The sequence below is a fragment of the Chryseobacterium sp. SN22 genome (assembly GCF_008329705.1).
Lineage (GTDB): Bacteria > Bacteroidota > Bacteroidia > Flavobacteriales > Weeksellaceae > Chryseobacterium.
On record NZ_VTSX01000002.1, the window covers coordinates 56,042 to 113,712 of the forward strand.

Here is a 57,671-nt window from a genome sequence, read left to right on the forward strand (position 1 = left end):
GTTGTCTTCAATCTTTACCCGTCCGGTAAGGTCAATCGTCCTGGTCGCAAGGTAATAGGTTCCGGATTTTGAGTACGTGGTACTTTTGCCGTCATTAATCGTACCTCCGGTATTGTAATAGGCCTGGTTTGAAACCCTGTCGTAATACATGGTTTCTGTTTTGATTACCGTTCCTTTAGGATCGGTAAGCACGACGTTCTTCCGGGCAATTCCTTTTTGCGTATTTCCGTCATACTCCATTTCATCCGCAGTGATTACGGAGCCGTCTGCATTCTGGAGCTTTACATTACCGATGGCTTTAATGAAATTCTGCTCTTCATAAACAATCACGAGATCGGCATTCAGCAAAGAACCCTGATGAGAAAACTGCACATTTCCGACAAAATAATTATTCCCCTCATATTTCTCATCTTTCCGTAATTCATCGGAGTGGATATGCTTCACCTTTTCTGCGGGCGGAGCATTCTTCTGCGGTGCTTTAGGCGTGAAATAAGGATCTTTCTGGAATGGCTTCTGCTGTTCCTGTGAAAAGACAAACGTTGAAACAAGGGCTAATACAAGAAATATCAGCTTTACCGGCAGGGACGGATTAGTCATTCTTAGTGCCATAAAAATACAGCGAATGAGAATCAATTTTCACCCCGAATGCTTCTTCAATGGCTTCTTTAATCCCCTGGATCCTCGGATCACAAAACTCAATGATCTCTTCAATTTCCTTATCGGAATCTTTTTTATAGATCACCAGGTGGTCATGCTGCTTATCAAAATAGGATTTTTCGTAAGATGAAGAGGTCAGCGTTTTTTCCCCGAACTGATGTTTACGGATCAGCCCCGCATCCAGGAAGATTTCAATGGTATTGTAAATGGTAGCTTTGGAAACATGGTATTTTTTCTGCAGCATCAACAGGTACAGATCATCCACATTGAAGTGATGATCCATACTGTAAATTTCCTCTAAAATAGTATATCTTTCAGGCGTATTCCGGAAACCCTTTTCCAACAGGTAGTTTCTGAGAACGTCCTTTATAAGTGCGATATTTTTTTCTTTCTGTATCGTATCCATCAAAAAATTTATGTACAAATTTATTGATTTTTATTTAAATACTTACGGTCTGCCTGTGTTAAAGAATTTAACTGTTGTGGCGGATAAAATCGCACTGCTGGATTTTTGACTTTCCTACACAGTCTTCCGTCATAGGCGCAGATTCCACCACTACATTATGGGAAGTTACCCCCCAGGCCTTAAAATCGTCGCTACCGATATACTTAACAAAATTATAGATATTTAAGATAATTTTTTCTTTTACGGTAAGAAGGATATCGTTGATATAGGTGTTATCTATGATAACATACTTCAGATCCGGCGGAATGTTGTGGGCTCTCAGTGAAGGGTGGCTGCTTCGGGAAGGAATGGTTCCGTCCGCCATCAGATCCCTTAGAACCATGTCGAAATAATCGTTGATCCTGCGGTCGATCTTAAATCCAAGCATGAAATTAATCTTATAGATCGTTCCCGGTAAAACTTCATCGACTACATATTTGAAAGTGTACGGATCCTCCTGGTTGACAATATTCAGGATAAAATAATGATCCGCTCTCTTCGGCTGCTTTTTGATGATGGAATAAATAATCTTGGATTCGATTTCGTCATTCCTTTTCGCACGGCTCAGGTAAGCTAAATTGGTTGCATATTTCGGAATGGTCTCATCCAGCTTCATGTCTTTAATGATCGGGATGTATTTATCAAGCTTGATGAATTTGATGAATTTTGTCTTAATCAGCCTTCCGTTATACCAGGCGTACATACATACTCCGATAGAACCTGCCAATACTACTGTGATCCATCCTCCTTCCATGAATTTGATCACATTCGCACTGAAGAAGCCCAACTCGATGGCCATATAGACCAGCGCAAATACCAATATAAAAAATTTGTTTACCCTTCGTTTCAATAGCCAATACACTAAAAGTACGGTCGTCATCAGCATCGTTACGGTGATGGACAATCCGTAAGCGGCCTCCATTTTACCGGACTCCCTAAAATGCAACACCACGATGATGCAGAACAGCAAAAGCCCCCAGTTAATCCTTGGGATATACATCTGCCCTTTTACCCCGGAAGGATAATCGATCTTTTGGTTAGGCCACATATTGAGAGACATGGCTTCGGAGAAAATGGTAAAAGATCCCGTAATCAATGCCTGACTGGCAATAATTGCGGCTGCCGTTGCCATAATAACCCCCGGAACCACCATCCATTCTTCCATAATGCCGAAGAAAGGATTTACAGCAGAAAATCCGGGTTTTTCGTAATTGGTTAAAAGCCAAGCCCCCTGTCCCAGATAGTTCAGGATCAGCATGATTTTCACAAATGCCCAGCTTACCCTGATGTTTTTTGCCCCGCAGTGTCCAAGATCGGAATAAAGAGCTTCCGCTCCGGTCGTACAAAGGAAAACCGCTCCCAAAATAACAATGGCACTCGGTGAGTTGACAATCAGCTTATAAGCATAGTAAGGGTTGAATGATCTTAAAATTTCGATGTTTTCGCTCAGATGTGATACTCCCAGGCCTCCCAATACCAGAAACCAGATCACCATGACCGGCCCGAAGAACTTACCAATAAAGCTGGTGCCGAACTGCTGCACTACGAAAATAACAATGAGAATCCCGATGGTAATCGGTACTACCGGAGTATGTGGATTATATATTTCAAGACCTTCGATGGCCGACATTACCGTAAGGGAAGGCGTTATTACACCATCGGCAATCAATGCTGCCGCTCCGATAATAGCAATCAGGTACAGCCAGCCTTTTTTTAGATTTTTAACAAGAGAAAATAAAGCCAGAATTCCTCCTTCCCCTTTGTTGTCCGCCCTCAGTGCAATAATCACATACTTGATAGTGGTCTGAAGTGTCAGGGTCCAGATGATACAGGAAAGCGCACCTTCGATATACTCATTGAAAGGCATCGTACTTCCGCTTTCTCTGGCGTTTACAATGGCTTTCATTACGTAAAGCGGTGAAGTACCGATGTCTCCGAAAACGATTCCGAGAGAAACTAAAATTCCAATGAAAGAAAGCTTCTTAATGTCAAAATGATGACCGCTTTCTGCAACTTCTGCCATACAGCTAATTTAATTTTTAAACGCGCAAATTTAAGTGAAAATTATAATCCCATGAACTTTTCTTCATGAATATAATAAATGAAAAAACTTCCTTTCGGAAGTTTTTCTCTATAATTGTTTTGTTACTTAACGTACATTGCTTTTTTAATTTCCTCTTTTACTTTTTCAAGTTTAGGGAACCACTCTGCAAATAAAGCAGCCGAGTAAGGAGCCGGAGCATCAGGTGTTGTAATTCTCTTGATTGGAGCATCCAGATAATCGAATGCTTTCTGCTGTACCATATAGGTAATTTCGGAAGCTACAGAACCAAACGGCCACGCCTCTTCAAGAATAACCAGTCTGTTGGTCTTTTTAACAGATGCCAAAACCGTATCATAATCCAGCGGACGAACCGTTCTAAGATCAATTACTTCTACAGAAACCCCTTCTTTTTCCATATCTTCAGCAGCCTGAATCGCCAGCTTCATGATTTTTCCGAAAGAAACCAATGTTACGTCGGTACCTTCTTTTTTAATATCCGCCTTTCCTATCGGCAGGTAATATTCTTCTTCAGGAATTTCCATTTTGTCTCCGTACATCTGCTCGGATTCCATGAAAATTACCGGATCATTATCCTGAATGGCTGTTTTTAATAATCCTTTCGCATCATAAGGGTTTGAAGGAACCACTACTTTAAGCCCCGGAATGTTGGCAAACCAGTTTTCGAACGCCTGGGAGTGGGTAGCTCCCAACTGTCCTGCAGAAGCAGTAGGACCACGGAAAACAATCGGGCAGTTCCACTGTCCGCCGCTCATCTGGCGAATCTTCGCCGCATTGTTGATAATCTGGTCGATCCCTACCAATGAGAAATTGAAGGTCATATACTCTACAATTGGTCTGTTTCCATTCATCGCCGCACCTACAGCAATCCCTGTAAAACCAAGTTCGGCGATCGGAGTATCAATTACTCTTTCAGGACCAAATTCATCAAGCATCCCTTTTGAAGCCTTATATGCACCATTGTATTCTGCGACTTCCTCCCCCATTAAAAAGATGGATTCGTCTTTACGCATTTCCTCGCTCATTGCCTGTGCAATTACCTCACGAAAAGTATATTCTGCCATATTTATTTGAAAAATTTAGAGTACAAAAGTAATGTTTTTTTATTATTTACATAAAAAAAACGACATTTCATTTGATGAAATGCCGCATATTCATTGTAATTAATCCTGATCAGGTTAGTTAACTTTCTGCCAGGTCTGTGTTCTTCCAAAAGCAGAGATCCCCAGATACCCTCTTACATTCAGCTTATCCCCTTCCCTTTTGATGGTACATTTGTAGGTTTTGCCGGTTTTAGGATCCGTAATGGTTCCGTCTGTAAATTCGCTACCGTCCTTTTTCAGGCCCCTGATGATCTCCATTCCAAGGATCGGCCTGTTCTTACGGTCGTCTTTGCACTCCGTACAGTTAGGATTGGCGGGCTTAACCAGCAACTGAGATATTTTCCCGTAATACTGGTCTCCTTTTTTATAGATTTCAACAATGGATTTTGCCTGTTTTGTTTCGTCATCTATGGTTTTCCATTTTCCTTCGATCTGTGCAAAGGTCATTACACCGAACAATGACAGGGCGAAGGTTAACAATAATTTTTTCATATTCTAATCTTTTAATTTTAGTACGTTATTTTCAATTCTATCTATTGCTAAAAATATAAATTAATTTCAAGACTGCAAAAAATTTTATTATACGGGGCATATATTACAAAGGATATTCCAAAAAAATAAGAATATCGCTGTTATTTTACTTAATGCAGTTTCCGGTTGATAACCCGGTCCATATAATCCTGATACCAGGCTTTGGCTGTTTTTTCACCTCTGGCAGCCTCTGCATTTCCTTTCAGCTGCGATATGAGATTTTTCTCAAGTCCCAGATCGTTTTTATCGAAAATGCCGACGGTTTCCTTCCCGTCAAACCGGTAGATGTAATTTCCGATAATGAACTGCTCTACGGTTCCGTCGGAATTGGCAATAACCGGCTGGTACTGTTTTTCGCTGACCAGACTTCTTCCCCAGCTCCTTATTTTTTTATTATACCCGATCAGATCGGCCAGCGTAGGATAAATATCGATCTGCTGGGCTAATTCTTCCTTGACCCCTTTTAAATGGTATTCGGGATTCGGAGAGTAAAAAATCAGCGGAACGGCAAACCGGTTCATGGCTTTTTCATATTCAGGGTAATACATTTCGTTGGTATGGTCTCCGGTAAATACAAAGATGGTATTGTTGTACCAGGGCTGTTTCTTTGCCGTTTCAAAATACTTTTTAACTGCATAATCCATATATTCAATCGGTTCGTGCATCACGATTTTACCTTTCTTAAATTTCCCTTTGTATTTTTCAGGAATTTTAAAAGGATGATGCGAAGAAGCGGTGAATACGGTGGACATAAACGGCTGCTTCCTTCCTACATTTTTAGCAAAATACTGTAAAAACGGTTCATCCCAGATGGCCCAGATCCCATCGAAATCCTGGTCGTTGTTGTATTCCGTTTTGCCGAAATAATGTCTAAACCCTAAAATGTTCCCAAAACCGAGAAACCCCATTGAACCGTTGGGAGCGCCATGGTAAAAAGAGGTATCATAGCCCATATCGTTGCAGACCGAAACAATGGACTGGATTTTCTGGTTGGAATACGGTGAACTGGTAAAAGCATCCGTCAGGCTCGGAATTCCCGCCAGCACCGAACTCATCCCGTGAATCGACTGCCGTCCGTTCGCAAAAGTATTCGGAAAGATCAGGCTCTCATTGGCCAGGCTGTCTATAAAAGGCGTATAGGAAACGTAATCTTTGATATTTTTATCCCTGTTGAATGCACCCGAATATTCCCTCCCGAAAGATTCCACAATGAAGATGACGATATTGGGTTTATCCGCTACATTCCGCTCGTACAATTTATACGGGTGTATATTTTCATCAATAAATTGCTGATCAACAAAATGAACTTCCTTGAAATTATTGGTATTTAAAGTTCTTAAAAAGGAAAACGTACTGTTTAGAACGACATTTCCCTGGGCAGGCACTTTTACAAACCGGTTGGCATCCACCAGGTTAATCGGCCGCGTACTGTGCCTGAAATCCCCGCGGATCCCGCCAACGGCCAGAACAGCCGTGAGACAAAGCACAAGAACAGACCAGATGAAATACGGAACCAGTTTTACCGGTTTCTTTTCATTTACTTTTACCTTTTTATAAAGGAATACCCATAACGCCATCAAAGCCACAAACCAGAACACGATAAAAGGATTCTGGATAATGGAAGCCATAAAAACCCTGAATATATTGTCTTCATGTTTAGCAACCTGAAGCACTGCTGAAGTAAGCCTCATCTGCGAAAACTTGAAATATACGAAATCTCCGAAATTCATAGCGTAGGCAATCCCGTTGGTAATAAAATACAGCCAGAACAAAAATTTCTGATATCCTCTTTTTGTATTAACGACAATCGGGATAAGACTCAGCAGGATAAACAGCGCATTGACATATAGGATAGCCGTTGTATCGAAAGCAATGCCGTGGTATGCCAGGCTGAAATATTCTGAAACGGAATCTACTTTAATCAGCCCGCGGTTGAAAAACCAGAACAGGAATCTTGCAACCTGGTAGAAAAAATACGCCAGAAAGATCCGGTACACAAGCACAAGAACTTCCTGTTTTCTGAATTCTTTAAACAATTTCATGACGCAAATTTACAAATTAATGTAACAGTTTATTAACATAACAGTGGAACAATGTAGTGCTCTCAGGATCAATAATAAAACAAGACAGCATTGTATAGCCGGATAATCTGATGAGCTGCTGTGAGAATAATAGTCAATAAAAATTTTACGGAGCAGGCTATCTCTAAAGTCTGTTTAATAATAAAACACATCAGTCTGTTTGCCTGATTGCATTATAATAATTGACACATTATAATAAGTCACTGTATTTTTATATTGCTACATTGCCATACCGTTATATTGTTACATTACGACATTGTACATTGGTTAGATTAATTAATTGTTTTAATTTTGTAATTATGAATTTTATCAAAAATAACCTGGCCAACGCCATTACGTTAGGAAACCTTTTTTCAGGATGTGTAGGCGCGATCCACCTTATTCTGGGCGATTATCAGACGACAGCAATCTGCATTATATTCTCTCTGGTCCTGGATTTTTTCGATGGATTTGTGGCCAGGGCACTGAAGGCCAATTCCAATCTGGGGACACAGCTCGATTCGCTGGCGGATATGGTGAGCTTCGGGCTGGTGCCTGGACTGACGATGTTTAAAATTCTTGAGCCTTTCGGAAGCGATCTCCTGGGACTATCCTTACCTTTTGAAATTAAATATTTCGGATTGTTAATTTCTTTGTTTTCCTGTTTAAGACTGGCTATTTTCAATCTGGATGAAGAACAGAAGTATTATTTTAAAGGATTGAATACCCCGAGCAATACCATCTTAATCTTTGGACTGTATTATGCTTTTAAAGAAAATCAGGGTTTTGCTTTTTTGCTAAATGTTGAGATCTATTTAATTATTTTAACAATCATCTCATCCTGGCTGCTGATTTCCCCCGTCAAAATGATTGCGATGAAGTTCAAATCAATGAAACTGGAGGATAATTATCCGAAAATAGCGTTATTGGCGGGGGCTGTACTTATTTTACTTATCTTTAAAACGGTCGGGATTCCGATGGTGATTATTTATTATATCTTCATTTCAATGATCTTTCAGAAACAATTGAAGTAAGATGATTGAAGATGGAAGTTTCCGTTCTCAAATTGATATATTCTAAAATTATAAATAAAACATAGGCGGGAAAGCGAGCAGCCAACCGCCATTAGCTAAAAGCAATTTAAAATGAACTTAAAATTACATAAGCCGCTTTGCATATTCGATTTAGAAACGACAGGAACCAATATCGGGAGAGACCGGATTGTTGAGATCTGCATCTTAAAAGTAAATCCGGATGCTTCCAGAGAGAGTAAAACATGGCGGGTAAATCCCGAAGTGCCGATCCCGAAAGAATGCAGTGAGATCCACGGAATTTATGATGAAGACATCAAAGATGCACCTACTTTTAAGGAAATCGCCTCCAAAGTAATGGAAATGATTTCGGGAGCAGACCTCGGCGGCTTCAACTCCAACCGTTTTGATGTCCCTTTACTGGCCGAAGAGCTGCTGCGGGTAGGAATGGATTTTGACCTGAGTAAATTTAAACTGGTGGACGCCCAGACAATTTTCCACAAGAAAGAACCGCGAAACCTGAGTGCCGCCTACCGGTTCTACTGTGGGAAGACTCTGGAAAATGCCCATTCTGCGGAAGCCGATGTACTGGCTACCTTTGAAGTATTGGATGCGCAGATCGGAAAATACGATGATATCCCGAATGAGATTGCCCAGCTGAGCGAGTTTACCTTCCATAATAAAAATGCCGATCTGGCAGGGTTTATCGGATACTCCGACAAGGGCGAGGAGATCTTTAATTTCGGAAAATACAAAGGGCAGGGCGTAAAAGCGGTCTTTAAGAAGGACCTTGGGTATTACGGATGGTTACAGAATGCCGATTTCCCGCTGTACACCAAGAAGGTGTTCACAAAAATCCAGTTATCGAGTAAATTCTAAAATATGAACGAACTGGTAAAATTCAAATTCTACGAAACGGCGCTTCAGGCGAACCGCGACAAACAGATCCTGGCGGAAAGCGGCATCAACAGCTTTATAGCGAACGAACAACTGATCCAGTCGGACTGGCTGCTGTCCCAGGCGGTAGGCGGCATCCAGCTGCAGGTGTTTGAGGAAGACCTTGAAAAAGCCCGTCAGGCTTTGCTGGATTATAAAGAGAATGAAGAGTTTCCGCTGGAGGTGGAACATACCATTGAAAATCCTCCTTTTGATTTCGTATGCCCAAAATGCGGTTCCAACCATATTTACCGCGATGACAGTGCCACCAGCTTTTTCGGGATTTCGATCCTGACGAGCCATAAATTTGTGTGCTACTACTGCGGGAATGAGTTTATGCATTAATTCTTTTTCATCACATATTCCCTAGCCCCGATTGCAGCGGCATCCTTTTGTGGAGCGCAGCGGAGCAAAAGATACAGCGGAAAGCGGGAATAAGCTCCTAAAAAAAGAAGAACCAGCCGAAAGTTTAGGTTAAAAAACAGTATAAAAATAAATTATGAAGATTATCTGCATCGGAAGAAACTACAGCGAACATGCAAAAGAATTGGGTAACGAGATCCCGGAAAGACCCGTAATTTTTATGAAGCCGGACACTGCCGTCCTAAAAGGGAATGATTTTTATATTCCTGAATTTTCGGATGACGTTCATTACGAGCTTGAAGTCGTGGTGAAAATTTCCAAAGGTGGAAAATACATCCAAAAGGAGGCGGCGGCCAAACATTATGAGGAAATCGGTCTGGGAATCGATTTTACGGCCAGAGACCTGCAAAGCGACCTGAAATCGAAAGGGCTGCCCTGGGAGTTGGCCAAAGGGTTTGACGGTTCCGCGGTCGTAGGGAATTTCTTTAAAAAAGAGAATTTCAACCTGGAATCTCTAGGGTTTTCCCTGCTGAAAAATAAAGGAAAGGTACAGGAAGGCAATACAAGAGACATGATGTTCACCATCGATGATATTATAGCATTTGTTTCCCAGTATTTTACCCTGCGCGTTGGAGACCTGATCTTTACCGGTACACCGAAAGGGGTAGGTAAAGTGGAGGAAAATGACATCCTGGAAGCGTATCTGGAAGAAGAAAAAGTTCTTGACATCCGCATTTTGTAGGCCTTTTTATAGGCTGTTTGGCATAATTTTCCTATCTTTAATAGACAAAATTAGAAATCATGGTAAATATAGTATTGCCCGTAGATTTTGGGGAAAAGACCGATCAGCTTTTAGAAGGCGCTGTACGATTTGCAAAGCAGATCAACGGCAGGATTTATCTGATCCATGTGGCACCTTCCGATATCGGTTTTGCCATCGGCGATATGGGCTTCCAGTATTTTCCGGAAGTTGAGGAAAACGAAATCCGTGAAGAGCTGGTACAGCTGAATAAGCTGCAGCAGCGTATTCTTGCCGACGGTGTGGATTGCGAACATATCCTGAAGCAGGGTTTGGCGAAAGACATCATCCTTGAACATGCGAAAGATAAGAATGCAGATTTCATTGTTATGGGATCGCACGGCAGAAGCGGCATCTATGATGTTTTCATAGGAAGCTTAACCAAGGGGATTACAAAAGACTCAAGCATTCCGGTTTTGGTGCTGCCGATCCACGAGAAAAGCGAAAATTAAATTTTAATCGTTAATAAAAAAGCCGATCAGATATAAAATCCGATCGGCTTTTTACTATATAACCAATTAATTAACCTTCATTTTTGTAGATGGTAGGATCGTAGTAAGGATGCTTACCTTCCGTTGGAGAATAGTAGTCTTTATCTTTATTGTTCCCCAGAGTGGATACCAAAACATAGCACCAGTAGGTGAACATTACACAGCAGACGATAAACAGAACCCAGTTCAGAACATTACCGAAAGTCTCAAAGAAACCAAAAGACCATTTGAAAACTTTGCTTAAGAATAGAAAGAAAGACGTCATTATTTTCCTTTTTTAAATTAACTTTGTACAAATTTATAAAAAATGTTTAAATTACTTTCAAAAGAAAGCAATATTTTTTCAATTCCGGTGTACATCGGGTTTCTTCTTTTAATCGTAATAACCTTTAATTTATTGAATTTCAACACTTATGAGGCTATTATTGCCGGGATAACTTTTCTGGGAATCGCTTTGGGATATTTCTGCTTTCACAGTATTGCGCTGAATTACCAGACCCACCTGCCTCTGTGCTTATATACTTTTTTTATTTTCGGCCTTTACCCGGGACATTTAGATATCGGAATTGCCGTTTCGCTGCTTACCAATTCTTTCCTGCTCCTGCTGCTTACCAGTACCAACGAGGATATCCGGAAGCGGTCTTATGTTCTGGTGGGTTCGATTGTGGCGCTGAATTTTATTTTCCTGCCGACAACCTGGCCGATGGCGGTTTTCGTGATGATCCACGTCATTGCTACTTCGGAGCGGATCGGGCTGAATATTTTCAGGTTTCTGCTGGGAACCCTCCTGATTGTGCTGAGTTATTTTTCAGTCATGTTCTTTTTAGGCTTTACTACCTGGAACGTTGATTATTTTCCTTTCGGAACGATCAGGCCCGCTGAGGATTATATGGAGCTGGTACCCTTGATTCCGGTTATCCTGATGCTGGTGTATGCCATCTATGACCATTTCAGGAATTATAATAAAAAGAGCCCGGTCAGCCGTTATAAATATACTTTCCTTTTGGTTTTTTCCGTGGCACAGCTTATTACCATTGTGCTGTATATGAACAAGAGCTATGAATACCTGCTTCTCCTTGCTTTTCCTTCGACGATCATCATCAGCCGGATGCTGAAATTTCTGCCGAAATACTGGATGCAGGAAGTAAGCCTGTGGCTGATTATTTTCAGCATGGTGGGTTTTAAAGCCGGAAGTTATTTTAATTTATTTTAAAGATTATGATTCAGATAGACGATAAATTGATCTCCGAGGATATTTTTTCTGAAGAGTTTGTTTGCAACCTTTCAAAATGCAAAGGGGCATGTTGTGTGGAAGGAGATGTAGGTGCTCCTTTGGATAAAAATGAGCTGGAAATTTTGGATAATATTTTTGATAAAATCAAACCTTATCTTACCCAGGAAGGCATCAAATCGATTGAAACCATAGGAACGTGGACAACCGACCCGATGGACGGAATGTATGTAACGCCGATGGTAGATAACCGGGAGTGTGCGTATGTAACTTTTGATGAAAACGGAATTACGAAATGCGGTATTGAAAAAGCGTATGAAGACGGTGCGGTAGACTGGCAAAAGCCGATTTCCTGCCACCTCTACCCGATCCGCGTTACGGAATATTCTACTTTTAAGGCACTGAATTATGATGTCTGGAAAATCTGCAGCGACGCCTGTGCCTTAGGAAAAGAATTGCAGGTTCCCGTGTACAAATTCCTGAAAACCCCGTTGATCCGCAAGTACGGAGAAGATTTCTATGATACGCTGAGCGAAGTGGCTGAGGAGTGGAAGAAGGAGTATGGAGCGTAGTTTTGTTTGAGGTTTTTTGGGTTGGAGTTTTTTGCGTTCTATAAGTCTGTTGTTTTTTTTATCACGCAGATTATGGAGATTGCGCAGATTTTTTAATTAATGAGCAATGTTAAAAAATCGACGCTAATTTACATTCAGGGATGTGCGATCTCTTATAAGCGAAGTAGCCCTATGAAACTTTTACATTAACTCATTACCATTATACTTTGCGGGCTTTGTTCCTAAGACCCAGAAAATAAATAAAACCGTCCCGGACATATTCACGGGACGGTTTCTCTTTGAATTTATATCGAATATCAATTAATTAAATCAATTCGCTGCTCCGACTTTCATTACGGCTGTTTCCGCTTTGGTTTCCTGTTTTTTAGCATTTTCCCAACCGTCTTCCGGCATAAGGGTGGCTACGATTCTGCCTTTGGTCAGGTATTTTTTTGCCACATCCTGAAGGTCTTTTACCGTAAGTGCCTGCACTTTTTCTTTATAGTTCAGGATCTCGTACTTATCGGTACCGTCGAACTGGTTCTTGGTGAGGTTGTTCATCCAGAACATATTGTCTTTGATCTGGGTATTGTAATCGTTCATTTCACCTTCCTTGTACTTGTCGAGGTCTTTCTGATCCGGTCCTTTGTCAATCAGTTTCTGAAGTTCCGTAATGGCACTTTTCGTCAGCTTATCCACATTTTCAGGTCCGCAAGGGAAGTTGATGCTGAAGCTGTAGTTGTTGAACGGTACTTTATACATTCCTCCTCTTGCACCGCCGCCGTAGATTCCGCTTTCGTCTTCCCTCAGTTTTTCGATTACTTTAATGGTGGCTACCTCCCCCAATGCTTCAAGGGCCAATGCTTCTTTTTCGTTGTAAGGCGCTTCACCCATGTAGGAAATCGTCACCATACTTTTCGGGTCTTTCCCTTTTTTGTAGGTTTTGGTATAATCTCCGGTCATCTGTCTATAGCCGGTATCCCTGAAGTTGGTACTTTTTCCGGTAGACGGAAGACTTGCAATATACTGTATAACCTGATCCTTCAGTTTTGCTTCATCCACATTTCCGATGAAATAGAAGTGGAAGTTTCCGGCATTGGAAAATTTCTCTTTGTAAATGTCGTATGCTTTTTTGTAATCGGTATTGGCCCAATCTTTCTCCATCGGAATGATCCCGATAAACCTCGGATTCTTCTGGTTCATAAATTTGGCGTGCTCACTGGAGAAATAGAACTGCGGATTCGAAAGCAGGTTATCCAGCATCGCAGATTGTTTCGTTTTATAGGCGTTAAAAGCATCCTGATTGTAGTTCAGTCCCGTGAAGTAAGCATACATCAGCTCCATTGCCGTTCCCAGGTCTTTCTGGTTGGTTCTTCCGGAAATCCCATCGTAATAGGAGCCTATCATCGCATTCACGTTCGCCTGTTTTCCTGCCAGGTAATTGGTAAGATCGGCTTTTGAAAATCCGTTGACACCCGCTTCGGATAAGGCAGGGAATGCAAACTGGGTCTTTTTAAAATCCTCGTCATTAATCAGCGAGCTTCCGCCCATGCTTCTTGCCGTGAAAACAATTTCGTCATCCTTAAAATTCGTTTTCTTAAAAGTTACTTTTGCCCCGTTGCTCAACGTCCACGTAGTCGTTCCGAGCCTGGCATCGTTTTCCGTTTTGGCGATTTTCCCTTCGGATTTGAAAGGCTTCACCAGATTTTTGATGGTTGCTTTTTCCTGATACGGCTTAAGGTCGGCCATCTTTACGCCTTCAAAAGTATTCATCACCATGGCTTCCGTCGGCATCTGAACATTGTCTTTTTTCGGACCGGTAATTACCACTACCCGGCTGTCATCTTTTACAAACTTTTTAATCACGTCGTTAGCCTGCGCGAGGGTAACGGTCGGTAGGAATTTTTTTGTATCCTCATATTCCCAGGCGATTCCCGGCATCGGTTCCTGCTCCAGGAAATTCCTTACATATTCGTCTACCAGTTGATCGCTTTCCGTTTTATCCCTGTTATTGTACGTCCTTTCAATATTGGACATGACCTGCGCTTTGGCCCGGTCTAATTCAGATTGTGTAAATCCGAATCTTCGGGCCCTTTCCGTTTCTTCCAAAAGCACCTTTAAGGCATTCAGCTGGTTCCCTTCTTTTACCATCGCAAACCCTTGGAAACCTTCTTTGCTTCTGGCATAGGTTCCGCCATGGTATACCGAACCGTAAGTAAACGGAGGATTGGTAGAATTTACCAGCTCGCCCAGCCGGTTGTTCAGCATGGTGGTGGTAATCTGCTCCACCAGGCTTTGGTTGTACTGTTCTACGGTAACATCAGGCTGATAAGCATCCGAATCTTTCATGATAAACTGTACCATTGAGTTGGTTGCATCAGGATCCGTCTCAACAGCGACAAGGGTTTCCTTATGATTCGGAAGATCGAAAGTCTTTCTTTCCCTTGGCTTTAACGGGTTTTTATATTTGCTGAAGTTGTCTTTGATTTTCTTTTCAACTTCATCTACATTAATGTCTCCTACGACTACGATGGCCATAAGGTCCGGCCGGTACCAGTCTTTGTGGAATTGTCTGATTACCTCCGGCTTGAAATTTTCCAGCACGTCTTTTTTACCGATCGGAAGCCGGTTGGCATACTGGGAATTGTACAATAGCTTTGGAAGGTATTTATCCGACATTCTTTTGTCGGCTCCCAAACCAAGCCTTAGCTCTTCCAGTACAACTCCTCTTTCTTTGTTGATCTGCTCATCGGAAAGCGTGGCATTAAAAGCCCAGTCTTCCATCACCTTAAGCCCGGCATCCAGGTTTCCCGGCTTATCCAGCGGAACGGGAAGCATATAAACGGTTTCGTCGAAACTGGTGTAGGCATTTAAGTGCTGTCCGAATTTCACCCCGATGGATTGAAGGAAATCGACCAATTTGTTGTCCGGGAAATTTTTGGTTCCGTTGAAATTCATGTGCTCCATGAAGTGGGCCAATCCTCTCTGGTTTTCATCCTCAAGAATAGATCCGGCATTGATGGCCAGTCTGAAATCTACTTTCTTTTCGGGAAGCGTGTTTTTTTTGATGTAGTACTTCATTCCGTTGGGAAGAGTACCGGTTTTTACAGAAGCATCCATCGGAATATTCTGTGCATAAGCATTTGCAGATATCAGGAAGACTACTGCAAGCGACGAAAACATTTTTTTCATAGTTGTTTTGATTATTAATTTTTATGGGTCAAAAATAAGGTTTATTCACTTAAATAGGAAATGTTCATTTATTATTTAAAGTTAAATTTTCGTAAATTTTCGTTAAATTTTAGTGGTTTAAGGTAAATAATAAGATAGTAAGTAATCCAAAAATTTAAAATATCATATTGATTATTAATTGGTTTTCATCATTATGCCTGCTCGTGTACCAATACTTTGTAAATAATCTCTACCGGCTCATCTTATACTAAATCTTTTTTAAAAGATGATATCAATAAAAAAACCGGGCACTGCCCGGTTCCGTTATTTAAATTGATGATTTTTATTTAAAATCCGCGTCAGATACTCCTGAATTAATCATGACTTTTGTAGTCTTTACAACAACGTTCTGCCCGTTTCCTTCAGCCTGAATTTCCTGCGGGAATTTTATTCCGTCTACCGTCATATAGCTTTTGATGGTTGCGTTCCCTTCCTTTCCTATCGTTTTAAACAAAAGTCCCGTAGAAGCATCGAAGTAAAATTTACCTTTATCGGAATTCAGGACATTATAATCTTTACCATCCATTTTTTCAAGAGTTACCGATGAATAATTGGCCGCATTGTAAGCCAATGCATCGATGGTCTTCCCTTTTTTCATTTCCGCAAGTCTATCCGCAGGAATTTCAGTTTTCTGACCCATTTGCTGGAAGTAGCCTTTTTCCCCGTCAAAAAGCTGTGAAGAAGCCACCTGGCCCATAAAGGTCTGTTCGGATTTGAATTTATTGCCCATTTTTTTGGCAGTCATACCAACCTCACCCGGTAAACCATCGCCGGTAATGATATTTTCAATAAGCACGGTACGCACCGATTCCAGTTTATCTTTTCCACCCAAAGCTTTCAGATAGTTGTCCACCACTTCTTTCGGGGTCAGTTTTGATTGTACAGCTTCCGTCTTAGCGGCAGCAGTATTGGCAGTTTGTGCAACTACCGGAGTAGAGCAAAACACAGCGCAGAAAAACGGAATGATGATCTTTTTCATAAATTAAGTTTAGATGGTAAATATAGGAATATCAGGTGAATAATGGACGAAAGTTCCCAATAAAAAAACCACCGCATAAACGGTGGTTTTTAAATATTTATCGTGTAATAAATTATTTTTTAAGCTCTTCAAGAAACTCGTCGTGAGAAATAGCGGTTTCTTTTTTAGTTGCTTTTTCAAGGATAACGTCTTTCAGTTTCGTCATCGCCACTTCAGAAGAAATCTGTCTTACCTGCTCCTGGTCTTTCAGCATTTCAACGGCATATTTCTGGATCTCTTCATCCCCTAAGTGGTGGATTCCGTAGATGGCCAACTGGTTTCTTACCAATTGCTCTGCCTGACCCAAGATGTCTGCATAATCCAACTGGATTTCGTTTTCAGTCATCAGTTTTCCTTCGATGATCTGGTATTTCAACTGGTTTTTCTCAGATTCAAGGATTTCTTTTGCTTGCTCGGCAGACTGTACATTCTGGTTGGAGAACATTAACCATTTTAGTAAGAATTCCTCAGGAAGCTTTACTTCTTCTTTTTCAGAAACCTGCTCCAATACTTTGTTCACAAAGTGAACGTCTGCATTCTGCTGGAAGTATTCGTCCAGTTCGGATTTTACTTTTTCCTTCAGTTCTTCTTCAGATTTGATGTTTCCTTCTCCGTATACTTTATCGAATAATTCCTGATTAAGTTCAGCCAGGTTAAGACCATAGAAATCTTTTACCTTTACTTCCACTTCATTGTGATGAAGGTGCTCCGCTTCTTCTTTAGAGAAACCTAATTCTTTAGCAAGCTCTTCGTTTGCAGCAAGGTCTTCTTTGGAAACTTTTACCGAACCGTCCATTTTCAGAGATTTTACCAATTTGAAAGCTTCTTTGTTTTCAGCTGTAATGGTAACGTTCTTCGGCTGGTGGTGGTGCTCTCCTTCAGCGCCTTCTTCCACAACCTGGGAAACTTCTAACGCGATGTAAGAGTCTTTATTGATTTTGTCCTGAGGAGCCTGCTCTGCGAAACGCTTCTGCATGTTCTCAATACTCTTGTTGATTTCTTTTTCAGAAGCTTCCACTTTGTAATGAGGCGCTTCATATTTTGCTAAATCGATAGTGAATTCCGGCTCAAATCCAATTTCGAAAGCAACCTCCAACTGATCCGCATTGTAATCGAATTCGTTTACCGGCTGTGGTACAGGCTGGCCAACCAATCTCAGTTTGTTTTCGTTGACGTAGTTGTTTAAAGCATCAGAAACCTGCTTGTTGATTTCTTCAAAAGCAATACCCGCTTCATATTGTTTTCTAACCATACTCAAAGGCACTTTCCCTTTTCTGAAACCAGGAACTTGTGCATTTTTAGCATAATTAATCAATTGTTTTTCAACTTTTTCCTTATAGTCAGATTTTTCCAATGTTACTGTAAGCAATGCACTTACATCATCATGGTTTTTTGCAGTAACCTTCATTATTGATTAAAATTTTAGGTTGCAAAAATATGAAAATTTTATGAAAATCTATCAATTAAAATCAACTTAAAAAGCCAAATACTGTTAAATAAAAAACCGCCGGAAAATTCCGGCGGTTTTGCTAACAAGATTAAGAATGATATTAATTGGTTATATTGTAGTTTGCCTGAGCATCGGTTTCCCCTCCGGTATGGGTTCCGTATACCACTCCGTTTCCGCTCACTGAAGAAGCTTCGGAAACCGTTACCGGCTCATGAAATAAAGTAAGAACCAGCTGGCTTGGTGCCGCAGAATTTTTTATTGCAGTATTCACCACCCATTTTGTTTTTATTCCTACATGGTTACCATCCCCTCTTACAAAATCCGGATCATCTGTACGGGTAAGGGTGATATCGGAATTCGGGAAGTTATAGACCAGAAAATGTTCATTTACTGCTTCTTTTATTTCATCTGTAGCATCTTCATTGCCGTTTTTGAAAATGACTTCCACATTATACGTATGGCCGTTGATAAGTTTGATATTAGGGTTAGTAGTACTGTTAACCTGGTAATCATATACAACCGGGGTTGCCGTCGCCTGGTCCGTCACTTTAAGAAGAACATCCGAAAGTTCTTCCTGAGGAAGATCATCCGATTCGTCATCGCTTCTGTTACATGAAGTAAGACTTAAAGAAAGCGCTAAGAACAAAAGGCCTAAAATAAGGGTTGTATTTTTAAGAGTATTTTTCATTTTTTTAAATTTTTAAAGTGATTAAAATTGATATTTAAGAGTTAAAATAAAATTTCTTCCCATTTCGTCGGAAAAGAAACGAAGCCGGTTCAGGTAATCCCTGTACGACTTATTGAATACATTCCGGACTGAAAAATCAACTCCGAAATTTTTAGACAGATTCACCCCTGTCTGAAGGTTCCAAAGGGAATATCCGCTTGGCGGTGTGGAAATATCCACTTCCTGGTTATACGGGTTTCCTTCAGAATCAAATAATCTGATCGGAACATTGTAAACAGGAAATCTCGCTTGTTTCAGATACGTGTTGTTGCTTACATTGAAATAAAAGTTTTTCCATTCTTTTTTGCTGAATTCCAGCGAGTTGCTGAAGTTTGGCGGCATCATCAGAATCAGAGGAACATTATGGGTAAGATCCTGTCCGTACACATAGGAACCGCTTCCTTTATATCCGAGATGATCCGATATTTTAAGCTGGACATCCAGATCGATCCCATACATTCTGGCATCTACCTGCTCATAGTTATATACAACAAAGGCTCCGCCCCACTGCGTATTCTGATAACCTGTAGGAATTTCGTTGATGAAATTTTCAGTATAGAAGAAATAAGGATTTACCGAAATGTTCAGTCCTTTTAAAACATTCACTTTTACATCGGCAACCAGATTAAACTGATTTCCGGTTTCATTTTTCATTCTCATGTCCCCTCTTTCGATAATCGCTGCCGAGTGGTGAAGCCCATCTGCAAAAAGCTCTGCAATATTCGGAGATCTTGAAACCCGGGCATAATTAAACTTCAGATCAAAATAAGCGGACGGATGGTAAACGATTCCCACATTTGCCGAAACGTTGTTATAGCTTAAAGACGGCTTCGTAAGAATCCGGTTTTGGTTCACCCGCACCACAAAATTTTTATAATCTGAAGCATAAAGCTTGTTCCAGTCGCTTAGGTCATACCATTTCGTTACCTCATAATGGTCAAAATCGTATCTTCCTCCGGCCTCCAGCTCGACTTTGGGAACTATCTTATATTTCAGCACCGAATAAATTCCTGCATAATACCGGTCGTAATTCGGTACAAGGCGCCTGGCTTCCGTCTGCGTGCTGGAATAATTGTTCTGGTAACCTGCATTGATTCCGGTTTCCAGGTTCCACTTTTCTCTTTCGATCAGATGATTAACATTTAAATCGTTGGTAATCAGTTCCAGATCGAGTGCCGGCCTCCTGCTCAGCTCCTCCGTACGTCTAATGTCATATTCTTGCCTATGGTTGTACTGGAAACTGTATGTGGCCGTAATCTTTCCGAAATTTTCAAACCGCTGATACGCAGATATTTTGGCAATATGGTGCTCAATATCCTGTCTGGGATTATCAATATTATAGCTGAAATCCCGCTGGTAAATCGGTTCCGGTGCAGTAAGAGCACGCAGCAGATCCTCCGAATTTCCTACATGGGAACTTCTGAGGATGCCTATTGAACTTTTCGTCAGGTAATAGTCGAAAGAGAAGCCTCTGTTAAACGTCATCTTCTGGACCCCGAAGTTAAATCCGGAACTCTCCAGTCCCGTATTCATGAGGCCGTAATCAGGCGCTTCAAGATCCCCCAGTTTTTTATAACTGCCGTTTGTCTTGATGGCCCAGCCGTCTGCCCAGGTTTTTGCCAGCTTTACATTAAGGTTGCCTCCTCTTCCGTTGGAGATTCCGGAAAGCGACACATCTCCCGTCAGGGTATCTTTTTTCGGCAAAACCTGAGGCTGCAACACCACGACTCCGCCCACAGCCCCGCTTCCATATTTTAAAGCGGACGCTCCTTTTATGACATCGATGTGCTCAAAATTATTAACATCTACATTGGGTGCATGTTCTACCCCCCATTCCTGCTCGGCAAGCTTTACCCCGTCATTAAGAATTGAAACACGGCTTCCGTACAGCCCGTGAATAATGGGCTTTGTAATATTATTACCCGTTTTAAGGACATTTACACCGGAAATATTGGTCAGCAGGTTTCCAAGATTTTCAGAAGTATTCCGGGAGATCACCGTATTGTCGATGGTTTTTACCACCATACTTCCGTTGTTCTTATGGCTTCCGTGTACCGTTACGGTTTCAATATCCTGGATATGGTGCTCGAGCGTGATCGTCAGGTGCACATCCTTTGTAACTTCTATATTTTCAGTATAATCATTACAATCCGGATGTGTGGCGGTAAGGGTATATTTTCCCGCAGGAATTTTGCTGAAGGAGAACATCCCGTTTTTATCTGTTTTTACAGAGAAATTCCCAACTTTCACGACTGCATTTTCCAGTCTGGTTTTGTCATGAAAATCCTGCACTGTTCCCTCTACCGCATGCGTCTGCTGTGCGTTTGATAATGCAAATCCGCAAAGGATCAGCATAATACTATAGATCAATTTCATTATTGAATAGATTGATGTGTACTTTTTTCAAGTACTTTTTTCGAAAAAAATTTAATAAGTAGGCTGAATAATGTTTAGAGTAATATAAACACTCAATATCAAAGCCGGTGCATGCTCAAAAACATTGAACATAAAACCGTGAATATTGAACTTTAAACGATTAAAGCCGTAAAGAATCTATGAAATTATGAAATGGCGGGCGGACCGCGGAGCTGAAAGGTAAATTTGGTCTGAGACCATATTTTTTCCTGAACAGCAATACGCTGTTTTACTTCATGGGTAAAATTTTCAAAGGATAAACAGAATTCTTCAGGAACCAAAGTATGTCCGGTCGCTAAGAAATGACAGGCCAGACAGTCGGCTGCTTTTTCTTTCGCCGTATTCTTGGTCAGTGTATTTTCCGATTTTTTAAAGCTGAAATTTTTAAAGACCTCCTCCGAGCTGTGGCTGTGGAAATTTTGGGAAAACAGCGCAAGAAAGTAGATCCCAAACAACAATTTGGAAATGAAATTCTTCAGATTTCTGCTTTCTTTAAAAATCATGCTTCAAAATTATAAAAATATTTTAAAAGATCGGGATTAAAGTTTTCTTAAAATATTTTAATTGATAAGTAGGAATAATGTCCGCTTTGTTACAAAAGCTTTGAATCGACGAAAAAAAATCTTCCTCGGATTACGCAGATTTTCACGGATGATCATGTGGCTTCGAGAGCGTTTTTTCCTGAATTATCAGGCAGGCACAAAAAAGTTTATTGAAAAAATTCCAATAAACTTTATATATCACGAGTAATAACAGGTATTACAAACTATTTCTGACTATTAAACCAGAAATCAATTCAGCTGAGATCCCAGGTATTCCCACTCCTGTAAAGCCAGTTCAAGTTCCTCTTTTGTTTTACTGTATTTTTCCAGGGTTTCTTCAGAAGGGTTTTCTTTCGTAAAAGAAGTTTCAAATTTCTCTACTTTTATTTCAAGCTCGGAAATTTTCTCTTCTACCTTTTTAATTTTATTCTGAATATTTTTCTGCTCTTTACTCACGACCGTTGCAGACTGATCGCTTTTAACGGCAGGCTTTTCTTCCGCTTTTTTCACCTCAGCTTTCGGAGCCTCACTGTGAAGCTTTGCTTTCTCAGCCGAGATCTCACGGATTGATTCTTTTTGTCTGAATTCAAGATATTCGTTGATATCGCCTAAGAACTCTTTCATTTTTCCGTCGCGGAATTCATAGATTTTGTCGCAAAGCCCCTGAAGAAACTCCCGGTCGTGCGAAATGACGATCAGGGTACCTTCAAACTTCTGCAAGGCCAGCTTGATAATTTCTTTGGACTGTATATCCAGGTGATTCGTCGGCTCATCCATGATCAGGGTATTAAACGGACGCAACAGCAATTTACAAAGTGCCAGACGGTTTCTTTCCCCTCCGGAAAGTACTTTTGTTTTTTTATTCACCGCTTCTCCCTGGAACAGGAAAGATCCTAACAAATCACGGACTCTAGGTCTCGTTTCTTCCGTTGCGGCATCTTCCGCTTCTTCCTGAACGGTTTTATTCGGAGTCAATACTTCTTCCTGATTTTGGGCAAAGTATCCGATATTGACATTGTGCCCCAGGTTCCAAGTTCCGGAATAGTCTTTAATATCGCCGGCAAGGATTTTCGCCAGGGTTGTTTTTCCCTGCCCGTTCTGTCCCAGCAATGCAATCCGGTCACCCCGCTGAACAATGAAATCCACATCATCGAAAATCTGTTTTTCTCCGTATGCTTTTCCAAGGTTTTCCGCCTCAAAAATAACTTTCCCCGGAACAACCGACTGCACGAAACGGATGTTGAATTTGGAAACGTCTTCGTTATCCACTTCGATACGCTCGATTTTATCCAGTTTTTTGATCAATGACTGGGCAAAGGAAGCTTTGGTGGCGCTCGCACGGAATTTGTTGATGTTGTCTTCCATCTGCTTGATCTCTGCATCCTGATTCTTTTTGGCCTGAATCAGTTTTTCACGGCGGTCCTCCCGCATGACGAGGTATTTGGAATAGTTGGCTTTATAATCGTCGACTTTTCGGTTGTTCACATCAAAAGTACGGTTGCAGACGGCTGTCATGAACTGCTTATCGTGGCTTACCAGCACAATCGCTCCGGGATATTCTTTCAAGAAGTTCTCCAGCCAGATAATGGATTCCATATCCAGGTGGTTGGTAGGTTCATCGAGAAGCATCAGGTCGTTTTTCTGAAGAAGCAGCTTTGCCAGTTCGATCCTCATTCTCCAGCCTCCTGAAAATTCATCGGTGATCTTCTGGAAATCGTCGGCTTTAAATCCTAATCCGAACAGAACTTTTTCCACATCACCTTCCAGATTATAGGCATCGTGATGCATCAGAAGATCATTAAGCTCGGTCATTTTATTGATCAGGTCCGTGTAAGAATCACTTTCATAATCGGTTCTTACCGTCATCTGATGGTTGACTTCCTCCAGTTCCTCCTTCCATGCATTGATCTGCTCGAAGGCCTGCATGGTTTCATTCCATACGGTTCTTCCTTTTACAAAATCGAGATCCTGTTTCAGGAAACCAATGGTAATGCTTCCTTCGGGAACAACGTTTCCTTCATAGAATGTAATTTCTCCGGAAAGCATCTTCAGTAAAGTGGATTTTCCCGCTCCGTTTTTACCGACCAAACCAATTTTATCATCCTTTTTAATTGTAAAATTTACGTTTTGAAACAGATAGTTTCCCGAATGATGTAATCCTAAACCTTGAACCGAAAGCATGTGTTAAATAATGATTAATGTGAATAATGAATTTTCGGGTGCAAAAATACGGAAAATAAAGCAATTCAAGATAAAGAAAAAGAGCCGCTTAAAAAAGCAGCTCTAAGGGGGAAAACTTATACGCTTATAAGTTGAATGACAAAATTCCGGAAAATAAAGCTGATCCGGTATCGTAGAAATAACCAAAGTTTACATTACGTATTTTTACGGAGTATAGAGTAGGTTAGACTAAGGCTAAGTTTTTAGAGGTTCCGTAGAAGCTTCTTTCACTTAACGTTATCGATGCAGATCCCTTTATATCGCAGATTTTTCGGTTTCAATAGTACTTCGACAGGCTCAGCATAACACATTTAATTCAATAATGACAGGATTTAAACCGAGTTGTCTAAACAGTATAGCGGCTATAACATTTTATACCAATGTACCCAGAGCATACTATTGACAGGAATTTCCGGCTTTCTGCTCTCACCTTTATCATTATTAGTATTTTAAATGCTTCTTTAAAATCCGCTCATGAATAAAAAGAGCTGCCAAAATCATGGCAGCTCTACACCTAAATTTAAAACTGAAAAAGTACTAACATTTGTTGTAAACACTTTCTTTCATTAGAATTGTACGGTTCCAATAGTCATTATTCGGAATGTTGGTTCCGTATGCATAGTCCACAGCAGAATCTTCGATGTGGTGGATCTCCAACTGTGACCTGGAGCCGTTTTTATGGTAATGATCGTTCGAATGACCCGGAACGTTCAGCCCGTTGTTGATAAATTCTGCAAAGGCGGTACCTTTCGGATGCTGAAGCAATGCCTCATGGTACAATCCGAAATTGGCCGAAATGTGGGTATAATCCGACAGCTCCGCATAATGGTAAACCGGCTTCGTATCCGGCGAAAGGGTTTGTATATAGCGCTGAAGAGCTTGCGATAATTCGATAAGGCAGGGATGCTCGCACTCCTCAATTTCAAAATCCGACAGGCTGAAATCAGTCCTGAACACCGGCTTTTCAGCATTGGTTTCTGCAATCATCAGCTGCCCGTAAACTTTCGGCAGTCCGTTATAGACCCACTCTTTGGCAATATAGGCCTGTGAGGAAATGCCGTCATGATCTATTCCGTAATCGCTCAGCAAATCATCCCAGATTTTATTTCCTTCTGCGTTTTTTATCGTGGCTCTGATGTTTTCCATATAATAGAAAACCTCCCGGTCTTCCGTAAAGGCCGGCGAAACATAAACCGACTGTGATCCTTCAAGATACCCTCCTCCCACATCAGCGTGAGAGCCGGGCACAAAAATCTCTTTCCACACCGAATGTTCCGTTACCAAACAGGTATCGCTTTTTTCTTTTGAATCTTCAGAAAGACCGGTAAGCGGAAAAAAAAACCGGCATTCGTTCAGCGCACTGATCTGCAGCACCCGCTCCGTCTTCGGAAGTATAGCCACTTCATGGCTGCTGAAAGCTGCAGATTCCACGGTATCAAAAATACCCAGGAATTTTACTTTTACCGTAAAGCCCAAAAATTCCGAATATTCCCTCAGCAGTTCATAGCATAGATGCCTGGCCAGCATTGCGCCTCGGCTGAATCCATACACATAGAAGTGATATTCTGCTGCATTGCCGGACAATAGGTTTCTGACAAATGAAGAAGCCTTCTCCAGCTTATCATCCGAGGAATATCCTGAAACCCCCGAAGGGTTTTTACAGGTGGCCATGGTAAAATCCTGGTCTTCGGATCCGGTAACGGTTCCTATTCCTTCTATATAAATTTTTTCATCACCGTTAAAAAGATTGAATAATTTATAGATATTGGTAGTCCCACCATAATAGCTTTCATTATTTTTGTCAGGCTTCCGAAGGGAAACTGCATTCGGTCCGTTATTTCCGGTACCGTCGAAAAAAACTCCAATAGAGATTATTTTACAATTCATTCACTTGTGGTTTTATCTGTTCTTCATTATGGGTAATGAAGTGCTTCATTTTATGAATTCCCCAAAGTAACGGTGAAAAAAATTGGAATGATAGCGTAGAAAATACCAAATAAAAAATTCCGTATTTCTACGGAATCATATTCTTTCAAGCGGGTGGATGTTGTTGATGATGGCATAAATTACGATTCCAACCGTATTTTTTGCACCGATCTTCTCGACAATTCTCTGGCGGTGGCTTTCCACGGTTCTCGGGCTGATGTAAAGCTTTTCAGCAATTTCATTGTTGGTACATTCCTGGCAGATCAGCTTTACAACTTCTTTCTCCCTTTCGGAAAGCTCATCATCCATTTCGAAAAGGGTTCTTTTCTTTGTAGGGCTGTTCATATAGGAGAAAATCATCTGATGGTCTTCCGGTGTAAAGAATATCCCGTTTTTGTAGACCATGGTAATGGCTTCGATAAAGGCATTTCTGTTGGAGTTCTTAGGCAGGAAAGCAGAGACTCCCAGTTTCACCATGTAACCTAAAATCGTAGTCTTGTAATGTGAAGAAAGGATGATGATTTTAAGCTCCGGATACTTCTCTTTCAGTATTTCCACCAGTTCAAAACCGTTCATCGGCAGCATCTGCACATCTACCAAAGCGATATCCGGAAAATCTTCCGAAGAGGTATTTTCAAGGGTTTCCAAAAAATCGGGTCCGTTATTAGACATGGCCACTACGGAAATTCCCTGCTCCGAAGACAACAGCATTTTTACCGCTTCGAGGATCAGCTGCTCATCATCCACTAATGCTAATTTGATCTGAGAATTCATTGTTGTATGGAATTTTAATAATTAACCGGCTGCCATGTCCCAGGACATTTTTCCATTTATGCGCCGCATTCATCGATTTTATTCTGGATTCGATGTTTTTGATCCCCATCCCCTTTTTTACTTCTTCATATTCAAAACTTGTTCCGTTGTCTGAAATGACGACAGCAAGATTGGTGTTATTGTCCTTTATATAAATCCAGACCCTTGTTGCTTCCGAATGTTTAAGAACGTTAGTGGTAAACTCCTGAATGATCCTATATAACTGGACTTCTATGAAAATTTCTTTTTTCTGAAATTTCGGGCTTACATTCAGGGAAATATTGATCCTTCCTGCCAGATTGGCAATCAGTTCTTCGATATACAGCACCAACCCTACCGATTCCAGGTTTACCGGATACAAGGAATGGGAAATGCTTCGCGCCGAATCAATCAGGGAAGACATCTGGGTTGTGATATTTTTTTTGATAAGCTCATCTCCTTTTGTGTCGAGATTATTAAGCCATAAGGAAAGAATATTAAGACGGTTCCCGATATCATCGTGGATCATGACGGCAATTCTCTTCCGCTCTGATTCCTGTGCTTTGATGTTTTCTAAAACCAGTGTTTTCTGATATTGAACCTCCGCTTCATACTGCGCATTCTTTTCTTTAACAATTCTCCGGATAAAACTTCTGTAGGCCAGCAGAATAAAAGACATGATGATTGCCATGACGGCAAGCAGTGCAATAAAGAAGGTAATATTTAACGTTATTTCTTTAATTTTAAAAAAGTATAAATAAGTGAGACGTACAAAAGGCTGCAAAGGAGATTATTAACGTTCCAGATCATGTTGGCATCCTGTGCTTTAAAGCCAGCCAATTGCCGGAGCAGGAAAAACATAAATACCGACATGGCATAGTACAGGAAAACAAGGCTGTCTGCAACAATAAAGCGGGTATTGATTCTAGAATTGCCGATTTCCATCAGCAACGCATATCCTGCAAAACAGATGATCATGATACTGGAAATAACCTTTTTTGTTTCATTAACGATAATGTCGTTGCTCAGCAGGAAAAATCCGGCCGTTAAAATCAGCGGAATATATAAATAAGACGAAAGATTCAGCTTGCGGATAAAAAGAGTTCCTAAGACAAGGAGCTCTCCCGAAACGTAATACGGAAAAATATGATTCAGCTCTTTTGCATGGAAGCCATGAATCATAATATTAATGGTAAATTCTATCAAAAAAAGAAAAATGATATAATAAACATACCATTTTTCCGTATTTTTAAAAGATCTGTATTTTTTAATCCCAACTAAGACACAAATTACAAGTAAAATGTTATTGAGATAAAGTATTACCCCGGAAATATCCACAGTACAATCTAATTTTTTTTAATTATATAATCCCACAAGAGGGCGGACAGGCATGCGACCAATCATAGGTATTTGATATATTTTTTATGCTTCCGTTATCTTCAAGATTTTCATAGAATGAAATAAAAATAAGCGTAGGCAGTACCCGTCCATAGACATCGGAATACTTCAGCCCGAATGAACAGATAATATGCGTAAGCGTTTGTTTTGGCTCCTCTTTCTGACGCGTTGAATGAAGAATATCCTGGGCCGGTGCATAGAATCTTCTGAAAATCCTGTCTCCTCCGAATTCCGTACATTCCCTGTAAAACCACATCATGCCTTCATTTCTCCATGATTCTATAGCTGTTACAGCTTTATCCTGAGCCAGCACCGGCTTGCCTGAAACCGGAAAAGATGTATCGGCACTATCGTCCACTTTTTCCAGATTTTTAGAAAGAACGGCATTCTTAACGACGGTATATACCGCTGTCTCTTGCAATATTAAGTTTTGCTGCAGTTCCTGTAATGTACTATAAGGATAGCCATCAATGATAATTTTCTGCCCTTCCGCATCCATTGGATAAAGGATTGCAATCAGCGCTCCCTGATAAACTCCGATCTCGGTACAGAACTGGTTGTTTTTACTCTCCGCTTTCATCCATTGAATTTCCGAAGAATCGAAATTAAAAACATAGTTCGTAGAGATCAGTCTCTTGATCAATTCATACTCAGAACAGCAGTTAGACCATTCTATAATAGCTGCTTCGCATGCTTCCCGATTTAATATACTCATTTTTTTCATGGTTTTAATGCGTCAAAATTATACAAACTAATTTATCTGTGCAAGTATCTCACGAATAATTGAAAATTTGTTAATAGTTCCTTACGGTAATATGAAAACAGCTTTGTTGCTTTTCTTTGATGTAATAAATTTTTCCTGCATCATAATAGTATCTAAGTACTCTTTCCAGAGCCACTTCCATTTTAGGATTGTACTTCAAAGCATCGTTAAAGCGGACATAAGAAATATCGAAAGAATTGCCGTAATTATGAGAACTGATTCCCAATGCGGCATTGGAATTTACTTTTCGCAGGCGGCACTGGTCTTCCAGTGTCCTCGTAAGGGAAGAAACCGTAAACGTACTTCCTTTGGTTTCTTTACTGAACCGGGCCCCTATTTTTTCCAGCATCAGCTTACCTTTGGAAACCATCCAGGCCCTGCTGTAATCAAGCTTCTGAACGCGGTAGCCCTTTCCCGATTTCTTGATTTTATGAAGCTTACCGTTATCGATGTATTTCTGAACCGTCTTTGAATCTTTCAGGAGTTTTATGCCGAAACTTTTCGCAGCATCAAGATGCGGCTTATACAATGCGGTAGGCTCTATCTTCACCACTTCTTTCAGATCATAACAGGGAAAATCCCGGCTGGCTTTCTGGGTAAAAAAAAACGGTCCCAGGAACAGGATATTGAGGTACAGCAGTTTTTTCATCTGAGAAATCAGGTAAAAATTAATACAGGCAATTTATCTTAATCAAATATATTAATTTAAAACAAAACCATAAATTTTTACTAATACAAATAATTAGTTAAAATTTATTAATTAATCACATAAAAACAACAAAATATATTTTAGATCATCTATTTATTTTTAAAAAATGAAAATAAATTTAAATTATTAGTTTTCGTACCTAGATGATGATTTCAAAAAGCATCTAATTTGTAGCAGAAATGCTTGGGACAACGGTGCTTGTTTTTATGGGCTGCGGAAGGCCGTTATTGCCGGTGCGGACGGCACCATCCAAGCAGACTTCCGGAAATTTTCTTTTGCATTCGGATTAAGTGTAGTTATTTAGGAGCTACCTCCAACAAGAATATCAACGGCGGTTTTTCCGGTCTCGCCATTGGTTTTTCACTGGTGCTGATCCATATTGTAGGGATTAAGGTAACCGGTGTTTCCGTAAACCCGGCAAGAAATATCGGCCCCGCAAGTTTTCGCCGGCGATGAAACCATAAGCCAGTTTGGCTTTTTATTACAGTTCGTCATGGGAGGTGTTGCGGCTGCTTTTACTTACAACTCACTGATTGAAAGCTCTTAAAATAAGACAAAACGAAGTACATTCAGTCATTTATTGAAAAGTAATATGAACCCAAAGCAGAAATCAGATAATAGGCCGGAAGAGGGAAGCTGGATGCTGGAAGTTCCTTTTGCTCATATTAAGATCAAATGTATTGATTACTATATAAAATCGCTTCTATAAAAGAGCAATTCTATTTAAAATCCTGACTCACTAACCTGACTTTTACTCCCCACTTCACCAACCGACCGAATACATGCTCAACATGGTCGAATTCACTTTAAAATATGATATTTTATAAAGCGGCTACATTCAACAGAAGCGGATGAAACCCTATCAAAAATCCTGTTTTGCAAACAGGATTTTTTTATTTTAATCTTTTAATATCGAAAGGACTTCTGAAAATCAACTCTTCGTGCTTTCCCTTGATCTGTAGTTTTTTCTGCAACAGGCTCAGTGCCATTTTCCGGATGAAAACATCTTTATCATTAAGCTTCCAGTACGAGTCTTCATGCACGCGCTTCGGCTCGCGGATCCGGTAAAATTCCGTATCCCAGGTATCTACATTATGATAAAACTCGATAATCCCGCAATGTAGGGGAATCAAATCATGATCCACCATCCCCATCGGCAACAGGAAACTGAAGGCGTTGCAGATGTAGTCGCCACACGAAATCTTATCGTGCTTCAAAAATTTTTCGCCGGTATTGGTATTTGTATACGATTTTTTAAAGTCATTCTTAAAATCGCTTTTCGAAAGTTTAATCTCGATCTCATGGCTATAGCCTTCTGCATCGATTAATAAAATATCAGCTTCCCAATCGGCCTGAAAATGATTGGTAAGCACCATTTCCTTCTCAAAATTACATTGAGAATGGATAAACGCATGCACCAATTCTTCTATTTTTAACACTTTTGCTTTTAATTAAAATTTAATTGATTATACCTCTAACGGAGAATCCGTCATTTTCTTTCACATCTTCAGATTCTCCCACTCAAACACATCCACCTCAACTCACCAACAGGCTGCAGCCACGGATATCTGAATGATCGATCCTCCCCAATACCTGAAATTTATCCCCCACGGCCTTTCCCAGATCCTGGGTGGCGATAAATGAACAGGAATGAATGTTCGCCAGGTCGATAATGTTAATGGCTCCGGTCCGGCCTTCTTTTTCGTAATTGAAAGGATCTTCCGCATTCCGGATCATGATCTTCATCCAGTTCGGGCATTCGTATTCATTGTTCCCCAACGAATAGGCTTGCGAAAGAAGTTCCGTCATCGAATATTCCGAATAAATTTTATCGGTTTTAAAGCCTTCCTGCAATATCTTCAGCAGTTCGTCTTTGGTCATTTCCTCTTTTCTTCCTTTCATCCCTCCGGTCTCGATCACGACCAGGTTTTCTGAAGCGTTCAGAGATCCGCTGCTTTGCCGGGATCCGCAGTAGTCGATAAAATCCAGCAGGGCAAAGGAAACACCGAATAAAATTACTTTTTTGTCACCCAGCGTACTTAAAAGGTTAAACAGATCTTCGTGGTTATATAGGAAGTAGCCGTTCTCCGGCCTGCCCGATTTCTTCATCAGGTAATCAACCATGTAAATCAGCGACGAATTCTGTCTTTCCAGGTAGCTTGGCAGTAATCCCAGAAAAATAAAATCCTCCGGCTTCCCGATAAACTGCTCAAAGCTCCAGTAGATGCTTTCTTCATATTTATTTTCGTCGGCGATAAAATGTTTTGAAAGATTCATCTTTGTGGTTCCCGAACTCTGAAAAAACAGGCCGGCTTCCGAATTTTTATCTAAAATCTGATGATTTTTAAACATTTCAATCGGCAGAAACGGAATGTTTGCCAGACGGTCCACTTTCTCCGGATCTATGTTCAGATAATCCACAAAACGCCTGTATACCTCAACATTTTCATATTGGTAACGGAAGGTTTCCAGGGCTGCCGCTAAAAATTCCTGCTCTGTCTGTATGCTGAATATATTTTCCACTGCTGAACTCTTTTAACTTATGATCTTATGATGAGCTGATTAATAAAACAACCTCTGTTTTTAATATTTTTTTAATAATTAAATTGTATCCTGGTCAGTTTATTGTATTTGAATAGGCGGAATATGGATTAAAAACAAGAATGTATTTCATTCAGAGATTACCTCTTTTTGAGGTAATTTTTTTATGCCGTCACCAAAGGCCTTCAGCTCGAACTCATGTTCGAAGACCCCATAGGTAAAATACGAAATCCAGTCGCCAAGATTAATGTATTTTGCCTTACCTCCCAGATCCAGAACCATCGGAAGGTGGCGATGCCCATAGATAAAATAATCGATCGCCTGGGTTTTGAGCTTTTCTTTGGAATAGATAATTAAAAATTCCTTGTCTTCGCCCAGAAATTCCTTGTCTTCATCCCCGGAAATCATTTTGTTCTTCTGGGACATATATAAGGCGATCTTCATGGCAATATCCGGATGCAGCCATTTGAAAAACCACTGCGCCACCGGGTTGGTGAACACTTTCTTCATTCTTTTATACCCTTTGTCACCAGGGCCCAATCCATCGCCATGGGCCAGCAAAAACTGTCTGCCGCCCATTTCGAAATACTGCTTTTTATAGAAAACCGTACATCCGATTTCATCTTCCAGGTAATCCTTCATCCACAGATCATGGTTTCCCACAAAAAAATAGATGTGGATCCCACGGTCTTTCAGTTCGGCGATTTTTCCCAGCACCCGGACATATCCTTTCGGGATCACATGCTTCCATTCGTGCCAGAAATCAAACAGATCCCCCATCAGAAAAAGAACCTGCGCATCATGCTTGATCGCGTCCATCCAGCGGATAAAACACTCTTCCCGCACCTTGCTTTCTTTCGGGTTCGGCGCACCGAAATGCTGGTCTGAAGCGAAATATACTTTTTTCCCGAGTTCTAAATTGATGGTTGTCTTTAACACCTTCTGAATATTTGTTCAATAATTACTGATTATCCTCTGCAAACCACTCTCCGTAAGAGTTTTCGGTTTCATGAAGCTTCAGGTAAGCCAGGGAAATCCCTTCCGGCAGCTTCGATTTTATTTTGGCTGCAATGGCGTACAGCATATTCTCGCAAGTCGGCTGGAAAGTACAGTAAATCACTTTATGGCCTTTTTCTTCCAGGTCTTCACCCAGTTCGCGGTGCGGCGAAAGCCCGTTGATGAGAACGGCATGGTCCCAGACGTCTACAATCTCAGACTTTACGATACTTTTGATATCTCCAAAATCCACCACCATCCCATTTTTGGGATTTTCCAAATCATTAACAGGCTTTCCTTTCACTGTTACAAACAGCTTGTAGGAATGCCCGTGCATATTTTTACATTTCCCGTCGTAATTGTACAGTACGTGGGCGGTTTCGAATGTAAAAATTTTTGTTATACGTATCATCCTGCAAAGATAAGGAATTTGGTTTGAGTTTCGGTTTGCTTAATTATTGCCCATCGGCCCGGGTAAATTAGGATCTGTCGCCGGAGTGGTTACCAGCTCTTCATTACAGCGTATCCAGCCAATCACTTTCCAGCCTTTTGATTTTCTGCGTTTCCGCATCGATCAACACCCAAAGCGTTGTTGAATCCACCACCAGCTGATCATGACAATAAAATTCCACTTTCCGGGGCTGCCGGATTCCTTCCGGTGACTTGGGGTAGGTCCTGATTGTAAGGGTATCGCCCAGAAATACCTGTTTTTTATACTGAATGTGGTGATCCAGCAGCATCCAGATGTCTTTGGGATAATCGGTGATATGCTTTACGGCATCCCAGTGTTCCACAGCGATTTCTTCCACCCAATGGACGTACTGAACGTTATTCACATGGTTGTTGGCATCGATATGTTGTTCCGTAACGGTCATCTGCTTTTCAAAAATCAGGCTCATCTTCCTCAATATTTACCCAAAAGTAAAACTTAAAAATTAAATAATACCTATTCTGAAAGTTGTTATCTTAGCAAAAAATACCACACAGATGATTGCAGATATCTTCTTTCCGAACCGTTGCATTGCATGCAGCCGGATTATTGAGTCCGAATTGCTCACCTGCCCACTTTGCATGGAACAGATTCATTTTACCCACACCGGATATTCCGAAGACAGCTTTATGAAACAGAAATGCAGGCTTCTCTTCCCTGTTGAAAATGCTTTTGCGCTGATGAATTTTGAAAAGGAAAATGTGAGCCGCCGGATTATCCATGATTTAAAATACAGAAGCAGGGAAAACATTGGAAAAATCCTTGCCGGCTGGGCGACTGAAAAGTTAGACTTTCAAAATAAGAAACCCGACCTGCTGGTTCCGGTTCCGCTTCACCCGAAAAAGCTGAGGGAGCGAGGATATAATCAACTGCACCTGTTTACCGAAAGGCTATCGGCATTTTACAACATTCCCTTTGACCATGAGCTGATCAAAAGAAATCATTATTCCAAAGCACAGGCTTTAAAAGACAGGCAGCATCGCCTGGAAACACAAAATATCTTTTCCATTAACAAAGAGGTTTCAGAAAAGCATATCCTGCTGATCGATGATGTTTTCACCACCGGAAATACCCTGGCTACCATTGCCTGGGAAATCCTGAGCGCCGGGAATAATAAGGTGAGTGTACTGGTCATGGCGGTTGATGTATAATGGATTTGGAATTCAAGCTTCAAAATTCAAGGTTTAAGATTTAAGGTTTAAAAATTAAATTTGAGATTAAAGCTAAGTTAAGGTTGAGATTTAGGATGTAAAATTAAAATACGCCGTTCAAAGGTAATATCTCCACCATCAATATTCCTGTTCAGATTATGGTCTGCGATAAGGACTTTATGGTAACACTTGAAAAAAGCACAGCTGCCTACAGGAGCCTTCCGGATGCAAATCCGGCCATACTTCCCGATACGGAACATCCGATGGATAAAGTACGGCCGGACCTGTTATTGAAGCTGATGAAAGATTTCCGGAATCTTCCTGATTACCTTTGCAGTTTTTCCCCGTAGCTCAGATCACCCGCATCACCCAATCCCGGCGTGATGTAGCCTTTGGATGTGAGTTCTTCATCGATGGTGCCAACCCAGATCTTTGCACCGGGATATGCTTTCTGAAGGGTTTCTGCACCCTGCCTGGAAGCAATAGCTGCCACGATATGAAGTGATGACGGCTTACCGTTCGTCAACAGGTCCTTGATGGCTTCGATCAGTGAGGCACCGGTGGCGAGCATCGGATCTCCGACGATCAGAGGTCTCCCTTCAATATTGGGACAGGTAAGATAATCCTGCTTGATGGAGAAATAATCGTTGGAATCATGTTTTCTGTAGGCTGCTACGAACCCGCAATCTGCCTTATCGAAATAATTCAGTAAGCCTTCAAACAAAGGCACTCCCGCTCTTAAAATGGTAGTAATTACGGGCTGAACCGCAATTTCCTTTACCTTGATTTTATCCAAAGGGGTCTGAATTTCCACTTCCTTGTATTCAAGCGTTTTGCTGATCTCGAACGCTGCGATTTCGCCGATTCTTTCCATGTTTCTCCTGAAACGCATCCTGTCCTGCTGCACCTCAACATTCCGTAGCTCGTTGATCCAGGAATTTACCAGAGAAAACTGTTCTGATAATACAACTGTATTCATTATGTGAAACTTTTTATTTAAAATATAAATTTAATAAAGAGTAAAATCCCTCTCAGAAATCTGAAAGGGACTGAAATTATTTTTGTCTGAAATACACTTCGATCGGTACTCCGGTAAACCCGAATTCTTTTCTCAGCTGATTTTCGGTAAATCTTTTGTAAGGCTCCTTTACATATTGCGGCAGGTTGCAGAAGAACACAAACTGCGGCGATGGCGTCGGAAGCTGTACACAATATTTGATTTTGATGTATTTTCCTTTATTGGCCGGCGGCGGCGTTCCTTCAAAAATCGGAAGCATCACTTCATTCAGCCTGGAAGTCTTGATCTTCTTTTTACGGTCTTCATATACCGTCATGGCTGTTTCCACTACTTTCAGGATTCTCTGCTTCGTCAGGGCAGATACGAAAAGAATTGGAATATCGCTGAACTGACCGATTTTATCCCTGATGGCATTTTCAAAATCCCGGGTGGTATTGGTCTGCTTGTTTTCCACTAAATCCCATTTGTTGACCACAATAACGATTCCTTTCCTGTTTTTCTGCGCCAGTCCGAAAATATTCATATCCTGGGATTCCCAGCCTAAGGTCGCATCTACCATGATAACCACCACATCGGAATACTCAATGGAACGGATGGAACGCATCACGGAATAAAATTCCAGGTCCTCGGAAACTTTTGATTTCCTTCTCATCCCGGCAGTATCTACCAGTACGAATTCATGTCCGAATTTGTTGTACAGCGTCTGGATACTGTCCCGGGTAGTTCCTGCCACATCGGTTACGATATTCCGGTCGGTATCAAGCAAAGCATTGGTCATCGTGGATTTCCCTACGTTCGGACGACCAGCGATGGTAATTTTCGGTAATCCTTCAAACGGATCTTTGTATTCTGTAGTAGGAAAATCTTTAACGATATCATCCAGCAGGTCACCGGTTCCGGAACCGGTAGCAGAAGATAGAGTATAGTATTTCTCAATTCCCAGCTGGTAAAATTCCGTAGCAGCCAGTTCCTCTTTGGATGAATCCACCTTATTTACCACGATATAAGCCGGCTTATTCGATCTTCTGAGCATCTCATAAATCTCGTAATCGGTATCGGTAAGGCCTTCCTCCACGTTCAGCATGAAGATAATAGACGTCGCTTCATCCACTGCCAGCTGAACCTGTTTAGAAATTTCCCCCTGGAAAACATCATCATTGTTCACATCATATCCTCCGGTATCGATTACCGTAAAATCAACCCCGTTCCAGTCGGATTTCCCATAGTGGCGGTCGCGGGTTACCCCTGCCGTGGAATCTACGATGGCCTCTCTCCTTTCCAGTAAACGGTTAAACAATGTGGATTTTCCTACGTTGGGACGCCCAACGATTGCAACAATATTCGACATAAAAAAATGTTTAATAATCCTTCGACAAAGCTCAGGACAAGATTATCAATGGGTTACTCCAACTTTTGGAGCCCAATTTTTTTTGCAAAGATAGGATTTTTATTTAATTCAAATAACCCTGCCGGCAAGCCCAACCGACAGAGATCCGCTTAGAATTCAATACCAATCGCCGTTTCAATGGGAAAATATAATCAAATTAATTCTTTGACTATCAATAAATAAAAGTTTTACATGTAATTTTTCATTAATTAATCTCAATTAATCACTTTTATTTTTAAAATAATTTTTCTAATTTCGCGGTACAGAAATACAGACCCATGGTGTAGCGGTAACACTACTGATTTTGGTTCAGTCATCTGGGGTTCGAATCCCTGTGGGTCTACCACTTAAAAAATGCAACTAGCTAAATAACAGCAAGTTGCATTTTTATTTCAGTCACCTTTTTGACGTTTGGTCACCTTTTAGTCACACTTTTGATAAAAACGCTCGGAATTAACTCTATTGAATTTATTTGAATCTGATTGTATTTTTAACAACGAAAATAATGTTCATTAGACTCGAAATAATCAAACATTATACTCCTTGCCGTTGCTTCCAATCAATTACAATCCAGTTTGGAATATTAAACGTATCATCTTCATATAAATACTGTACAAAATCTTCATCCGAATTAAATTCGCCGTAATAAAAATTGTTTAGGTTCTCATACAGGCTTTGAAACTCCATTTTACCTAAAACAATCCAAACACGCTTCGTAAACCTCTAAATCATGCCCAGAATTATTGATTTGTTCAAGTGCATCGTAAATATCTTTTGATATGTGGCATTCACTCAATAATCCCAGCTTTTCTAGAATCGGACATTCATAATCTTGAAACATAAATTTGGGGTCGGATTCATCAGAATGAAGTTCATACATTGCTGTAATTAGTTCGTCATAATCAGAGTAATCGGCTAAATCAAGCCATTTCCCAAATAATGAGCCGTTGTTGTACTTAGCGTACGTTGATACATAGATACAAGCAGTATCTAGACAATTTCGTAAATTTGTCATGTTAATAAGTTTTAGTAATGTTAAAATTTATTGATTTGCCTTGTCGCATTGCAGTGCTTCAAGGTTTTTTTATGTACATATTGAGATATATTTTAGTAGTAAGTCGCTCACAAAAAGCAGTATAAATATACAATAAAAGCCCATGAATACAAGAGTTTACAATACTTTTTAACCAAAATATCAACGTCTGTTAAAATCTTTTTAACCACTCCGACCGCAGGAAAAACAAAACAGCTGTCAAAAAACAAAATCTTTGACAGAGGGTGCAACCAAAAAAAGTCCAACAACCCCGGTCAAAATTCTATCAGTACCCCTTGTCCCGATACCTATATAAAAATTTTGAGATTCGGCATAGGGGGATGTTTTTATACTAAATTTAGGTTATGGGGTAAATGGGACTGTATATATTAGCAAAATTCCTTTCATTTACTTTCAATAATTTTCCATATCCAAACAACATAAAAGGTAGTTTACCATACAGAAAATCTTTGAATCTGAAAAATTTCATATCTTAGTGGCTAAATTTTTAACGAAAAAAATAAAGCGTTAGCTTTTATTCTGTACAAGGAAATCTGGTAAATTTCAAATACAGCACAGAATAAACAGTTGATGCCCTCGCTTATGGCGTGGGCTATACTTGTTTGTGCTGTATGGTTTACCAGAACCTCCTTGAACAAATTAAGTTATAGTTCCACGCTTTCTGCATTAATAACCTTTCACTTTGGGACTGAGTGATACAACAGCACTCATTCATGAAAAAGATTCCACTATTTTCATTCACGGCATTATTACTTTGCGCCTTATCATGTGAAAATCCAAAACCAAAATTTAAAACAGGAGACGATCCGCACATTGATTCTATGATGGCTAAAATCAAAGCTAATCAAAAAGTACAGTTTGATGAGATTGACCGCAAACTAGAAGCACATTCCAAACCTCAAATGCAATATCTTTTTGTGAGACTAGCTGTTACTGAAAATAAAATGACTCAAATTCAAGAAAGCAATATTGTATCCCCAATACAGGAACTTCAAACTATTGATGAAGAAACCAAGGCGAGAGTTGAAGATCAGGTAGTAGGAGAATATCTTAAATCATATGGAGCCCAAGTTTTCGATGGTAGAATTACCAAAAAGGAAACTTTTGTTTTCAACAGCTATACGGAAGCCAGTGAAAAGAGAAACAGTTTTTTAATCTCTGAAAATTAATACAATGAAAGTAAAAATTATAGCAAGTCTAATATCGGTTTTTGCTGTACAAACTATTTCCGCACAGATAAAAACACTTAATTATAATATAATCCAGGTTGTCGAGAATCGAAATATAACTAATCTTATTCCAAAAAAAGCAAAGATAAGAATTGATAATACTAAGAAAACTGTAAGTATTAAAGATTCAGAATTACTAAAACCCTATGTTTTTAAAATAGACTCTCAAAGCAGTTGTGACAATTTCGGGATATTCGGAGAATCTGTAAGTTGTTTCTTACGAAGCAGAGAAGGAAAGCTATATATTTTTTCTTACAACAAAAATAGACTAGAGATTATGAATCTCACAGGAGACGGAACAAGATACATTAACATAAAACCATAACATTATTATGAAAAAACTTTCTTTCAAATCTACATTAGTAGCATTATCGCTAACATTAGCAACCGTAAACTGTTCTAGCAGTAACGATGACGATAACAACACACAGCAAACCAACCCTGCAACAACTCAATATTTTCACCCACCAACGTGGATTCAGGGAACATGGGCGTAACAAATGGAACAACTTCAAACAAGCTCTATAAGTTTACAACAGATGATTTTATACTACTTGTAACAGGTGTAAACGAACAGAGCATGACAGGAACAATCAAATCAAGTCCTAACGGTGGAAGTGTTGATGAGACAGCTAATAACGGTATGCAGTATAATTTTACAGTTAAATATAACATCACAACCACAACACAAAGTTTTGAGTTCAGAAAAGTATCAGCAACTCAGATTCAGTGGAAAGATAACAGTAACGGAACATGGTTTGACTTGGTAAAAATGTAGAAAAAACAAAGCCTTGACCTTATGGGTTCGGGCTTACTTTTTATCTCTTCAAACACCGATGAACAGAGGGGTTAACGAAAAATCTGCAAGATAGTACCAATACATACTACAAATTTATCTTATATATTATCCTACTCTAATCACTCTCAAACTCAACCCAAACACTCTAATCGGGAAAATTTGGAGAAAAAAACGTCAAGTTTTGTCGCCATACAGATATAGATTTGTAAAAAGAAAAATAATAATTCAAAATATAGGGAAAATACCTATGCCATGAATCAATGATTTTTTCTAAATTGTCGCCTAAAAAAATTATCCATTAATGTAAATATAAAAACATGAAACGATTATAAAAACATGAAAATAAACTTTAAGAAAAATTCATTTAACTTACAAAACCAAAAGAAACTATGAGAAAGAAAACTATTTTAAAGCTATTTTTACTAATAGCATTTGCAATCTCAATGCATTCATGTATTCACGACGATGTATATTCAGCATCTGAGCAATCCAATAATGAATACCAATCCAAAAGCCTTTGGAAAGAAGACGAAAAATATATCAAAAATGTAAAAGCCGTTTTTGATAAATACGCTGACAAAAATTATTTCACTTCCAACTTTGGAAGTATTTATTGGGACTATGCTGTAACTATGGGAACTAGTGAAAGTTTCCTCGAAGCACCTGTTATAAAAAACAACAAAGTAAGTTTTATACTTGTAGTTTATAAAGATGGAGACAGAGTGTTTTTTAAGAGAAAAGAAGATGAAGAATCTAAAAAATTCTTTACTGCTTTAGTTTTCCATGATAGAACGAAACTTACGGATTCAAAATTGAATAATTCATTAAGTTCTGAAGCAAAAGGTGGTTGTGTAACTATTGAAACGACTTGGACTTGGACGAACGACGACGGGAGTGCTGGTCCAACTTACACTTACACAGAAATGTATTGTTTACCATCTGGACCTTATCTGCCCTGTCAGGCTGTAGATGTAGATGCTAATTGTGGAGGCTCTACTGGCGGAAGCGGTGGAAGTTCTGGTGGCGGCTCAGGCGGTGGAGGCGGATTTCCATATACTCCTGAAATACAGGAATTTACAGATAATTGCGCAAAAGTAAAAACTTTAACTAATAATACTACTTTTAAAAATAATGTTGGTAATTTAGAAAGTAAAACAGGATTAAAGGGAGAAACTGGATATATACAAAGAGCTGACGGAAACTATACATATCAAGATACAGCAGGTCAAAATGAGACATCAAACACTTTATCTCTTCCTAAAGCTAGTTTGCCTGAAAATAAAAATATTATGGGATATCTTCATACACATGTTAATGATTATACCTATACAGACACTGACGGAACAGAAATAATGAGACAAGGAATAAAGATGTTTTCTCCTGCTGATATATGGTATTTTATGGATATGTTGAAAAATGCACAAGAAGCAGGTAGACCATTATCTGATGTATACGCAGTAATGGTTACAAGTAAGGGAAATTATCAAATAAGATTTACTGGAAATCAATATCAAATTAAAAGTTTCACTGCACAACAAATTGAAAATTTCACGAAAGACTTCCCAACATTTATGGAAAAATATTCAAATGATTTGGAACTTGGCTTTTTAAATTTTATAAGCGAAAAAATGAATGTAAAAGCAACTAATCTATACAAGATGGATTCCAATGGCACAAATTATGAAATAAAATTAACAGCTGAAAAAACTAAAATGACATCTGGATGCCCAGGTTAAAAACTTAAAATAAAAAATTATGAAAAATATATTAAGTATAATATGCTTTATTGTCTTTACAAGTTGTATGGGACAAACTGTTTCACTTGAAACAATGGCTCAGTGTCAACCAGGAAACTGTCCTGTTGCAACTTATGTAAAAGATGTTAATAATTTATTGAACAAATATGTAGGAACATGGAAAGGTTCACTTGATGGTAAAAATTATGAGTTTAATTTTATAAAAAAAGAAAATTTTGGCTTTGATGACAGTTTAAAAAAAGATAGATTAATTGGGAGGTTAAAAATTACTAGTTCAAATGGGATTATTGAATATAATAATTTTTCCTTAGAAGATGATAAGACAAACCTTTACGGGAGTAATTTTCAACCAAATTTAAAAGCATATATGGTACGTTTTTCTGGAGGAAAATTAGGTTGTATAGATTACGGATATGTCTATTTAATAATAAAACCTGAAACTCCAAATAGTATGGGCGTATTGTTTTTACCAGATAACGATATTGCTACTGAAGACTGTAGCAATTTTAAAACAACAATACCAACTAAAAAACGTATTGATTTAATAAAACAATAATTTCAAGTAATTCTTAAATAGAAAAAAGATTGGCTCTACCGAAATATCAAGGTAAGCCAATCTTTTTTATTTACAGTACAAATTACTCTTAATATATAGTCCGATTTTGTCCTTTCTCACCCTCAATCACTCCACATCACCATCCCCTATCAAACTTTGAAATTTGGCTACAAGTAAATCTCGTAATTCTAATTTTATGGTATCAAGGTTATACTTCCTTAGTAGGATATTATACTTTGTTCTTAGGTCATAATAGTAGCTAGACGATTTACTGTTTTTTTATTTCCCGCCAATAATGAGAGCTTATGCCTAGTTCAAAAAATCTTTTTCTTCCCCGCGGATTTCCTGAGTAGTAAAGCTATCGATGATATTATTTCATCAAAACGATCCAGAAGAAATTTAAACAATAATTCCAGCCGACTTTTCTCGTAAATATCCTGCACTGTATAGATTCCAAATCTTTTTTTCAGCAACTTACTGTCGGTTATCTTTATTTCCACTCGCAACAGGTGATAATCCAACTTATACTGCAAACCTTTATCGTACATTTTTACATACTATTCATTACGGTTATACTGTTTGTATGATCCTTTCTTTTTAAAGGTATAGTGTTGGTTAAATTCATCAAAATTGAACATTAAAAAGTTATTTTCAAGCATTTGCTTAGGGCTTAGAGAGGTTCGGATGTTTAAGCCAAATTCCAGATTAGTTACTTTGTAATCTGAAATATCTTCGTTCAGATCGCCCTGAAGCTGTTGAAAAGCGGTTAAAATATCGCCGTAAGGAAAATCGGTGTAGTTGCCAGTACCCCAATCATTTTTAAAGTTAAAATAGGTATGTATGGAGTTTTGACAAATGCTGATTTTTCCGTAATTCGACTTCAATATTTTCAAAACGTCTATAACATGGATATTTCGGATCTTTATTAAAATAATCATACGAGCATTTTGTTTCACTATCAAGAAAATCATATTTAATCCTATTTTCCAAAGGTTCTTTTGTATTTGTATATACTTTTATAAAGTCAATCATATTCGGTATTTTAATTAAGGCACAGCAAGGGCTGTCACAGCAGTTTTACTGTGCCTTTGAGTTGTTGTTATAAAAAGATTTTTAGTTGATTTTTTGCGTAATTACATGCGAGTACGCAGGGCTGTAGCGTACAGTAGTAAAAAGATTCAGCCTTCCAAGAACCTTGTACACTTGTGTTTAACCTTAGTCCTCCAAAATGAAAATGGCGTAGTCCAAATTAGGTCGCTGAGATATAAAATCATTCAACTTATCTTGATCCTTCATAATTAAATATTCAACTTCATTTTCTTTTAAAAGATGCTTACCCTCGTATATATCTTTGACATATTTTGGCTTTTTTGCTTCAGATTAAATTTGCTCAGATTCTGTTCCTGTTTTAGTTTCCTCCTTAACATCTGTTTTCACTTCGATACTAAAATTTTTCTTCAAATATTTCCGAACATGAAGATCCGCAGAAGCAATACTTAAATTTCCTTTAAGCATTTGTTGAATAATAACAGTTAAACCACTTTTCATCACTGCTTTAAATTTTGCTGTTGTTGTTCTACCAACACCAGCCAGTTTGGATATTTCCAAAATAGTATCAACTTTATCATCTACACTCTCACCTCTGCCTACTCTGGAAAGATTTTCTTTTGCTTTTCTTGCAATAGTTTCTTCATGTAAACAGGCAAGCCGTAATTTCTCCACAATTGTAAGATTTCGTCTCTGACATTGGTTTTTGACCAACCAAAATCGCCATTATCAGTTTATAACGCAAATCTTTAAACAACCGAAAATAAGATTCATATCTATATCAAAATATTAGCATTTTAATCTCATCAGCAAAATATAAAATGATTATATAAAAGTAAAGCCAATCATTTTAATTTCACCTTCGAATTTACTCTTATTATAGACTGATTTTGTTCTTCCTCTTTCTCCAAACACCACACACGCTCTTACTTATCAAGCTATAAGGAAACAAAAAAGGCAACCCAAAGGCTGCCTTTATCACTTAACACTATAAATATAAATTACTTTATATCAAAGCGGTCCAGGTTCATTACCTTAACCCAGGCTGATACAAAATCATTAATAAATTTTTGCCGGACATCGGCGCTGGCATAAACTTCGGCAATGGCTCTGAGTTCGGAATTGGATCCGAAAACCAGGTCGGCGCGGGTGGCCGTCCATTTTTTCTCCCCGGTCTTTCTGTCGGTGCCTTCATACAGCTCATCATCTGCGGAAGCGGATTTCCACCGGGTATTCATATCCAGAAGGTTGACGAAGAAATCATTGCTTAATACGCCTGGATTCTGTGTAAAGATTCCGTGGGAAGATCCGTCGTAATTGGCGTTTAAGGAACGCATTCCGCCGATCAGCACGGTAAGTTCCGGAGCAGTAAGGGTCAGCAGCTGGGCCTTATCGATCAATAAAGATTCCGTGGAAACCGAGAATTTTTTCTTCAGATAATTTCTGAATCCGTCTGCTGCAGGCTCAAGGAACTTCATGGATTCCACATCGGTCTGTTCCTGGGAAGCATCCATCCTTCCCGGTACGAAAGAGACGATCACGTTATGCCCTGCATCTTTAGCTGCTTTTTCCACGGCGGCACTTCCGGCAAGAACGATAAGATCGGCCAGGGAAACTTTTTTACCGCCGGTCTGGCCTTCATTGAATTCCTTCTGGATATTTTCCAGAACGCCCAATACTTTCTGCAGTTGGGCAGGATTATTTACTTCCCAGTCTTTTTGGGGAGCCAGACGGATCCTTGCTCCGTTTGCCCCGCCTCTTTTGTCACTTCCCCTGAATGTAGAAGCCGAAGCCCAGGCTGTAGAAACCAGTTCGGAAACACTCAGGCCGGATTCAAGAACTTTAGATTTTAAGGCTTCGATGTCCGAATGGTTGATCAGGGCGTGATCCACTTCAGGAATCGGGTCCTGCCAGATCAGCTCTTCCGCAGGGACGTCCGGTCCCAGGTAACGGGCTTTTGGCCCCATATCCCGGTGCGTCAGCTTGTACCAGGCTCTGGCAAAAGCATCGGCAAATTCTTCCGGGTTTTCGTAGAAACGTCTCGAAATTTTTTCATATTCGGGATCTATTCTCAGGGAAAGATCCGTCGTCAGCATCGTTGGCCGATGTTTTTTTTCAGGATCGAAAGCATCCGGAATGATGGCTTCTGCATTTTTAGCTACCCACTGATGGGCTCCGGCAGGACTCCTGGTAAGCTCCCATTCGTTTTCGAAAAGGTTTTTAAAGAAATAATTGCTCCATTCGGTCGGCGTTTCTGTCCAGGTCACTTCCAGTCCGCTGGTAATGGTATCGGGACCTTTCCCGGATCTGAAGCTGTTGTCCCAACCTAATCCCTGGGCTTCGATTCCGGCTGCTTCAGGCTCTTTGCCTACATGATCCGCCGGCCCTGCGCCATGGGTTTTACCGAAAGTATGTCCTCCGGCGATTAAGGCAACCGTTTCCTCATCATTCATTGCCATTCTTCCGAAGGTATCACGGATGTCTTTGGCAGCGGCTACCGGATCAGGATTTCCGTCCGGTCCTTCAGGATTTACATAGATCAGTCCCATCTGTACGGCGGCCAGCGGCTTTTCAAGATCGCGGGTATGGATTTTACCATCCGCATCATCATCTGCCGAAAGAACGCCGTGGTTTTCCACAACCCCCTCAGAACCTTGAGAATACCTTAGATCTCCACCCAGCCAGGTTTTTTCTGCTCCCCAGTACACATCCATATCCGGCTCCCATACGTCTTCACGTCCGCCGGCAAACCCGAATGTTTTAAAGCCCATCGATTCCAAAGCAACATTTCCGGTAAGGATCATCAGATCGGCCCAGGAAATTTTCTTTCCGTATTTCTGTTTGATCGGCCACAACAATCTTCTGGCTTTATCAAGGCTCACGTTATCCGGCCAGCTGTTCAATGGGGCAAAACGCTGCTGACCTGCTCCGGCTCCGCCTCTTCCGTCCCCTACCCGGTACGTTCCTGCGCTGTGCCAGGCCATACGGATAAACAAAGGACCATAATGACCGAAATCGGCCGGCCACCAATCCTGGGAATCCGTCATCAGTTCGTGAAGGTCTTTTTTTACCACTTCAAGATCAAGGCTTCTGAAAGCTTCCGCATAATCAAATCCCTCATCCATTGGGTTGGAGAGCCGGGAATGCTGACGGAGAATATCTACGCGCAGCTGATCCGGCCACCAGTCTGTATTCTGGGTACCGCCACCGGCTACATTTTCTTTCTTTTCTTCCTTCATGCTGCCGTTGTGAAAAGGACATTTGCTGATGTCTCCTGATGTGTTTTCCATATCGTTTTAATTTTTTTTATGTTGATAACAATTTGTCATTTTGAATAAGGCAAACTTACAATTGTTGTATCATAAATACAATCTATCGTAAATATTTTTACAATAGTTAAAAACAATAATCTCAATCCTACCTAATCATGAGATTAAATTAATCATTTTTATACAAAATAGAATATAACAGGAAGTTAAATATTCATATTCGGAATAATTTTATTCTTAGGTTCGGCTTCCATATCAGTGGGCTATTTTTTATTATGAAAAATTTATTAACTTTAACTGTTTAAGGAATTGTCATCTGATTGCCGGTAATTTGTAATGTGAGAACTAATTTCATACACTTAATTCAAATCCTGAACATCAGACTTAAGCTTAAAACTTTAATTATGAAAAAAGTACTGACCGTTGTTCTTGTTGCATTTATCATCATCCAGTTTTTCCCGATCGATAAAACAAATCCCGCCCCTACTCCGGGAATGGATTTTATCAGGATCAAAAATACGCCTTCCGAAGTAGCCCAGATTATCAACCGTTCCTGTTACGACTGCCATTCCAACGAAACGCTTTATCCATGGTATTCCAACATTGCTCCTTCTTCCTGGATTCTGAGAAACCATATCGATGAAGGCAGAAAAGAACTTAACTTTTCCACTTTTGCAGTATATGAACCTAAAACACAGGCACACAAATTGCAGGAATGTATAGAAATGGTGGAGAAAAAAGAAATGCCTCTGGAATCTTATTTTATCGGTCATCAGGACGCTAAGCTGACGGATGCGCAAAGAGAGATTTTAACGGATTATTTTAAGAGAGAAAAACAGGAAACAGAGCGGAAAATGTCGCTTTAAAAACAAACATATGGAAGGAAACTGGCAGGATAAGCATATTGTATTTTTCGATGGAGACTGCGGCGTCTGCAATTTCTGGGTACAGTGGATTCTCGAAAGGGATAAAAGAGATCAGTTCAGGTTTGCTTCTCTTCAATCGGATTTCGGACAGGAATTTTTATCTGAAAGAGGATTGAATACAAAAGTTTTCAACACGATGTATCTCTGGAAACCGAATCAGTATTATCTGGAAAAATCTGCAGCTGTACTGAAAATAGCCAATCTTTTGGGCGGAATTTACAAGTTGTCAGCCATCGGTAAAATCATTCCGAAATTTCTCAGTGACAAAATGTATGATAAAGTTTCGGAAAACAGGATGAAACTGGCAAACCAGAAATGCTATCTGCCTACCCCTGAGGAAAGGAAAAAATTTATTCAGGTTTAAACAACAGGCTGGAAGAAGGAAGCCGGAAGCTTTTCGATATTACAGCTTATAGTTTTAGAATCAAACAATATATTATCTGATAAACAGAAGACTGCCTTCAACGGGCAGTCTTCTGTTTTATGATCGGATACCAATTACTGATTCAATGACCAGATGGAATAGGAATTTGGCGGACACTGGATTTTCACCCATTTGTCGCCCTGCGTGGTCGGATACCAGGAGGAATTGCCGGTAAAATCCTTGATCTGCTGGCTTGCCCAGTTGGTCTGTATCCATCTTTCCTGCCAGCTGGAAGAACTGTTGATATAGACCACCAATCCCGGATTTCCGTTGTAGCCGTTTCTGCGGGCAATGTATTCGTCGTTGTCGGTATAGAGAATCGAAGTTGTTCCGGTAGCTTTGTTGTTGTGGATCCAGATAAGGTTGTTCAGCCTTTCTTTATTCAGCCATTCTTCATAATCCCTGTAGAAAATGGTAGGATAGCCTTCATGGGTAAAAATGTAGACATACGCAGGCATTTTATTATAAATGATATCCGTATCGTGGTTGGCTACAAAAGTAACTGCTTTAAAGGGATTCCTTTTCCACATCATATCATCGTTCAGAATATTGAGGTTACCGTTATCGAATGCCTCATCCATTTTATAATAGGCCGCAAAGTCAAATACGGAACTGTTGGCATTATTGGCCCAGGATTCCAGTGTATTCACATTAGAATCCCATAATTCGCCGACTGAGAAACCGCCGACATTGGAATTCCAGTTATTTACCACCCAGGCCCCGAATCCTTTTACGTAATCGAATCGCCAGCCGTCAAATTTCATTATGTTCTTATAATATTTGCCTACCGAATCATCCCTTCCCCACAGCCAGCCCTGTACATACGGATTGGCATGGCAAAGGTCGGGAAAACCGCCAAATGCCCCTTCGTCATTATTCCCATAAGAATTTTTATAAAAATCATTATAGCTCCTTGGAAATTTTCCTGAAGCCACTCCTGAAAAATTGGTCCAGGTATTCGAGCCGGCATACGGATTGTATTCTGACTGCCCGCCGCTGTTGTGGTTGATCACAATATCGGCGTAAACCTGCATATTCTCAGCGTGTGCTTTTGTAATCAGGGCTTCGAGTTCTGCTCTCGAACCAAAACGCGTTTCAACACTGCCGTTCTGATTATAATTTCCGAAATCATAGTAATCTGTCGGATCGTAGCCCATCGAATACCCGCCATTCTGCGCCTTGGAGGCCGGAGGAAGCCAGACGGCCCCGATGCCTGCATTCGACCAGTCGGTGAGTTTTCCTTTAACGGTATTCCACCAGTTTCCGCCATCCGGAACGTCCCAGTAAAAACCCTGCATCAGAACACTCCCACCGGGGGCTGCAACAAATTTCCCTGTAGATGAGGAATTTCCGGTACTGAAAGGCCGTCCATCATGATGGGTGACATTCACCGTTTCAGCATGCACTTCAGAGGGTTTCAGATTATCGCTGATGATTTCATCATTGTTTTGACAGGAACTCATCAGCACCAACCCGAGTATTGAAAGTAAGTAAGCTGTTTTTTTCATATCATAAGTTTTAATTATTAAAGTGCTAACTAAATTACATTTTTATTGATATAAATTCTAACATAAGAGAAATATTTTTGGTATTTCTATGAAACCCAAGCAAATCATTATCTGTAATATTCATTAAAAAATCATAAACTTTTAAGATTTGCGGTACAATTTTTCTATTAATCCATATATTTGCAGACTATGGAATACAATACCCAAAAAACTCAGCTTCATTTGCCCGAATACGGCAGAATTATACAACAGTTGGTTGAACGTTGCAAAGAGCTTCCTTCAAAAGAAGAAAGAAGTGAAATGGCAATGGCAATCATTGATTTTATGGGTCAGAGAAACCCTCAGCTGCGAGACGAAGAAAATTATAAACATAAACTTTGGGACCATCTGTATATTTTAGCCGATCATGACCTGGATGTAGATTCTCCTTATCCTTTTCCTACCAAGGAAGAGCTTGAAGAGAAACCTAAAAGGATGGAATATCCGAAACTTCAGGGAGATTTTAAATTTTACGGAAAAAGTATTCTTCAACTGATTGAAAAAGCGATTGAGCTGGAACAGGGAGATGAAAAAGAGGCCCTGATCGAAGTGATTGCCAACAATATGAAGAAATCCTATAATGTATATAATAAGGAACACGTAACGGATGATGTGATTTTCCGCCATCTGAAGGAGCTTTCGGAAAACAGGCTGGACCTTACCGGAATCGATACGCTTGAAAAGAGTAAAATCTATTACACCAGTAATAACAACAACCGGAATAACCAGAACAACAACCGGAATAACAACAACCGAAACCAGAATAACCAAAACAATAAAAGAAGGCACAATAACAACAATAACAATCATAATAAAAACAGGAAGTAAGCATGAGTGGAACATTTCAAATACGGGGAGGAAAAAGACTGCAAGGTGAAATCACTCCACAAGGGGCAAAAAATGAAGCTCTTCAGATTCTGTGTGCCGTTTTATTGACTGATGAGGAAGTAAGGATCAAAAATATTCCGGATATCCACGACGTTAATCGATTAATTGAGATTCTGGGCGACTTCGGAGTAAAAGTTACCAAGAATGCGCACGGCGATTATACTTTCAAAGCCGACAAGGTTAATTTTGATTATATAAAATCCAGCGAGTTTAAAAAAGACGGTGCCAAACTAAGAGGCTCCATTATGCTGATGGGCCCGATGCTGGCAAGATACGGTGAGGCGTATATGCCGACGCCGGGAGGTGACAAAATCGGAAGGAGAAGGCTGGACACCCACTTCCAGGGATTGGTAGAGCTGGGTGCGGAATTCAATTATGACGAAGAAGAATATTTTTATTCATTAACAGCAACAGAGCTTAAAGGAGCATTTATCCTTCTGGAAGAAGCTTCTGTAACCGGAACCGCCAATATAGTGATGGCAGCTGCCCTGGCTAAAGGTAAAACAAGGATTTACAACGCGGCCTGCGAACCGTATCTTCAGCAATTGTGTAAAATGCTGAACCGGATGGGCGCCAATATTTCCGGGATCGGTTCGAATTTATTAACCATTGAAGGGGTGGAATATCTTCACGGTACCGAACATACGATGCTTCCTGATATGGTGGAAATCGGATCGTGGATCGGTCTAGCTGCCATGACCAAATCTGAAATTACCATCAAGAATGTAAACTGGAACCAGCTCGGTGTAATCCCTAATACCTTCAGAAAGCTGGGAATCGAGCTCGAACAGAGCAATGACGACATTTTTATTCCTGCCCAGGAACATTATAAAATCCAGAAGTTTATCGACGGCTCTATCCTGACGATTTCCGATGCCCCATGGCCGGGATTCACGCCGGATCTGCTGTCTATCATTCTAGTAGTTGCTACCCAGGCTAAAGGTAGCCTTTTGGTACATCAGAAAATGTTTGAATCAAGGTTGTTCTTTGTGGATAAACTTATCGATATGGGTGCACAGATCATCCTTTGCGATCCGCACAGGGCAACTGTAATCGGACTGAATCAGGAAATGCCTTTGAGAGGCACGACCATGGTTTCCCCGGACATCAGAGCCGGAAACGCCTTGTTGATCGCCGCTCTTTCTGCCGAAGGAAAATCAATTATCCACAACATCGAACAAATCGACAGAGGATATGAAAATATCGACGGCAGACTGAAAGCCATTGGTGCCGATATTGAAAGAATTTAATTTAAATTAATCATACTAAACCGCCTTCCGGCGGTTTTTTGTTTTAGAGCTCCTGATTTTTTTTAAAGGGTCTAAATAAAACGGCCGTCATGAACCGACGGCCGCTTCCTGTAGTCAAAACCATATGAAATCACTCAAAAATATTTACGGCAGGTATACTCCACCGTGGTATTCAAAAGCTTATTTTTATTAAGATAATATTCCAGCTGCTCAAAATCAGCCGGACATACGTTGAGGTACAGCTGCACGGTTCCGAAACTCCTTCCGTTAACATACTCCACATTTGCTGATAATACTTTATGGCAGATCCCGAACTGCTGGTAAATGGCATGCATCACATGCTCAAACTTTATTTTTCCGTTCAGTTCGATTTCCAGTATCAGTTCTTTTCTGGGCAGGCTCAGGGTATTCTGTAAAACCTGAAGCCCGGGATTAGGTGTTATCATACTTCGCATTTTAGGATTGAGCATTATTAAAGCTTTGAGAGATTCCGTTTCTCTGATGCTTAGCTATGACAAAAATATAAAAAATTATTAGTCTATAAAATTAGTAGGATAATAGTTTTCAATTTTAACATTTAAACCTAGAGGAATAAAAACTCAATACGATTAAAAAACGTGAATTCAGAATAAAACCGAGGTTAATAGGCTGGAAGAATGAAGGTTCTCCTGTCCGATTTGAAAACAATGGTACCGAATTTACATTCAAACATGTAATGCTACAGATATAAAGTATCTATCACTATCTAATTACCCATTATTCCAGCTTCATAATCCGCTCCAGTTTATCGGAAGCAGCCAGCCCGTTCGGATTGCAGCCGGGTTCGCCTTCCGGGACTTTCAGGTTTTTCTTCTGATAAAATTCTTCCCAGAACACATTGGTTTTTCCCGTTTCCGGATCGGTGAAAGACATCGGTTCAAGTCTGAAAATATGATCGTTCCTGAACGCCCTTTCGACAAAGTCCGAGCAGTAATATGAATTTTCATCCAGAATATAATTAAAGTTGTAAGGTTTTCCCAGCATGGCATTGGCTTTACTGATCGCAGCAGGAACAGCCTTTTTATACTGAGCCTTCAACCGGTAAACAATTACACGTTGTCCGTCATCTTTCTGGTCTTTCAGAAATTCTTTCAGGCTTTGCCTTTGGGAACCGCCTGCGGGTGCCGCATGGAGGACGAAATCTCCCTTTTTGTTCTTTTCCAAAATCCCCATATGGTCAAAAGAAGCATGGTCCTGTTTACGGGTAACATTGTTGATGGCTCCCGAAAGCCCGGTTTCTTTAGCCGTTACAAACAACAGGTCTCCGTTTTCCAGTCTGGAATCCGGTGTACTTCTGCAGCTTATAATCAGATTGAACAGGAGAATTGCAGCGGACAGGTGCCGCAGAAAATTATTTCTTTTTAAAATTGATTTCATAAATATCGATCCACTCTTCAACAGTCATTTTTTTACTCAGTTCCGCCAAAAGTTCCAGCGGAATATCATCCATCTTTTTAAAACGGACACAGGATTTTCCCATATCCAGTTTTCTTTTTGAACATTTCGGATACTCTTCCACAAACCAGTTCAACAGCTCAGGGCTGGCGTACATTCCCATATGATAAAGCGCTATGAAGTTTTTCTGGGAAGCGATACTGATAAACGGCAACGGCGAACCCGGCGTACAGTGATACCCTGCAGGATAAGTCTCCAGAGGGACAGCCCACCCGATCATCCCATAGCCGGAACCTTGCGAAAAACCATCGGGAAGATTATCATTAATGGCATCGAAAATTTTCCTGAAGATTTCCTGTCTCTCTTCGGGAATCTGCGAAATATAGTCATCAATAGAAGCGGAAAGTATCTGCATTTTTGTCAATTTTAATAATCACCAAATTAATAAATTTAAATGAAACTTATTTCATTAAAAAAATCAGCCGGACATATTGTCCAGCTGATTATTAAATTGATTCACATTCAAAATTATTTTTTGATAGCCTTCGCTGTTGAGCGAGTACCGTTATTGTAATTTACCGTTACCAGATATATTCCTGAATTAAGCTCTTCCAGATGAAGTCCGTTCCCCGGATTCTCAATTGTTTTTACGACTCTTCCTGAAACGTCCGCTATGGAAACTGATTTTACGTCTTTGGTTTCAGCAATATAAAGAACATCTGTGAACGGATTCGGATAAACTTTGATCTCGTTTTTCTTTGACGTCGTCTCGACAGTAGCCAAACTACCGGTTACTTCAAACTTAAAATCAATGAACTCCCCTCTTGTAATAGCTCCACATGAATTAGAAGGTGATGAGGTATTAAAATCCGTTACCACTCTCATTCTGTATATCCCGGGAGCAGTTCCGGCCGGCACTGCGAAGGATCCTGAAGTTGAAGTTACAAAACCGGTGGTTGCAAACATTCGTTCTGTAGTTTCAAAAGTAAGGTTATTATTCCAGTCTATCCAGACTGCAAATCCGCATGTTGGACCTCCTGCCGTGAAAGACACTGAAGTATTTGATCCCGCAGCATTTGATATCTTATTATTTGTTGATGTTAAGTTCTGATATCCACCGGATATCCCCGCACTTGAAGTGTACGCCATATTAGTAACGGCTCCCGTGGAACTGAAAGCAGACACCCAGGAATTCTGATTTGTAGACGATGGTACGCAATAACCCGTTCTGAACGAAGCAACAACCTCACTCCAAATGCTTCTGTCTGCGCCGACACATTTGGATCTTACCCATACGTAATAAACAGTATCCGCTGATAATCCATTCAGTGAAGCAGTAGGTGAAGTAGAAGTTACAGAATTAGCAGCATCTAAAACAGTACCTGAAGTAGGGGCTGTATTGGTTGTGCTGTAATAGACTTCATATCCGTTTGCCGGCACAGCAGCAGGTGCTGTCCAACTAACCGTTGCTGAGTTCATTGTAAAACTTGGGATCGTAACAGCAGTAGGCTCAAAACATGAAGGAATATCCTGTACTGTAATATTATCAATATAAATCCCACGATTTGTACCGCCCAAACCATGTTTAAACGCCAATTGCAGATCAGAACCCGATGGAATATTAACGGTATACTGTGCCTGAGTAGTTGTTAAAGCAATAGGAGCCCCAATTTGTGTAAATGAATTTAAATCTGCAGGATTTGATAAAGTCCCTACCAGTAAAGTGTAATTTGCACTACTTGATTTTGCATAAAATCTCACCCGTTTGTTTCCATCTGAAAGATTTACAGTGGGTGGTGAAACTAACATTTGGCTACCTGTTGTACCACTTGAATTATACAGATAATAAGAATTTGGTGAAGAAAAAGGATTTGATGCTATCACATACCCGTATCCTGCAAATGACGCACTTTCCAGATAAGACCAGCAGCTTGGTGCGTTGTTGTTTGTTGAAGATCCCGTACTGGTGGTATCAAAATTTTCAGTATAAGGAACCGTGAAAGTCGAACAGGCCGTTTTGAATGTTCCTCCAAAAGACCAGACACTCTGGCTTGTCGCAGAACTGCAGTTGCTTCTTACCCAATAATAGTAATTGGTATTGGAACTGAGACTGCCGATCGTGGTACTGGTACCGTTAACCCCCGGATAAGTAGGTATGGTTGTCCCGGTAGGTGCCGTATTGGAAGTGCTGTGGTATACATCATAACTTGCCACACTGCCGGAAGGAGCCGTCCAGGAAATCAAAGCAGAACCGGCTGTGATGCCGGTCGGTGCCTGAAGCACCGGAGGCGCACAATCCGAATAGGCATCCATTGAAAAAGCAAAGATATTCGGAATCCCGTTACCGGCAGTCTTGGTTATCGTTACGCTTTGTATTGTTTTTGTCTGGTTAGCCGCATCGATAGCCATTTCAAACTGATATAACCTTGGGTTTGTACCACCTTCAGGCGAAGGAATATCATCAGCATTGTCAGGTGTTGCTCCGGGCCTTTTAACTCTGCCGATGCCCTGGATGGCATAATTTGCACCTCCGTACCAGTCTGCGATACTGATGCCTGTAAATGTCTGTGAGGAAGCATCCGAAAAATTTACCACGACAGTTACTGTGGAAGCAGTACTTCCGCTAACGGCAAGCATATACAATTTAGTAGCTGCTTTTTGCGTCGTAAACGTTAAAGTTCCGGTATTATTTGCCACTGGCAATTTTAAAGAGTTGTTTGCACTTAAGCTTGCAAGCTGATAACTCAACCCGGGAGTTGAGGATACCGCGGAACTGATGAGTCCGTTCACAGGAATACCATATGTAAGTGCAGCACTTGAAGACGTCAGCTGAAAATCACGGGCTACGAATGCGTAAGAAACGCCATCTACATCATTATTGGTAGAAATTGCCGAAGACCCTATGCCATTAGCAATTACATCTGCGTTAAAACCTGAAGAAACAGGCATTTGCTGGTAGTTTTGTGCCGTCAAGGAACAGGCAGCAAACAGAGCCATCGTATTAATAGCTCCAAAAAGTAATTTTAATTTCATATTTACTAATTATTGTTAAAGTAAATTTATTAAAAAATTAATATAAAAAGTAATTTTATGAAAATTTTATACGAAAAATTTAATAATAATAAATATTACACAAACCAATCACCTATCTTGGAATTAAATATTAAAACAAATATGCCTTAAACCCTACTGTTATTCTAAAATTAACATATCATGTATGAATCCGATTCAACCTGGAAATCTTTCTTTAGAAGCTTTATTTTAATATTGGAAAATTAAATCTTATTTTTGTCACACAAATTTTTTGAACAATGCCGAATATTTCAAACAGAGCACTACACATGCCGCCATCGCCGGTAAGAAAGCTGGTTCCTTTTGCCTTAGAAGCAAAACAGAGAGGAACCAAAGTATATCACCTCAACATCGGGCAACCCGATATTGAAACCCCGGAAACGGCACTGAATGCTTTAAAGAATATAGATCTGAAAGTATTGGAATATGCTCTTTCAGAAGGAAATATCGAGTACAGAAAAGCCCTTACGGAATATTATCATTCCCTGGATTTTACCGATCTTACCCCGGATCACTTTATTGTAACGAACGGAGGGTCGGAAGCTTTGAATTTCGCCATCTCCACTTTATGTGATGACGGCGATGAGGTGATTATCCCTGAGCCTTACTATGCCAATTACAACGGGTTTACCAGTACGTTCAATGTAAATGTAGTGGCGGTTCCTTCAACCATCGATACCGGTTTTGCCCTTCCTCCGATCGAAGAATTTGAGAAAAAAATAACGGCAAAGACCAGAGCCATCGTGATTTGTAATCCTGGCAATCCTACCGGGTATCTGTATACCCGTGAGGAACTTCAGAAATTAGCGGAGATTGCCTTGAAATATGATATCGTTATCATTTCCGACGAAGTATACAGGGAATATGTGTACGACGGAAAACAGCAGATCTCCATGCTTGCTTTCCCTGAGCTGGCGGAAAACTGCATCATTATCGATTCCGAATCCAAGCGTTACTCGATGTGTGGCGTAAGAATCGGATGTCTGATTACCCGTTCCAAAAAAATCCATGATGCTGCCATGCTTTTTGCACAAGCCAGATTAAGCCCTGTTTTATTGGGACAGATCGCAGCAACGGCAGCCCATAAAAATGACGGCGCTTACATCAGATCGGTAAGGGAGGAATATACCCACCGAAGAAATGTCCTGGTCGATTCGCTGAATGCGATTCCGGGCGTCATCTGTCCAAAGCCGAAAGGTGCTTTTTACTGTGTAGCAGAGCTTCCGGTAGACGATACCGAAAAGTTTGCGCAGTGGCTTCTGGAAAGTTATTCCAACAACAACGAAACAATCATGGTAGCCCCGGCAGGGGGTTTCTACAGCGATCCCGAATTAGGTAAAAAACAGGTAAGAATCGCTTATGTCCTAAAAGAGCAGGATTTAAAG

Annotated in this window: 56 protein-coding genes and 1 tRNA gene (2 of these 57 running past the window's edge); 21 read left to right on the forward strand and 36 right to left on the reverse strand. The window is 40.2% G+C overall.

The window, feature by feature from the left end; genetic code table 11:
• The 6 genes from FY557_RS01380 to FY557_RS01405 all read right to left on the reverse strand — a co-directional run.
• Positions 1-609: the 5' end (the start) of an OstA-like protein gene (locus FY557_RS01380; protein ID WP_228451665.1), read on the reverse strand. 1,164 nt of this gene lie to the left of the window's left edge; 609 of the gene's 1,773 nt are visible here — the first part of the coding sequence; it begins with the start codon at positions 607-609; its stop codon lies beyond the left edge, outside the window.
• On the reverse strand, positions 590-1,063 hold the full coding sequence (locus FY557_RS01385; RefSeq protein ID WP_029294631.1) for a Fur family transcriptional regulator: 474 nt from the start codon (positions 1,061-1,063) through the stop codon (positions 590-592). The genes FY557_RS01380 and FY557_RS01385 overlap by 20 nt, the downstream gene beginning before the upstream one ends.
• A 67-nt stretch (positions 1,064-1,130) precedes the next feature.
• Positions 1,131-3,125, reverse strand: coding sequence for a KUP/HAK/KT family potassium transporter (locus FY557_RS01390; RefSeq protein ID WP_149245506.1), 1,995 nt, complete (start codon positions 3,123-3,125; stop codon positions 1,131-1,133).
• A gap of 122 nt (positions 3,126-3,247) precedes the next feature.
• A complete protein-coding gene (locus FY557_RS01395; protein ID WP_149245507.1) occupies positions 3,248-4,228 on the reverse strand; it encodes a pyruvate dehydrogenase complex E1 component subunit beta in 981 nt (326 codons plus the stop codon).
• A gap of 114 nt (positions 4,229-4,342) precedes the next feature.
• On the reverse strand, positions 4,343-4,759 hold the full coding sequence (locus FY557_RS01400) for a DUF2147 domain-containing protein (protein WP_149245508.1): 417 nt from the start codon (positions 4,757-4,759) through the stop codon (positions 4,343-4,345).
• 149 nt (positions 4,760-4,908) lie between these two features.
• Positions 4,909-6,840, reverse strand: coding sequence for an LTA synthase family protein (locus tag FY557_RS01405; RefSeq protein WP_149245509.1), 1,932 nt, complete (start codon positions 6,838-6,840; stop codon positions 4,909-4,911).
• 338 nt (positions 6,841-7,178) lie between these two features.
• On the opposite strand from FY557_RS01405, the gene FY557_RS01410 reads away from it, so the two are divergent.
• The 5 genes from FY557_RS01410 (at position 7,179) to FY557_RS01430 (ending at position 10,439) form a co-directional block, all read left to right on the forward strand.
• Entirely contained in the window at positions 7,179-7,892 is a 714-nt protein-coding gene (locus tag FY557_RS01410) for a CDP-alcohol phosphatidyltransferase family protein (protein WP_149245510.1), read from the forward strand.
• Positions 7,893-8,003: 111 nt separating this feature from the next.
• Positions 8,004-8,768: a 3'-5' exonuclease gene (locus tag FY557_RS01415; RefSeq protein WP_149245511.1), complete on the forward strand. Its 765-nt coding sequence runs from the start codon at positions 8,004-8,006 to the stop codon at positions 8,766-8,768.
• A gap of 3 nt (positions 8,769-8,771) precedes the next feature.
• Positions 8,772-9,170 carry a DUF2007 domain-containing protein gene (locus FY557_RS01420; protein WP_149245512.1) on the forward strand — a complete coding sequence of 133 codons (399 nt, stop codon included), beginning with the start codon at positions 8,772-8,774 and terminating at the stop codon, positions 9,168-9,170.
• A gap of 154 nt (positions 9,171-9,324) precedes the next feature.
• Positions 9,325-9,930, forward strand: coding sequence for a fumarylacetoacetate hydrolase family protein (locus FY557_RS01425; RefSeq protein WP_149245513.1), 606 nt, complete (start codon positions 9,325-9,327; stop codon positions 9,928-9,930).
• A gap of 59 nt (positions 9,931-9,989) precedes the next feature.
• Entirely contained in the window at positions 9,990-10,439 is a 450-nt protein-coding gene (locus FY557_RS01430; RefSeq protein ID WP_149245514.1) for a universal stress protein, read from the forward strand.
• Positions 10,440-10,509: 70 nt separating this feature from the next.
• Here the strand turns inward: FY557_RS01430 and FY557_RS01435 are convergent, their stop codons facing one another.
• A complete protein-coding gene (locus FY557_RS01435; protein ID WP_146942642.1) occupies positions 10,510-10,743 on the reverse strand; it encodes a DUF6341 family protein in 234 nt (77 codons plus the stop codon).
• 42 nt (positions 10,744-10,785) lie between these two features.
• Between FY557_RS01435 and FY557_RS01440 the strand changes: the two genes are divergently transcribed.
• Positions 10,786-11,691: a DUF6427 family protein gene (locus FY557_RS01440; protein WP_149245515.1), complete on the forward strand. Its 906-nt coding sequence runs from the start codon at positions 10,786-10,788 to the stop codon at positions 11,689-11,691.
• A gap of 5 nt (positions 11,692-11,696) precedes the next feature.
• Positions 11,697-12,281: a DUF3109 family protein gene (locus FY557_RS01445; protein WP_149245516.1), complete on the forward strand. Its 585-nt coding sequence runs from the start codon at positions 11,697-11,699 to the stop codon at positions 12,279-12,281.
• Between the two features lie 309 nt (positions 12,282-12,590).
• Here FY557_RS01445 and FY557_RS01450 read toward each other — a convergent pair whose 3' ends face one another.
• The 13 genes from FY557_RS01450 to FY557_RS01510 all read right to left on the reverse strand — a co-directional run bounded on the left by FY557_RS01450 (position 12,591) and on the right by FY557_RS01510 (position 29,391).
• Positions 12,591-15,452: a M16 family metallopeptidase gene (locus FY557_RS01450; RefSeq protein WP_149245517.1), complete on the reverse strand. Its 2,862-nt coding sequence runs from the start codon at positions 15,450-15,452 to the stop codon at positions 12,591-12,593.
• A gap of 322 nt (positions 15,453-15,774) precedes the next feature.
• Entirely contained in the window at positions 15,775-16,470 is a 696-nt protein-coding gene (locus tag FY557_RS01455) for a hypothetical protein (protein WP_149245518.1), read from the reverse strand.
• Between the two features lie 112 nt (positions 16,471-16,582).
• Positions 16,583-17,917, reverse strand: a complete 1,335-nt coding sequence (locus FY557_RS01460; protein WP_149245519.1) for a trigger factor — start codon at positions 17,915-17,917, stop codon at positions 16,583-16,585.
• Between the two features lie 142 nt (positions 17,918-18,059).
• Positions 18,060-18,647, reverse strand: a complete 588-nt coding sequence (locus tag FY557_RS01465; protein ID WP_149245520.1) for a hypothetical protein — start codon at positions 18,645-18,647, stop codon at positions 18,060-18,062.
• 21 nt (positions 18,648-18,668) lie between these two features.
• On the reverse strand, positions 18,669-21,062 hold the full coding sequence (locus tag FY557_RS01470) for a TonB-dependent receptor (RefSeq protein ID WP_149245521.1): 2,394 nt from the start codon (positions 21,060-21,062) through the stop codon (positions 18,669-18,671).
• Positions 21,063-21,247: 185 nt separating this feature from the next.
• Positions 21,248-21,604 carry a hypothetical protein gene (locus FY557_RS01475; RefSeq protein WP_149245522.1) on the reverse strand — a complete coding sequence of 119 codons (357 nt, stop codon included), beginning with the start codon at positions 21,602-21,604 and terminating at the stop codon, positions 21,248-21,250.
• A 288-nt stretch (positions 21,605-21,892) separates the two neighbouring features.
• Positions 21,893-23,824 carry an ABC-F family ATP-binding cassette domain-containing protein gene (locus FY557_RS01480; RefSeq protein ID WP_149245523.1) on the reverse strand — a complete coding sequence of 644 codons (1,932 nt, stop codon included), beginning with the start codon at positions 23,822-23,824 and terminating at the stop codon, positions 21,893-21,895.
• A gap of 576 nt (positions 23,825-24,400) precedes the next feature.
• Positions 24,401-25,750, reverse strand: a complete 1,350-nt coding sequence (locus FY557_RS01485) for a T6SS phospholipase effector Tle1-like catalytic domain-containing protein (protein WP_149245524.1) — start codon at positions 25,748-25,750, stop codon at positions 24,401-24,403.
• 135 nt (positions 25,751-25,885) lie between these two features.
• A complete protein-coding gene (locus FY557_RS01490) occupies positions 25,886-26,563 on the reverse strand; it encodes a response regulator transcription factor (protein ID WP_149245525.1) in 678 nt (225 codons plus the stop codon).
• Positions 26,529-27,272 (reverse strand): sensor histidine kinase, encoded by a 744-nt coding sequence (locus FY557_RS01495; RefSeq protein WP_228451666.1) that lies wholly within the window; start codon positions 27,270-27,272, stop codon positions 26,529-26,531. Before FY557_RS01495 ends, FY557_RS01490 begins: the two co-directional genes overlap by 35 nt.
• A 38-nt stretch (positions 27,273-27,310) precedes the next feature.
• Positions 27,311-27,763, reverse strand: a complete 453-nt coding sequence (locus FY557_RS01500; RefSeq protein WP_149245526.1) for a hypothetical protein — start codon at positions 27,761-27,763, stop codon at positions 27,311-27,313.
• A 178-nt stretch (positions 27,764-27,941) separates the two neighbouring features.
• Complete coding sequence (locus FY557_RS01505) at positions 27,942-28,694, reverse strand: hypothetical protein (protein WP_149245527.1); 753 nt, start codon at positions 28,692-28,694, stop codon at positions 27,942-27,944.
• A gap of 79 nt (positions 28,695-28,773) precedes the next feature.
• Complete coding sequence (locus FY557_RS01510) at positions 28,774-29,391, reverse strand: DUF5715 family protein (protein ID WP_149245528.1); 618 nt, start codon at positions 29,389-29,391, stop codon at positions 28,774-28,776.
• A gap of 258 nt (positions 29,392-29,649) precedes the next feature.
• Between FY557_RS01510 and FY557_RS01515 the strand changes: the two genes are divergently transcribed.
• Positions 29,650-29,907 carry an aquaporin gene (locus FY557_RS01515; protein WP_228451672.1) on the forward strand — a complete coding sequence of 86 codons (258 nt, stop codon included), beginning with the start codon at positions 29,650-29,652 and terminating at the stop codon, positions 29,905-29,907.
• Between the two features lie 437 nt (positions 29,908-30,344).
• On the opposite strand, the gene FY557_RS01520 is transcribed toward FY557_RS01515, so the two are convergent.
• The 5 genes from FY557_RS01520 to FY557_RS01540 all read right to left on the reverse strand — a co-directional run bounded on the left by FY557_RS01520 (position 30,345) and on the right by FY557_RS01540 (position 33,887).
• Complete coding sequence (locus FY557_RS01520; protein ID WP_149245529.1) at positions 30,345-30,890, reverse strand: hypothetical protein; 546 nt, start codon at positions 30,888-30,890, stop codon at positions 30,345-30,347.
• Positions 30,891-30,987: 97 nt separating this feature from the next.
• Positions 30,988-31,974, reverse strand: a complete 987-nt coding sequence (locus FY557_RS01525) for an acyl transferase (protein ID WP_149245530.1) — start codon at positions 31,972-31,974, stop codon at positions 30,988-30,990.
• A 147-nt stretch (positions 31,975-32,121) separates the two neighbouring features.
• A complete protein-coding gene (locus FY557_RS01530) occupies positions 32,122-32,931 on the reverse strand; it encodes a UDP-2,3-diacylglucosamine diphosphatase (RefSeq protein ID WP_149245531.1) in 810 nt (269 codons plus the stop codon).
• A gap of 22 nt (positions 32,932-32,953) precedes the next feature.
• Complete coding sequence (locus FY557_RS01535) at positions 32,954-33,400, reverse strand: 6-pyruvoyl trahydropterin synthase family protein (RefSeq protein ID WP_087706037.1); 447 nt, start codon at positions 33,398-33,400, stop codon at positions 32,954-32,956.
• Between the two features lie 103 nt (positions 33,401-33,503).
• On the reverse strand, positions 33,504-33,887 hold the full coding sequence (locus FY557_RS01540) for an acyl-CoA thioesterase (protein WP_149245532.1): 384 nt from the start codon (positions 33,885-33,887) through the stop codon (positions 33,504-33,506).
• 88 nt (positions 33,888-33,975) lie between these two features.
• Here FY557_RS01540 and FY557_RS01545 point away from each other — a divergent pair, with 88 nt between their 5' ends.
• Both FY557_RS01545 and FY557_RS01550 read left to right on the forward strand, forming a co-directional pair.
• Complete coding sequence (locus FY557_RS01545) at positions 33,976-34,629, forward strand: ComF family protein (RefSeq protein ID WP_149245533.1); 654 nt, start codon at positions 33,976-33,978, stop codon at positions 34,627-34,629.
• Positions 34,630-34,808: 179 nt separating this feature from the next.
• Positions 34,809-34,979: a hypothetical protein gene (locus FY557_RS01550; protein WP_185151624.1), complete on the forward strand. Its 171-nt coding sequence runs from the start codon at positions 34,809-34,811 to the stop codon at positions 34,977-34,979.
• Here FY557_RS01550 and upp read toward each other — a convergent pair.
• Positions 34,955-35,608, reverse strand: a complete 654-nt coding sequence (gene upp, locus FY557_RS01555; RefSeq protein ID WP_149245534.1) for a uracil phosphoribosyltransferase — start codon at positions 35,606-35,608, stop codon at positions 34,955-34,957. The genes FY557_RS01550 and upp overlap by 25 nt on opposite strands.
• Before the next feature lie 76 nt (positions 35,609-35,684).
• Positions 35,685-36,995, reverse strand: a complete 1,311-nt coding sequence (gene der / locus FY557_RS01560) for a ribosome biogenesis GTPase Der (protein ID WP_149245535.1) — start codon at positions 36,993-36,995, stop codon at positions 35,685-35,687.
• Positions 36,996-37,306: 311 nt separating this feature from the next.
• On the opposite strand from der, the gene FY557_RS01565 reads away from it, so the two are divergent.
• A tRNA-Gln gene (locus tag FY557_RS01565) sits at positions 37,307-37,380 on the forward strand.
• A 342-nt stretch (positions 37,381-37,722) separates the two neighbouring features.
• On the opposite strand, the gene FY557_RS20270 is transcribed toward FY557_RS01565, so the two are convergent.
• Entirely contained in the window at positions 37,723-38,049 is a 327-nt protein-coding gene (locus FY557_RS20270) for an antirestriction protein ArdA (RefSeq protein WP_228451667.1), read from the reverse strand.
• A 752-nt stretch (positions 38,050-38,801) separates the two neighbouring features.
• On the opposite strand from FY557_RS20270, the gene FY557_RS01575 reads away from it, so the two are divergent.
• From FY557_RS01575 to FY557_RS01595, 5 genes are all read left to right on the forward strand, one after another.
• Positions 38,802-39,257 (forward strand): hypothetical protein, encoded by a 456-nt coding sequence (locus tag FY557_RS01575; protein WP_149245536.1) that lies wholly within the window; start codon positions 38,802-38,804, stop codon positions 39,255-39,257.
• Positions 39,258-39,261: 4 nt separating this feature from the next.
• Complete coding sequence (locus FY557_RS01580; protein ID WP_149245537.1) at positions 39,262-39,642, forward strand: hypothetical protein; 381 nt, start codon at positions 39,262-39,264, stop codon at positions 39,640-39,642.
• Positions 39,643-39,804: 162 nt separating this feature from the next.
• A complete protein-coding gene (locus tag FY557_RS01585) occupies positions 39,805-40,095 on the forward strand; it encodes a hypothetical protein (RefSeq protein ID WP_149245538.1) in 291 nt (96 codons plus the stop codon).
• 410 nt (positions 40,096-40,505) lie between these two features.
• Positions 40,506-41,852: a hypothetical protein gene (locus FY557_RS01590; RefSeq protein WP_149245539.1), complete on the forward strand. Its 1,347-nt coding sequence runs from the start codon at positions 40,506-40,508 to the stop codon at positions 41,850-41,852.
• A 19-nt stretch (positions 41,853-41,871) separates the two neighbouring features.
• Positions 41,872-42,429, forward strand: coding sequence for a DUF6705 family protein (locus FY557_RS01595; protein ID WP_149245540.1), 558 nt, complete (start codon positions 41,872-41,874; stop codon positions 42,427-42,429).
• A gap of 557 nt (positions 42,430-42,986) precedes the next feature.
• Here the strand turns inward: FY557_RS01595 and FY557_RS01600 are convergent.
• From FY557_RS01600 to katG, 3 genes are all read right to left on the reverse strand, one after another.
• Entirely contained in the window at positions 42,987-43,367 is a 381-nt protein-coding gene (locus FY557_RS01600; protein WP_149245541.1) for a hypothetical protein, read from the reverse strand.
• 442 nt (positions 43,368-43,809) lie between these two features.
• Positions 43,810-44,151, reverse strand: a complete 342-nt coding sequence (locus tag FY557_RS01605) for a hypothetical protein (RefSeq protein ID WP_149245542.1) — start codon at positions 44,149-44,151, stop codon at positions 43,810-43,812.
• A gap of 326 nt (positions 44,152-44,477) precedes the next feature.
• A complete protein-coding gene (katG, locus tag FY557_RS01610) occupies positions 44,478-46,766 on the reverse strand; it encodes a catalase/peroxidase HPI (RefSeq protein WP_149245543.1) in 2,289 nt (762 codons plus the stop codon).
• A 383-nt stretch (positions 46,767-47,149) separates the two neighbouring features.
• On the opposite strand from katG, the gene FY557_RS01615 reads away from it, so the two are divergent.
• Together FY557_RS01615 and FY557_RS01620 are read left to right on the forward strand one after the other, a co-directional pair.
• Positions 47,150-47,611 (forward strand): heme-binding domain-containing protein, encoded by a 462-nt coding sequence (locus tag FY557_RS01615; RefSeq protein WP_149245544.1) that lies wholly within the window; start codon positions 47,150-47,152, stop codon positions 47,609-47,611.
• A gap of 10 nt (positions 47,612-47,621) precedes the next feature.
• Complete coding sequence (locus FY557_RS01620; RefSeq protein ID WP_149245545.1) at positions 47,622-48,035, forward strand: thiol-disulfide oxidoreductase DCC family protein; 414 nt, start codon at positions 47,622-47,624, stop codon at positions 48,033-48,035.
• 134 nt (positions 48,036-48,169) lie between these two features.
• Here FY557_RS01620 and FY557_RS01625 read toward each other — a convergent pair whose 3' ends face one another.
• Complete coding sequence (locus tag FY557_RS01625; protein WP_149245546.1) at positions 48,170-49,603, reverse strand: alpha-amylase; 1,434 nt, start codon at positions 49,601-49,603, stop codon at positions 48,170-48,172.
• Between the two features lie 189 nt (positions 49,604-49,792).
• Between FY557_RS01625 and FY557_RS01630 the strand changes: the two genes are divergently transcribed.
• Together FY557_RS01630 and murA are read left to right on the forward strand one after the other, a co-directional pair.
• Positions 49,793-50,470, forward strand: coding sequence for a DUF4290 domain-containing protein (locus FY557_RS01630; protein ID WP_149245547.1), 678 nt, complete (start codon positions 49,793-49,795; stop codon positions 50,468-50,470).
• A 2-nt stretch (positions 50,471-50,472) separates the two neighbouring features.
• Positions 50,473-51,780 carry a UDP-N-acetylglucosamine 1-carboxyvinyltransferase gene (gene murA / locus FY557_RS01635; protein ID WP_149245548.1) on the forward strand — a complete coding sequence of 436 codons (1,308 nt, stop codon included), beginning with the start codon at positions 50,473-50,475 and terminating at the stop codon, positions 51,778-51,780.
• A 134-nt stretch (positions 51,781-51,914) separates the two neighbouring features.
• Here the strand turns inward: murA and FY557_RS01640 are convergent, their stop codons facing one another.
• The 4 genes from FY557_RS01640 to FY557_RS01655 all read right to left on the reverse strand — a co-directional run bounded on the left by FY557_RS01640 (position 51,915) and on the right by FY557_RS01655 (position 56,247).
• Positions 51,915-52,226, reverse strand: a complete 312-nt coding sequence (locus tag FY557_RS01640) for an NIL domain-containing protein (RefSeq protein WP_149245549.1) — start codon at positions 52,224-52,226, stop codon at positions 51,915-51,917.
• 310 nt (positions 52,227-52,536) lie between these two features.
• Positions 52,537-53,196 carry a YiiX/YebB-like N1pC/P60 family cysteine hydrolase gene (locus FY557_RS01645; RefSeq protein ID WP_149245550.1) on the reverse strand — a complete coding sequence of 220 codons (660 nt, stop codon included), beginning with the start codon at positions 53,194-53,196 and terminating at the stop codon, positions 52,537-52,539.
• Positions 53,171-53,629: a DUF1801 domain-containing protein gene (locus FY557_RS01650; RefSeq protein WP_149245551.1), complete on the reverse strand. Its 459-nt coding sequence runs from the start codon at positions 53,627-53,629 to the stop codon at positions 53,171-53,173. The genes FY557_RS01645 and FY557_RS01650 overlap by 26 nt, the downstream gene beginning before the upstream one ends.
• 113 nt (positions 53,630-53,742) lie before the next feature.
• Complete coding sequence (locus tag FY557_RS01655) at positions 53,743-56,247, reverse strand: GEVED domain-containing protein (protein ID WP_149245552.1); 2,505 nt, start codon at positions 56,245-56,247, stop codon at positions 53,743-53,745.
• A 278-nt stretch (positions 56,248-56,525) separates the two neighbouring features.
• On the opposite strand from FY557_RS01655, the gene FY557_RS01660 reads away from it, so the two are divergent.
• Positions 56,526-57,671 carry the 5' portion of a pyridoxal phosphate-dependent aminotransferase gene (locus FY557_RS01660; RefSeq protein ID WP_149245553.1) on the forward strand. The gene runs 60 nt beyond the window's last position, so the window shows 1,146 of its 1,206 coding nt (coding positions 1-1,146); its start codon is at positions 56,526-56,528; the stop codon falls past the right edge of the window.

Bases quoted from the DNA above. Each gene is read 5' to 3' on its own strand.
- FY557_RS01385 (WP_029294631.1), bottom strand. From the start codon at position 1,063: ATGGATACGATACAGAAAGAAAAAAATATCGCACTTATAAAGGACGTT.
- FY557_RS01390 (WP_149245506.1), bottom strand. From the start codon at position 3,125: ATGGCAGAAGTTGCAGAAAGCGGTCATCATTTTGACATTAAGAAGCTT.
- FY557_RS01395 (WP_149245507.1), bottom strand. From the start codon at position 4,228: ATGGCAGAATATACTTTTCGTGAGGTAATTGCACAGGCAATGAGCGAG.
- FY557_RS01400 (WP_149245508.1), bottom strand. From the start codon at position 4,759: ATGAAAAAATTATTGTTAACCTTCGCCCTGTCATTGTTCGGTGTAATG.
- FY557_RS01405 (WP_149245509.1), bottom strand. From the start codon at position 6,840: ATGAAATTGTTTAAAGAATTCAGAAAACAGGAAGTTCTTGTGCTTGTG.
- FY557_RS01410 (WP_149245510.1), top strand. From the start codon at position 7,179: ATGAATTTTATCAAAAATAACCTGGCCAACGCCATTACGTTAGGAAAC.
- FY557_RS01415 (WP_149245511.1), top strand. From the start codon at position 8,004: ATGAACTTAAAATTACATAAGCCGCTTTGCATATTCGATTTAGAAACG.
- FY557_RS01420 (WP_149245512.1), top strand. From the start codon at position 8,772: ATGAACGAACTGGTAAAATTCAAATTCTACGAAACGGCGCTTCAGGCG.
- FY557_RS01425 (WP_149245513.1), top strand. From the start codon at position 9,325: ATGAAGATTATCTGCATCGGAAGAAACTACAGCGAACATGCAAAAGAA.
- FY557_RS01430 (WP_149245514.1), top strand. From the start codon at position 9,990: ATGGTAAATATAGTATTGCCCGTAGATTTTGGGGAAAAGACCGATCAG.
- FY557_RS01435 (WP_146942642.1), bottom strand. From the start codon at position 10,743: ATGACGTCTTTCTTTCTATTCTTAAGCAAAGTTTTCAAATGGTCTTTT.
- FY557_RS01440 (WP_149245515.1), top strand. From the start codon at position 10,786: ATGTTTAAATTACTTTCAAAAGAAAGCAATATTTTTTCAATTCCGGTG.
- FY557_RS01445 (WP_149245516.1), top strand. From the start codon at position 11,697: ATGATTCAGATAGACGATAAATTGATCTCCGAGGATATTTTTTCTGAA.
- FY557_RS01450 (WP_149245517.1), bottom strand. From the start codon at position 15,452: ATGAAAAAAATGTTTTCGTCGCTTGCAGTAGTCTTCCTGATATCTGCA.
- FY557_RS01455 (WP_149245518.1), bottom strand. From the start codon at position 16,470: ATGAAAAAGATCATCATTCCGTTTTTCTGCGCTGTGTTTTGCTCTACT.
- FY557_RS01460 (WP_149245519.1), bottom strand. From the start codon at position 17,917: ATGAAGGTTACTGCAAAAAACCATGATGATGTAAGTGCATTGCTTACA.
- FY557_RS01465 (WP_149245520.1), bottom strand. From the start codon at position 18,647: ATGAAAAATACTCTTAAAAATACAACCCTTATTTTAGGCCTTTTGTTC.
- FY557_RS01470 (WP_149245521.1), bottom strand. From the start codon at position 21,062: ATGAAATTGATCTATAGTATTATGCTGATCCTTTGCGGATTTGCATTA.
- FY557_RS01475 (WP_149245522.1), bottom strand. From the start codon at position 21,604: ATGATTTTTAAAGAAAGCAGAAATCTGAAGAATTTCATTTCCAAATTG.
- FY557_RS01480 (WP_149245523.1), bottom strand. From the start codon at position 23,824: ATGCTTTCGGTTCAAGGTTTAGGATTACATCATTCGGGAAACTATCTG.
- FY557_RS01485 (WP_149245524.1), bottom strand. From the start codon at position 25,750: ATGAATTGTAAAATAATCTCTATTGGAGTTTTTTTCGACGGTACCGGA.
- FY557_RS01490 (WP_149245525.1), bottom strand. From the start codon at position 26,563: ATGAATTCTCAGATCAAATTAGCATTAGTGGATGATGAGCAGCTGATC.
- FY557_RS01495 (WP_228451666.1), bottom strand. From the start codon at position 27,272: ATGGCAATCATCATGTCTTTTATTCTGCTGGCCTACAGAAGTTTTATC.
- FY557_RS01500 (WP_149245526.1), bottom strand. From the start codon at position 27,763: ATGATTCATGGCTTCCATGCAAAAGAGCTGAATCATATTTTTCCGTAT.
- FY557_RS01505 (WP_149245527.1), bottom strand. From the start codon at position 28,694: ATGAGTATATTAAATCGGGAAGCATGCGAAGCAGCTATTATAGAATGG.
- FY557_RS01510 (WP_149245528.1), bottom strand. From the start codon at position 29,391: ATGAAAAAACTGCTGTACCTCAATATCCTGTTCCTGGGACCGTTTTTT.
- FY557_RS01535 (WP_087706037.1), bottom strand. From the start codon at position 33,400: ATGATACGTATAACAAAAATTTTTACATTCGAAACCGCCCACGTACTG.
- FY557_RS01540 (WP_149245532.1), bottom strand. From the start codon at position 33,887: ATGAGCCTGATTTTTGAAAAGCAGATGACCGTTACGGAACAACATATC.
- FY557_RS01545 (WP_149245533.1), top strand. From the start codon at position 33,976: ATGATTGCAGATATCTTCTTTCCGAACCGTTGCATTGCATGCAGCCGG.
- FY557_RS01550 (WP_185151624.1), top strand. From the start codon at position 34,809: ATGGTAACACTTGAAAAAAGCACAGCTGCCTACAGGAGCCTTCCGGAT.
- upp (WP_149245534.1), bottom strand. From the start codon at position 35,608: ATGAATACAGTTGTATTATCAGAACAGTTTTCTCTGGTAAATTCCTGG.
- der (WP_149245535.1), bottom strand. From the start codon at position 36,995: ATGTCGAATATTGTTGCAATCGTTGGGCGTCCCAACGTAGGAAAATCC.
- FY557_RS20270 (WP_228451667.1), bottom strand. From the start codon at position 38,049: ATGACAAATTTACGAAATTGTCTAGATACTGCTTGTATCTATGTATCA.
- FY557_RS01575 (WP_149245536.1), top strand. From the start codon at position 38,802: ATGAAAAAGATTCCACTATTTTCATTCACGGCATTATTACTTTGCGCC.
- FY557_RS01580 (WP_149245537.1), top strand. From the start codon at position 39,262: ATGAAAGTAAAAATTATAGCAAGTCTAATATCGGTTTTTGCTGTACAA.
- FY557_RS01585 (WP_149245538.1), top strand. From the start codon at position 39,805: ATGGGCGTAACAAATGGAACAACTTCAAACAAGCTCTATAAGTTTACA.
- FY557_RS01590 (WP_149245539.1), top strand. From the start codon at position 40,506: ATGAGAAAGAAAACTATTTTAAAGCTATTTTTACTAATAGCATTTGCA.
- FY557_RS01595 (WP_149245540.1), top strand. From the start codon at position 41,872: ATGAAAAATATATTAAGTATAATATGCTTTATTGTCTTTACAAGTTGT.
- FY557_RS01600 (WP_149245541.1), bottom strand. From the start codon at position 43,367: ATGATTATTTTAATAAAGATCCGAAATATCCATGTTATAGACGTTTTG.
- katG (WP_149245543.1), bottom strand. From the start codon at position 46,766: ATGGAAAACACATCAGGAGACATCAGCAAATGTCCTTTTCACAACGGC.
- FY557_RS01615 (WP_149245544.1), top strand. From the start codon at position 47,150: ATGAAAAAAGTACTGACCGTTGTTCTTGTTGCATTTATCATCATCCAG.
- FY557_RS01620 (WP_149245545.1), top strand. From the start codon at position 47,622: ATGGAAGGAAACTGGCAGGATAAGCATATTGTATTTTTCGATGGAGAC.
- FY557_RS01625 (WP_149245546.1), bottom strand. From the start codon at position 49,603: ATGAAAAAAACAGCTTACTTACTTTCAATACTCGGGTTGGTGCTGATG.
- FY557_RS01630 (WP_149245547.1), top strand. From the start codon at position 49,793: ATGGAATACAATACCCAAAAAACTCAGCTTCATTTGCCCGAATACGGC.
- murA (WP_149245548.1), top strand. From the start codon at position 50,473: ATGAGTGGAACATTTCAAATACGGGGAGGAAAAAGACTGCAAGGTGAA.
- FY557_RS01640 (WP_149245549.1), bottom strand. From the start codon at position 52,226: ATGATAACACCTAATCCCGGGCTTCAGGTTTTACAGAATACCCTGAGC.
- FY557_RS01645 (WP_149245550.1), bottom strand. From the start codon at position 53,196: ATGAAATCAATTTTAAAAAGAAATAATTTTCTGCGGCACCTGTCCGCT.
- FY557_RS01650 (WP_149245551.1), bottom strand. From the start codon at position 53,629: ATGCAGATACTTTCCGCTTCTATTGATGACTATATTTCGCAGATTCCC.
- FY557_RS01655 (WP_149245552.1), bottom strand. From the start codon at position 56,247: ATGAAATTAAAATTACTTTTTGGAGCTATTAATACGATGGCTCTGTTT.